The 57,671-nt window shown below is 41.0% G+C and carries 54 protein-coding genes (2 of these 54 cut by a window edge); 48 read left to right on the forward strand and 6 right to left on the reverse strand.

The annotated features are described in order from the left end of the window. A protein-coding gene (locus tag ES896_RS11815) for a hypothetical protein (RefSeq protein ID WP_008345056.1) crosses the window boundary here: on the reverse strand, positions 1–369 show its 5' portion. The gene continues 114 nt to the left of window position 1, outside the view; 369 of the gene's 483 nt are visible here — the first part of the coding sequence; its start codon is at positions 367–369; its stop codon lies beyond the left edge, outside the window. Between the two features lie 120 nt (positions 370–489). Here ES896_RS11815 and glsA point away from each other — a divergent pair, with 120 nt between their 5' ends. The 5 genes from glsA to ES896_RS11840 all read left to right on the forward strand — a co-directional run bounded on the left by glsA (position 490) and on the right by ES896_RS11840 (position 8,507). Then, a complete protein-coding gene (glsA, locus tag ES896_RS11820; protein ID WP_019743436.1) occupies positions 490–1,419 on the forward strand; it encodes a glutaminase A in 930 nt (309 codons plus the stop codon). A gap of 122 nt (positions 1,420–1,541) precedes the next feature. Continuing rightward, positions 1,542–1,823 (forward strand): Fpa/YlaN family protein, encoded by a 282-nt coding sequence (locus ES896_RS11825; RefSeq protein ID WP_003212509.1) that lies wholly within the window; start codon positions 1,542–1,544, stop codon positions 1,821–1,823. 210 nt (positions 1,824–2,033) lie between these two features. Continuing rightward, positions 2,034–3,245, forward strand: a complete 1,212-nt coding sequence (ftsW, locus tag ES896_RS11830) for a putative lipid II flippase FtsW (RefSeq protein WP_007499829.1) — start codon at positions 2,034–2,036, stop codon at positions 3,243–3,245. A gap of 79 nt (positions 3,246–3,324) precedes the next feature. Next, positions 3,325–6,771 (forward strand): pyruvate carboxylase, encoded by a 3,447-nt coding sequence (gene pyc / locus ES896_RS11835; protein WP_135226827.1) that lies wholly within the window; start codon positions 3,325–3,327, stop codon positions 6,769–6,771. 302 nt (positions 6,772–7,073) lie between these two features. Beyond that, the gene (locus ES896_RS11840) at positions 7,074–8,507 is read left to right on the forward strand and encodes a cryptochrome/photolyase family protein (protein ID WP_135226828.1); all 1,434 of its coding nucleotides are present in this window, start codon (positions 7,074–7,076) and stop codon (positions 8,505–8,507) included. A 39-nt stretch (positions 8,508–8,546) separates the two neighbouring features. Here the strand turns inward: ES896_RS11840 and ES896_RS11845 are convergent, their stop codons facing one another. Next, entirely contained in the window at positions 8,547–9,470 is a 924-nt protein-coding gene (locus tag ES896_RS11845; RefSeq protein ID WP_135226829.1) for a COX15/CtaA family protein, read from the reverse strand. A gap of 389 nt (positions 9,471–9,859) precedes the next feature. On the opposite strand from ES896_RS11845, the gene cyoE reads away from it, so the two are divergent. From cyoE to ctaG, 6 genes are all read left to right on the forward strand, one after another. Then, positions 9,860–10,777: a heme o synthase gene (cyoE, locus tag ES896_RS11850; RefSeq protein WP_007499825.1), complete on the forward strand. Its 918-nt coding sequence runs from the start codon at positions 9,860–9,862 to the stop codon at positions 10,775–10,777. Positions 10,778–11,056: 279 nt separating this feature from the next. Beyond that, entirely contained in the window at positions 11,057–12,124 is a 1,068-nt protein-coding gene (gene coxB / locus ES896_RS11855) for a cytochrome c oxidase subunit II (protein WP_135226830.1), read from the forward strand. Between the two features lie 187 nt (positions 12,125–12,311). After that, a complete protein-coding gene (gene ctaD / locus ES896_RS11860; protein WP_007499823.1) occupies positions 12,312–14,183 on the forward strand; it encodes a cytochrome c oxidase subunit I in 1,872 nt (623 codons plus the stop codon). Beyond that, positions 14,183–14,803, forward strand: coding sequence for a cytochrome c oxidase subunit III (ctaE, locus tag ES896_RS11865; protein WP_007499822.1), 621 nt, complete (start codon positions 14,183–14,185; stop codon positions 14,801–14,803). Before ctaD ends, ctaE begins: the two co-directional genes overlap by 1 nt. Positions 14,804–14,805: 2 nt before the next feature. Beyond that, positions 14,806–15,135, forward strand: a complete 330-nt coding sequence (gene ctaF, locus ES896_RS11870; RefSeq protein WP_003211520.1) for a cytochrome c oxidase subunit IVB — start codon at positions 14,806–14,808, stop codon at positions 15,133–15,135. A 30-nt stretch (positions 15,136–15,165) separates the two neighbouring features. Beyond that, positions 15,166–16,044 carry a cytochrome c oxidase assembly factor CtaG gene (gene ctaG / locus ES896_RS11875; RefSeq protein ID WP_017367183.1) on the forward strand — a complete coding sequence of 293 codons (879 nt, stop codon included), beginning with the start codon at positions 15,166–15,168 and terminating at the stop codon, positions 16,042–16,044. Positions 16,045–16,279: 235 nt separating this feature from the next. Here the strand turns inward: ctaG and ES896_RS11880 are convergent, their stop codons facing one another. Next, complete coding sequence (locus tag ES896_RS11880; protein WP_008345035.1) at positions 16,280–16,645, reverse strand: YugN family protein; 366 nt, start codon at positions 16,643–16,645, stop codon at positions 16,280–16,282. Positions 16,646–16,806: 161 nt separating this feature from the next. Between ES896_RS11880 and ES896_RS11885 the strand changes: the two genes are divergently transcribed. The 9 genes from ES896_RS11885 (at position 16,807) to coaD (ending at position 21,868) form a co-directional block, all read left to right on the forward strand. Further along, entirely contained in the window at positions 16,807–17,229 is a 423-nt protein-coding gene (locus tag ES896_RS11885; RefSeq protein ID WP_034646433.1) for a CBS domain-containing protein, read from the forward strand. 122 nt (positions 17,230–17,351) lie between these two features. Beyond that, complete coding sequence (locus ES896_RS11890) at positions 17,352–18,395, forward strand: CAP domain-containing protein (RefSeq protein WP_008345031.1); 1,044 nt, start codon at positions 17,352–17,354, stop codon at positions 18,393–18,395. A gap of 109 nt (positions 18,396–18,504) precedes the next feature. Continuing rightward, a complete protein-coding gene (locus ES896_RS11895) occupies positions 18,505–18,918 on the forward strand; it encodes a YlbD family protein (RefSeq protein WP_017367184.1) in 414 nt (137 codons plus the stop codon). A 19-nt stretch (positions 18,919–18,937) separates the two neighbouring features. Beyond that, entirely contained in the window at positions 18,938–19,186 is a 249-nt protein-coding gene (locus ES896_RS11900; RefSeq protein WP_017359376.1) for a YlbE-like family protein, read from the forward strand. A gap of 73 nt (positions 19,187–19,259) precedes the next feature. Continuing rightward, positions 19,260–19,667 (forward strand): hypothetical protein, encoded by a 408-nt coding sequence (locus ES896_RS11905; protein WP_035392159.1) that lies wholly within the window; start codon positions 19,260–19,262, stop codon positions 19,665–19,667. A gap of 57 nt (positions 19,668–19,724) precedes the next feature. Continuing rightward, on the forward strand, positions 19,725–20,174 hold the full coding sequence (gene ricF, locus ES896_RS11910) for a regulatory iron-sulfur-containing complex subunit RicF (RefSeq protein WP_007499807.1): 450 nt from the start codon (positions 19,725–19,727) through the stop codon (positions 20,172–20,174). A 65-nt stretch (positions 20,175–20,239) separates the two neighbouring features. Next, a complete protein-coding gene (locus ES896_RS11915; protein WP_008345023.1) occupies positions 20,240–20,512 on the forward strand; it encodes a YlbG family protein in 273 nt (90 codons plus the stop codon). Positions 20,513–20,824: 312 nt separating this feature from the next. Then, positions 20,825–21,382 (forward strand): 16S rRNA (guanine(966)-N(2))-methyltransferase RsmD, encoded by a 558-nt coding sequence (gene rsmD, locus ES896_RS11920; RefSeq protein ID WP_007499805.1) that lies wholly within the window; start codon positions 20,825–20,827, stop codon positions 21,380–21,382. Between the two features lie 3 nt (positions 21,383–21,385). Beyond that, entirely contained in the window at positions 21,386–21,868 is a 483-nt protein-coding gene (gene coaD, locus ES896_RS11925) for a pantetheine-phosphate adenylyltransferase (protein ID WP_007499803.1), read from the forward strand. A 13-nt stretch (positions 21,869–21,881) separates the two neighbouring features. Here the strand turns inward: coaD and ylbJ are convergent, their stop codons facing one another. Beyond that, the gene (gene ylbJ, locus ES896_RS11930; protein WP_108611209.1) at positions 21,882–23,090 is read right to left on the reverse strand and encodes a sporulation integral membrane protein YlbJ; all 1,209 of its coding nucleotides are present in this window, start codon (positions 23,088–23,090) and stop codon (positions 21,882–21,884) included. A gap of 156 nt (positions 23,091–23,246) precedes the next feature. Between ylbJ and ES896_RS11935 the strand changes: the two genes are divergently transcribed. Together ES896_RS11935 and ES896_RS11940 are read left to right on the forward strand one after the other, a co-directional pair. Beyond that, a complete protein-coding gene (locus ES896_RS11935) occupies positions 23,247–24,026 on the forward strand; it encodes a patatin-like phospholipase family protein (RefSeq protein WP_017367186.1) in 780 nt (259 codons plus the stop codon). 4 nt (positions 24,027–24,030) lie between these two features. After that, complete coding sequence (locus ES896_RS11940; RefSeq protein WP_017359372.1) at positions 24,031–25,059, forward strand: SepM family pheromone-processing serine protease; 1,029 nt, start codon at positions 24,031–24,033, stop codon at positions 25,057–25,059. A 33-nt stretch (positions 25,060–25,092) separates the two neighbouring features. Here the strand turns inward: ES896_RS11940 and ES896_RS11945 are convergent, their stop codons facing one another. Next, the gene (locus ES896_RS11945; protein ID WP_369126728.1) at positions 25,093–26,340 is read right to left on the reverse strand and encodes a nucleotidyltransferase; all 1,248 of its coding nucleotides are present in this window, start codon (positions 26,338–26,340) and stop codon (positions 25,093–25,095) included. A gap of 206 nt (positions 26,341–26,546) precedes the next feature. Here ES896_RS11945 and ES896_RS11950 point away from each other — a divergent pair, with 206 nt between their 5' ends. From ES896_RS11950 to gerR, 3 genes are all read left to right on the forward strand, one after another. Next, positions 26,547–27,065, forward strand: coding sequence for a YceD family protein (locus tag ES896_RS11950; protein WP_008345010.1), 519 nt, complete (start codon positions 26,547–26,549; stop codon positions 27,063–27,065). Positions 27,066–27,086: 21 nt separating this feature from the next. Beyond that, complete coding sequence (gene rpmF / locus ES896_RS11955) at positions 27,087–27,260, forward strand: 50S ribosomal protein L32 (protein ID WP_008354700.1); 174 nt, start codon at positions 27,087–27,089, stop codon at positions 27,258–27,260. Positions 27,261–27,398: 138 nt separating this feature from the next. Next, a complete protein-coding gene (gene gerR, locus ES896_RS11960; protein WP_017359370.1) occupies positions 27,399–27,938 on the forward strand; it encodes a sporulation-specific transcriptional regulator GerR in 540 nt (179 codons plus the stop codon). 53 nt (positions 27,939–27,991) lie between these two features. On the opposite strand, the gene ES896_RS11965 is transcribed toward gerR, so the two are convergent. Beyond that, positions 27,992–28,471, reverse strand: coding sequence for an N-acetyltransferase (locus ES896_RS11965; RefSeq protein WP_007499784.1), 480 nt, complete (start codon positions 28,469–28,471; stop codon positions 27,992–27,994). Between the two features lie 210 nt (positions 28,472–28,681). On the opposite strand from ES896_RS11965, the gene ES896_RS11970 reads away from it, so the two are divergent. The 23 genes from ES896_RS11970 to sigG form a co-directional block, all read left to right on the forward strand. Beyond that, complete coding sequence (locus tag ES896_RS11970; RefSeq protein WP_048002856.1) at positions 28,682–29,575, forward strand: 2-dehydropantoate 2-reductase; 894 nt, start codon at positions 28,682–28,684, stop codon at positions 29,573–29,575. A 65-nt stretch (positions 29,576–29,640) separates the two neighbouring features. Further along, positions 29,641–31,260, forward strand: a complete 1,620-nt coding sequence (bshC, locus tag ES896_RS11975) for a bacillithiol biosynthesis cysteine-adding enzyme BshC (RefSeq protein WP_135226831.1) — start codon at positions 29,641–29,643, stop codon at positions 31,258–31,260. Positions 31,261–31,387: 127 nt separating this feature from the next. Continuing rightward, on the forward strand, positions 31,388–31,819 hold the full coding sequence (mraZ, locus tag ES896_RS11980; RefSeq protein ID WP_003211163.1) for a division/cell wall cluster transcriptional repressor MraZ: 432 nt from the start codon (positions 31,388–31,390) through the stop codon (positions 31,817–31,819). Positions 31,820–31,885: 66 nt separating this feature from the next. Then, on the forward strand, positions 31,886–32,818 hold the full coding sequence (gene rsmH / locus ES896_RS11985) for a 16S rRNA (cytosine(1402)-N(4))-methyltransferase RsmH (RefSeq protein ID WP_007499781.1): 933 nt from the start codon (positions 31,886–31,888) through the stop codon (positions 32,816–32,818). A 36-nt stretch (positions 32,819–32,854) separates the two neighbouring features. After that, positions 32,855–33,202: a cell division protein FtsL gene (ftsL, locus tag ES896_RS11990; protein WP_008344998.1), complete on the forward strand. Its 348-nt coding sequence runs from the start codon at positions 32,855–32,857 to the stop codon at positions 33,200–33,202. A gap of 7 nt (positions 33,203–33,209) precedes the next feature. Then, on the forward strand, positions 33,210–35,360 hold the full coding sequence (locus tag ES896_RS11995) for a penicillin-binding protein (protein ID WP_035392642.1): 2,151 nt from the start codon (positions 33,210–33,212) through the stop codon (positions 35,358–35,360). A gap of 125 nt (positions 35,361–35,485) precedes the next feature. Next, entirely contained in the window at positions 35,486–37,405 is a 1,920-nt protein-coding gene (locus ES896_RS12005; RefSeq protein WP_017359366.1) for a stage V sporulation protein D, read from the forward strand. Positions 37,406–37,616: 211 nt separating this feature from the next. Continuing rightward, positions 37,617–39,092, forward strand: a complete 1,476-nt coding sequence (locus ES896_RS12010) for a UDP-N-acetylmuramoyl-L-alanyl-D-glutamate--2,6-diaminopimelate ligase (RefSeq protein ID WP_007499773.1) — start codon at positions 37,617–37,619, stop codon at positions 39,090–39,092. A 136-nt stretch (positions 39,093–39,228) separates the two neighbouring features. Next, positions 39,229–40,203: a phospho-N-acetylmuramoyl-pentapeptide-transferase gene (gene mraY, locus ES896_RS12015; RefSeq protein ID WP_007499771.1), complete on the forward strand. Its 975-nt coding sequence runs from the start codon at positions 39,229–39,231 to the stop codon at positions 40,201–40,203. 9 nt (positions 40,204–40,212) lie between these two features. Continuing rightward, the gene (gene murD, locus ES896_RS12020) at positions 40,213–41,559 is read left to right on the forward strand and encodes a UDP-N-acetylmuramoyl-L-alanine--D-glutamate ligase (protein ID WP_370648319.1); all 1,347 of its coding nucleotides are present in this window, start codon (positions 40,213–40,215) and stop codon (positions 41,557–41,559) included. A 59-nt stretch (positions 41,560–41,618) separates the two neighbouring features. Then, the gene (gene spoVE / locus ES896_RS12025; protein ID WP_007499768.1) at positions 41,619–42,719 is read left to right on the forward strand and encodes a stage V sporulation protein E; all 1,101 of its coding nucleotides are present in this window, start codon (positions 41,619–41,621) and stop codon (positions 42,717–42,719) included. A gap of 198 nt (positions 42,720–42,917) precedes the next feature. Further along, entirely contained in the window at positions 42,918–44,012 is a 1,095-nt protein-coding gene (gene murG / locus ES896_RS12030; protein WP_008344982.1) for an undecaprenyldiphospho-muramoylpentapeptide beta-N-acetylglucosaminyltransferase, read from the forward strand. 30 nt (positions 44,013–44,042) lie between these two features. After that, a complete protein-coding gene (gene murB / locus ES896_RS12035) occupies positions 44,043–44,954 on the forward strand; it encodes a UDP-N-acetylmuramate dehydrogenase (RefSeq protein ID WP_007499764.1) in 912 nt (303 codons plus the stop codon). Between the two features lie 136 nt (positions 44,955–45,090). Then, positions 45,091–45,870 carry a cell division protein FtsQ/DivIB gene (locus ES896_RS12040; protein WP_046527246.1) on the forward strand — a complete coding sequence of 260 codons (780 nt, stop codon included), beginning with the start codon at positions 45,091–45,093 and terminating at the stop codon, positions 45,868–45,870. Continuing rightward, positions 45,867–46,556, forward strand: a complete 690-nt coding sequence (locus tag ES896_RS12045) for a DUF881 domain-containing protein (protein WP_046527247.1) — start codon at positions 45,867–45,869, stop codon at positions 46,554–46,556. The genes ES896_RS12040 and ES896_RS12045 overlap by 4 nt, the downstream gene beginning before the upstream one ends. Before the next feature lie 20 nt (positions 46,557–46,576). Next, the gene (locus tag ES896_RS12050; protein WP_046527248.1) at positions 46,577–47,302 is read left to right on the forward strand and encodes a DUF881 domain-containing protein; all 726 of its coding nucleotides are present in this window, start codon (positions 46,577–46,579) and stop codon (positions 47,300–47,302) included. Continuing rightward, positions 47,302–47,670: a small basic family protein gene (locus ES896_RS12055; protein WP_003210988.1), complete on the forward strand. Its 369-nt coding sequence runs from the start codon at positions 47,302–47,304 to the stop codon at positions 47,668–47,670. Before ES896_RS12050 ends, ES896_RS12055 begins: the two co-directional genes overlap by 1 nt. A 159-nt stretch (positions 47,671–47,829) precedes the next feature. Further along, complete coding sequence (gene ftsA, locus ES896_RS12060; protein ID WP_007499754.1) at positions 47,830–49,152, forward strand: cell division protein FtsA; 1,323 nt, start codon at positions 47,830–47,832, stop codon at positions 49,150–49,152. 33 nt (positions 49,153–49,185) lie between these two features. After that, positions 49,186–50,331, forward strand: coding sequence for a cell division protein FtsZ (gene ftsZ, locus ES896_RS12065; protein WP_007499752.1), 1,146 nt, complete (start codon positions 49,186–49,188; stop codon positions 50,329–50,331). Between the two features lie 300 nt (positions 50,332–50,631). After that, positions 50,632–54,951 (forward strand): S8 family peptidase, encoded by a 4,320-nt coding sequence (locus ES896_RS12070; RefSeq protein WP_135226832.1) that lies wholly within the window; start codon positions 50,632–50,634, stop codon positions 54,949–54,951. Positions 54,952–55,200: 249 nt separating this feature from the next. Then, positions 55,201–56,130 carry a sigma-E processing peptidase SpoIIGA gene (spoIIGA, locus tag ES896_RS12075; protein WP_048001583.1) on the forward strand — a complete coding sequence of 310 codons (930 nt, stop codon included), beginning with the start codon at positions 55,201–55,203 and terminating at the stop codon, positions 56,128–56,130. A gap of 58 nt (positions 56,131–56,188) precedes the next feature. Continuing rightward, on the forward strand, positions 56,189–56,908 hold the full coding sequence (gene sigE, locus ES896_RS12080) for an RNA polymerase sporulation sigma factor SigE (protein ID WP_007499746.1): 720 nt from the start codon (positions 56,189–56,191) through the stop codon (positions 56,906–56,908). Between the two features lie 143 nt (positions 56,909–57,051). Continuing rightward, positions 57,052–57,671 carry the 5' portion of an RNA polymerase sporulation sigma factor SigG gene (gene sigG / locus ES896_RS12085; RefSeq protein WP_003211879.1) on the forward strand. Its footprint extends 160 nt past the window's final position, so only the first 620 of its 780 coding nucleotides appear in the window; the start codon lies at positions 57,052–57,054; its stop codon lies beyond the right edge, outside the window.

Raw genomic sequence — 57,671 nt, forward strand, 5'->3', positions numbered from 1 at the left:
ATGGGCAATGCTATCCATCGCCTTAGAGAGCGGAACAGCAATTGTTTCTGTTTCTGTGACAAATTCACACGTCTCCGCTTGTTCGAGCGGTTCTGCATTTTTTATCATGTCGCCAAGTTTCATCCCGAAGCTGCCTGTGACGAGTCTTTCTTTTTCGTACTTTTTCTCTGTTTTTAATGTGGGTGGAAGTGTTTGACCTTCTCTTATGACCCGCTCTTGATCGAGTTCCTGATCTAGCTGCTGCTCTTCGTTTGCTGCACTTTTCTCAAAAAATGAATCCATTAAAAATTTACGGTCATCAAAAATCCATACACTCGGATCAATGGTGATCTTGTATTGTACGTTCCCCTTGATTTGAATAATGCTCATGTTCAAGACAACCCCTTTCCAACATAAATTATAGAAGTTTTCGCCCGCTTTGTCACTTTCATAAACATGCACTTCCTTGTACACACTACGATTAGACGAAAAACAGGGAGGATTTTGGGCATGGCATGTCGTGACAATGAAGAGCTTCAGCGATTTGTAGAAGAGGCAAAAAAGGTGGCCAAAAATGGAAAGGTAGCATCCTATATTCCGGCACTCGGTAAAGCGGATCAATCGGATTTATCTGTCGCTGTATACCATGTGAGTAATACGTGCCACTCAGCGGGAGATGTTGATAAACGATTCACCCTGCAAAGTATTTCAAAAGTATTAGCACTGGCGCTCGTGCTCTCAGAAGAAGGACCGAAAAAAGTGTTTCAATATGTTGGACAAGAACCGACTGGCGACCCGTTTAATTCGATGATTAAACTAGAGACAGCAAGCCCCAATAAGCCGCTTAACCCAATGATTAATGCAGGAGCGCTTGCCGTTACAAGTTTAATAAGAGGAGCAACGCCGCAAGATCAGCTGAACCGATTGCTTGGTTTTATTAGAGAGCTTGCCAATGACACCACCATTACATATTGCAAAGAAACCGCTGCATCCGAATTTGAAACATCAATGATTAACCGCGCAATGTGCTATTATATGAAGCAATATCATATCATTAAAGGGAATGTAGAAGAGGTGATGGACGTCTATACGAAGCAATGCGCCGTCATGATGAACAGCCTGGATTTGGCGAAGATCGCATGTGTTTTTTCATTAGATGGCAGGCATCCAGAGACAGGAAAGCAAATCCTTTCGAAAGATGTCGCTAGAATTTGTAAAACGTTTATGGTTACATGCGGTATGTACAATGCGAGCGGGGAATTTGCGATCAATATCGGAATCCCTGCTAAAAGTGGTGTTTCAGGCGGTATTATGGGGGCGGCGCCATACGACTTTGGGATAGGTATATTCGGGCCTGCTTTGGATGAAAAAGGGAATAGTATTGCGGGTATTAAGCTGCTTGAGCTCATGAGTGAAAAATATGAGATGAGTATCTTTTAATGACGAATGGCTTCTTTTTATTTTTACAGAGCGAACTGTACAAATCTGCTTGCAATTTTGGGCGTTTCGCTTTATGATAAATAGAAGAATTAGGTACTCGCCTGGGGAACGGAGGGATACTTTTGGCGTCAGAAATTTTAGTCGATCATCGGCAAAAAGCACTGGCTTTATTAAAATTGGATGCAGATAAAATTTTAAAATTGATCCAAGTGCAAATGGACAACTTAACGATGCCGCAATGTCCTCTTTATGAAGAGGTTTTAGATACTCAAATGTTCGGATTATCGAGAGAAATTGATTTCGCTGTCCGGCTTGGATTAGTTGATCAACATGAAGGCAAAAAACTACTCGATAAACTTGAGAGAGAATTATCCGCACTTCATGATGCGTTCACAAAAAAATAATGATTGAAAACTCAAACTTCCACAACATAAGTTTGAGTTTTTTTGTCCGCCTTTTTATTTTGCTTGATGCCAAACGGACTTGATTGTCTCATGAAAGACGAACAATATAAAGAGGTAAAACGGGATCAAACGGAGAAAATGTAGTAGAATAAGAACAGCTAAGAGAAGAGAATGTCAAGCAGTAGAAATAGACGTTAGGAAGAGGATTATATGTTAAAGAGAATGCTAAAATCGTATGACTACTCATTATTGTTCGCCATTATATTAATTAGCGCATTCGGCTTGGTGATGGTGTATAGCTCAAGTATGATTACATCTGTGATCAGATATGATGCTGCGCCAGATAATTTTTTCAAGAAACAGCTTTTATTTATGATTGTCGGGGCGGTCATCTTGATGTTTACAGCCCTCATTCCGTATCAGCTGCTCTTAAATAAAAGATTCCAAATTGTGATGCTTTTGTTATCTGTGTTTTCTCTCATTTATGTGTACTTTGGCGGTCACATTGCAGGGAATGCTAGAAGCTGGATCAAATTTGGACCTTTTAGTCTTCAGCCAGCGGAATTCGTGAAGATCGTTGTCATCATTTATCTTGCTGCTGTCTATGCAAAGAAGCAGCATTATATTGACCATATTTTAAGAGGGGTTACACCTCCAATTGTGGTTGTCTCCATCCTATGCGGATTTATTATTTTGCAGCCAGACTATGGGACAGCTTTTATCATTGGTATGATTGCCCTTGCGATGATTTTATGCTCAGGGTTTAGCGGTAAAACGCTGGCCAAGCTGCTCGCTTTATTTAGTGCGGTGATGGTTGTTGTGACACCGTTTATTATTCTTTTTTGGGATAAAATTTTCACGCAGAATCGTCTTGGACGTTTTGAGAGTTTCCAAGATCCATTTAAAGACGCAGGCGCTTCTGGGCATCAATTGATTAATTCATATTATGCGATTGGATCAGGCGGCTTTTTTGGGCTTGGTCTTGGAGAGAGTGTACAAAAGTATGGATACCTTCCAGAACCGCATACAGATTTTATCATGGCAATTATCTCGGAAGAGCTTGGTTTTTTCGGTGTGTTTTTTGTCCTTGCTCTCCTTGGCTTTATTGTCGTGAAAGGTTTTTACATTGCGAGAAAGTGTGAAGATCCGTTTGGAAGTTTGCTTGCAATAGGAATTTCTTCAATGATTGCCATTCAAACGTGTATTAATTTGGGCGGTGTTTCAGGTCTCATTCCGATCACTGGGGTCACACTTCCGTTTATCAGCTACGGGGGATCGTCTATCATTTTACTGAGTGGATGTATGGGAATATTGCTGAATATCAGCATGTTCACTGAATATAAAGAGCGTTATAAAAAGAAAAAATCAATCAGCAAACCATCGATTCAAAAAAATGGATTGCAGAAAACTTTGAATCTTTAGAAAACAAAAGTGTACAGTTTTCATTTCTTCCTTTATTATAGAGTACATATAAAATTTTAAGGGATATGGAGGAGTGAGAATGTCACAGAGAACAATTCAAAAGGTTCTAGTTGCAAACAGAGGGGAAATCGCTATCAGAGTCTTTAGGGCCTGTACGGAGCTCAACTTACGTACAGTGGCCATTTACTCCAAAGAAGACTCGGGCTCTTATCATCGCTATAAAGCCGATGAAGCATATCTAGTTGGAGAAGGGAAAAAGCCGATTGATGCCTACCTTGATATCGAGGGGATCATCGAAATTGCAAAACGAAATGACGTGGATGCGATTCATCCAGGATACGGATTTTTATCTGAAAACATTCATTTTGCAAGACGATGCGAAGAGGAAGGCATCCAATTCATTGGCCCAACTTCTCAACATTTAGATATGTTTGGAGATAAAGTAAAAGCGAGAGATGAAGCGAAAAAAGCTGGGATTCCAGTCATTCCAGGAAGTGACGGGCCGGTTGATTCGGTCAAAGAAGTCGAAAAATTCGGTGAAGAATACGGTTACCCGTTTATTATTAAAGCTTCACTTGGAGGCGGCGGCCGAGGTATGCGGATTGTCAGATCAAAAGAGGAGCTGAACGAAGCCTATGACCGTGCAAAGTCAGAGGCGAAAGCGGCTTTTGGAAATGACGAAGTATACGTTGAAAAGCTGATTGAAAATCCGAAGCATATTGAAGTGCAGGTGATTGGAGACAATCACGGCAATATCATTCATTTATATGAGCGTGACTGCTCTGTTCAAAGGCGTCATCAAAAAGTCATTGAGGTTGCACCAAGTGTGTCTCTTTCTAATCAATTGCGTGAAGACATCTGTGAAGCGGCTGTTCAGCTGGCCCAGAATGTATCGTATATCAATGCAGGGACTGTAGAATTCCTAGTGGCAAATGGGGAGTTTTATTTTATTGAAGTCAATCCTAGGGTCCAAGTGGAACACACGATCACAGAAATGATCACAGGGGTCGATATCGTCCAAACCCAAATTCTTGTCGCAAAAGGACATGACCTCCACAGCAAAGAAGTCGGGATACCAAAACAAGAAGATATCTTTACACATGGATTTGCCATTCAATCAAGGGTCACAACAGAAGATCCTTTGAATGATTTTATGCCAGATACAGGAAAAATCATGGCTTACCGTTCAGGCGGTGGTTTTGGTGTACGTCTTGATACAGGGAACAGCTTCCAAGGTGCGGTGATTACGCCTTTTTACGATTCACTGTTGGTCAAACTGTCTACTTGGGCACTTACATTTGATCAAGCTGCGGCTAAAATGGTCCGAAACTTACAAGAATTCAGGATTCGTGGCATTAAAACAAATATCCCGTTTCTTGAAAACGTTGCAAAGCACGAGAAGTTTCTAAGAGGGGAATATGATACATCGTTTATTGATTCGACACCAGAGCTATTTAACTTTCCTAAGCAAAAAGACCGCGGAACGAAAATGCTTACTTATATTGGTAACGTTACCATTAATGGGTTCCCTGGTATTTCGGAAAATAAGAAGCCTCATTTTGATAAACCAAATGTGCCGAAACTTGCTGTCCATGAAACGATTCCTTCTGGAACAAAACAATTGTTAGACAAGCATGGACCTGAGGGGCTCGCCAATTGGGTGAAAGAGCAAAGCAGTGTACTTTTAACGGATACAACTTTTAGAGACGCACATCAATCCCTGCTTGCAACACGCTTTAGAACACACGACTTAAAGAAAGTTGCGCAGCCAACAGCAGGTTTATGGCCAGAGTTATTCAGTATGGAAATGTGGGGCGGCGCTACATTTGATGTGGCATATCGTTTCTTGAAAGAAGATCCTTGGGAAAGATTGAAAGAGCTTCGTCAAGAAGTGCCAAACACTTTGTTCCAAATGCTATTAAGATCATCAAACGCTGTCGGATATACAAACTATGCGGATAATGTGATTAAAGCATTTGTAAAGGAATCGGCAGAGGCAGGCATTGACGTCTTCCGTATTTTTGACAGCCTAAACTGGGTCAAAGGCATGACGCTTGCCATTGATTCTGTTCGTGAATCAGGCAAAGTGGCAGAGGCAGCGATTTGTTATACAGGTGATATTCTTGATCCATCACGTCCGAAATATGATTTGAAATATTATGTCTCTCTTGCGAAGGAGCTTGAATCCGCAGGCGCTCATATTTTAGGCATTAAAGATATGGCGGGATTATTAAAACCGCAGGCGGCTTATGAACTTGTATCTGCTCTAAAAGACGAGCTCACGATTCCAATCCATCTTCATACACACGATACGAGTGGAAATGGACTCTTCACCTATGCAAGAGCGATTGATGCAGGTGTTGATATTGTTGATGTTGCAGTCAGCTCTATGGCGGGGCTCACATCACAACCAAGTGCGAGCTCATTATATTATGCTTTAGACGGACATGAAAGAAAGCCCGAAATGAATGTTCAAGCGGTTGAACGTCTTTCTCAATATTGGGATTCCGTCAGAAAATATTACCATGAGTTTGAAAGCGGAATGAATTCACCGCATACAGAAATTTATGAGCATGAAATGCCTGGTGGCCAGTATAGTAACCTGCAACAGCAGGCGAAAGGGGTCGGCCTTGGCGACCGCTGGAATGAAGTAAAAGAAATGTACAGACGTGTAAATGACATGTTTGGTGACATTGTGAAAGTGACACCGTCTTCTAAAGTGGTCGGAGATATGGCACTTTATATGGTGCAAAACGATCTGACAGAAGAGGATGTTTATGAAAAAGGAGCAACACTGGATTTCCCAGATTCGGTTGTTGAATTGTTTAAAGGCTATTTAGGACAGCCTCATGGCGGATTCCCAGAAAAATTGCAAAAGCTGATTTTAAAAGGGGAGGAGCCGCTTACTGTCAGACCAGGTGAGAAACTGAAACCAGTGGACTTTGAAGAAATCAAAAAGCAGTTCAAAGAATCGCATGACTTGACGTTAACAGAACAAGATGCCATTGCATATGCTTTATACCCGAAAGTCTTTTCTGAATTTGTTCAAACAGCAGAAAGCTATGGAGACATCTCTGTTCTTGACACACCAACCTTCTTCTACGGCATGAGACTTGGTGAAGAAATTGAGGTAGAAATTGAAAAAGGGAAAACCCTCATTGTCAAACTCGTGTCAATTGGAGAACCGAATCCGGACGCTACAAGAGTGCTTTACTTTGAGCTGAATGGACAACCGCGTGAAGTGGTCATTAAGGATGAAAGCATCAAATCCTCCGTTCAAGAAAAAATGAAGGCAGATCGCTCAAATCCAAATCACATTGCGGCATCGATGCCAGGCACTGTGATCAAAGTGCTTGTTGAAAAAGGACAGAAAATTTCTCAAGGTGAGCATTTGATGATCAATGAAGCGATGAAAATGGAAACGACGGTACAAGCACCGTTCTCAGCAGTCGTGGATGAAATTCATGTCACGAATGGAGAAGGGATTCAAACTGGAGATCTGTTGATTGTCTTAAAGCCTGAATAATGAGTGAGACACATCCACTGCGATGTGTCTCAGCGTGTAGACAAACCCTTGCATTCTTTGTCAGTCCTGCGTGCTGGTGCTCACGAATGTCAAATTCGCTCCGCTCCAGTACTCGTTCTTTTCCTAGACTTCAAGGGCTTTCTATCACGCTGAAAAGAAAACAAAGGGCTAAAATAAAGAGCATTTTAGCCCTTTGTCAACAATCCAAGACACATCCACTGTGATGTGTCTTTTTTTTGAGCGCATTAAAATGTGCAGCCGCCCGCTAGAGTGATTACACTATAGAATGAGGTGAAGAAAGAGTGGAAATTGTCGTGATTTGGTTTCGCCGAGATATGCGATTGGATGATCATATCGCCTTATCAAAAGCGATCACATATGCAAAAAAACATCAGTACCGATTATGTGCTTTTTATCATCTAGATCCGTTTTTTACAGAAATGGAACTGGATTTGAACAACGAACATTTCTTTCAAAACTTGGCCAATTTCGTCAAGGAAGCGAGAGAATCTCACATGTATGTTCATCTCATTCATGATGATATTTTGTTCGCTTTTCAAAAGCTCCTGGATGCTTATGACATCAATGCGGTCTTTTTTAATGAGGACGAAGTAGGAAATGGTCGAATACGTGATGAGCAAGTGACCCGTTTCTTAGAAGAAAAGGGCATTCATGTGTCAAAGTGGCAAGATACGCATCTGCATGGGGCGAGAGATATTTTAAAAGCGGATGGGTCTCATTATCAAGTGTTTACTCCATACTATCAAGCTTGGAGGAAGCAGGAGAAGCAGTCTGTGATAAAAGTTGACAAATCATTTCTGAGCAGCAAGCATACGATTTGTGATGAGTCACTTTCTGAAAAGGGAGATGCGAAACTAAGGGACATCATTAAGAAATGTACAAGGAAATTCGATCAGATTGGGTCAGACAAAGCGAGAAGCACGCTAGGCGGCTTTATTCAAGAAAGATTGACGCGTTATCATGAGAAACGAGATATTCCGTCTGTTTTTGGGACGAGCAAGCTGTCTCGGTTCTTAAAAACCGGGACCATTTCTATTCGCACAATCTTTCATGCGGTCAATGAGGAAGAACTTGTTAAAGATGAGGGCAAGGAAACATTTATGAAAGAGCTGGCATGGCGTGATTTTTATCATATGATCTTTGCGCATTATCCAGAGATGAAAGAAAAAGAAATCAACGCCTCCTTTCAACATATAAAATGGAATGATGATGAGACACTTTTTGAAGCTTGGTGTAAAGGACAAACAGGCTTCCCGCTCGTTGACGCTGGGATGAGACAGTTAAATGAAGAAGGGTGGATGCATAACCGTTTGAGAATGGTGACGGCTTCATTCCTGACAAAAGATTATCTCATCGATTGGAGAATGGGCGAAGCGTATTTTGCGAGAAAACTTGTCGACTATGATGAGGCTTCGAATATTGGAGGATTTCAGTGGGCAGCCTCCGTCGGAACGGATGCTGTTCCTTACTTCCGTATTTTTAACCCAACGACCCAGTCGAAACGATTTGATCCAAGCGGAGAATATATTAGAAGGTATGTGCCAGAACTTAAGCATGTGAATGAAAAATGGATTCATGAACCGAGTAAAATGCCGATAGATGATCAAATGAAATCGGGATGTGTGCTGGGGGATACATATCCTCTGCCTACAGTCGATCATCAAGAAAGACGGAAAAAAGCCATTTCGCTATTTGAAGAAGCGAAACAAACATAAAAGAAATCCCCCTTTTCGGATGAAAGGGGGATTGTATGTTTATCTGAAAGGCTCTCTATTTTCATATTTAAACCGGGCAATGAGTAAGCAGAAGTAGCATAGTACCCCAAACACACAAGAAATAAAGAATGAATGAGCAAGCGCATAACCGAGTGCGAGCTGAGAATAAACAGACATGACACCAGAAATCGCTTGAAGTGTAATCAGAATGGCTGAAATGATCCATCCATAATACAGCTGCTTTTGTTCTTTATAATGTTTAAGGGCATGGAACATCGCAACAAATATCCAAACGAATAAAAGAAGGGCTGCTGCTCGGTGAGACATTTGAACCCATTGATTAAAATACGCTGGAAGTGCTCCGTCTTTTGAACAAAATGGGAAGACAGAGCATGCAAGACTTGATTTTGTATGTCTCACATAGGCGCCCGTATACACCACAATATACGTATATGTGATCAACCCATAAATATGGAACTGCATTCTTTTGCCGATATGAAGCGGCTTCACAAGCTTTGTTTCAGATCTGGTGGCTTCAAACACAAGCAGTGCCAGTAGTAAAATGGAAGCAAAAGAAATCAGTGAAATACCGAAGTGCAGTGCCATGACAAGTGCGTTAGAACCAAACACAACGGCGAGTGCCCCTAACAGCGCTTGAAGCAGTAAGAATATAATGGACATGATGACCAAAAATTTGGTTTCACGGAATACTGGACTGATTTTTTTCCAGCATAAGACCGCCAGTGCCAATACAAGAATGGTGGAAACTCCTGTTGACATGCGGTGGCTCCATTCGATAATGGAAGCAGGGTTCATTTCTGGAAAGAAACGACCGTGGCAAAGGGGCCACTGTCTGCCGCAGCCAAGACCGGAGCCAGTTTTCGTCACAAGCGCACCGCCAATCAGAACGATCAGCATCACAAATGTTGTGACAACGCTCAATAACCTTAAAGCAAATTTCATCAAATGATTTCACCTTCTCTAAATAACTTCTGATCTAAATGAAAACCTCACATGTTCTCAAGTTTAAGCCAAATGCGTGTTCTGTTGCAATTCATAATGACCAAAGTTCACAAAAAAATGATATGTTAGTTCACAAAGTTTACAGATTTAGAGTGCTTGATCTTTCTTTGACAGTCTGATAGAAATAGAGGAGAGAATATTTCATTTTGCACCGCCTTCTGAAACGCACATCCTAATAAATTCACGAAAAGTTCACAAATAACTTCAAGTTTGTCGTTTATTATTTAATAGGATGTTTTTTTACAGCTCTTTATCTTGTATGATAGAGTTGTAACGATTTTACGTTTTATTCGTTCGTTTGAAGGTTTGGGCAAGGGAGGTTATACACATTGGCAAATTCCAAAACAGCCGCGGAAGCAGCTATTCATGGACAAATAGAAGAAACAACCGCTTTAAAAGATTTTCTTGCTCTTATTAAAATGGGCATCGTCAATTCCAATTTCATTACAACATTTACTGGAATGTGGCTTGCTTTTTATTTTACAGATATGAGTTTCCTTGGGAATCTTGATATTGTGCTGTTAACAATGATTGGTTCTTCTCTTATTATTGCCGGTTCATGCGCCATTAATAATGCGTTTGACCGTGATATTGATATACTAATGGAAAGAACAAAAACAAGACCGACGGTGACAGGTAAAGTTCAGCCAGGTCAAGCGTATGCATTTGGTATTCTGCTTGTTGTACTTGGACTGATTATGCTTCTGATGACAACTGTTACATCAGCAGTGATTGGATTTATCGGTGTCTTTACTTATGCAGTTCTATACACGATGTGGTCTAAACGCCATTACACCATTAATACAGTCATTGGGAGTGTATCTGGTGCGGTTCCGCCATTAATTGGCTGGACAGCTGTTACAGGCACCATCGACACAACGGCTTGGGTCCTGTTTATGATTATGTTCATCTGGCAAATTCCACATTTCTTATCACTTGCGATTAAGAAAACGGAAGATTACCGCAAAGCAGGTATTCCAATGCTGCCAGTTGTTTACGGCTTTGAAGTCACAAAACGCCAAATCATCATTTGGACAGCATGTCTTCTTCCGCTTCCATTTTTCTTAGGTGGATTAGGATGGCCGATTGTCGCACTTGGCACATTGCTGAACATTGGATGGCTCGTCATTGGTCTTATGGGCTTTAAAATGAAAGATATCATGAAGTGGTCAACACTCATGTTCGTTTATTCATTAAACTACTTAACGATCTTTTTCGTTGCGATGATTATTATCACACTATTCTAGAGTGAAATACACTTTGATCACATCAAAACAATGGCTATATCTTATAACACAACATTTTCTTACAACTATGAAAGCCGCCTGATATTCAGTTCTATTTAGGCGGCTTTCTGTTTATACATAGATGGTATTTTGAGTAAAAACATCATTTTTTTATGAAAAGAGGAAATGTAAGTGCTTTTATAAGAGGCGGGGGTTATGGATGGGTGAAAGGTGATTTTATAAATAAGAGGTAAAAAGCGAAAGGCAAAGGAGATCAAGCAAAAGGGGTTGGGACAAATTATGATAAGAAAATGGCGTGTTTATTCACTGTTTCTCTTACTGACGCTCGTTTTGGCGGGCTGCGGTGAACCATACTTATCAACACTGAGGCCAGTTGGGGAAGTAGCAGATAAACAGTTTTTCCTAACGGTACTGAGTACACTTATTATGGTTCTTGTCGTTATTGTTGTATCGATCATTTTCTTTTACGTCATCATTAAATTCAAACGTTCTAAAGTGGGAGAAGATACGATTCCTAAACAGGTAGAAGGGAACCGTAACCTCGAAATTACGTGGACAGCGATTCCGATACTTCTACTCATTATTCTCGTTGTACCTGTTGTGGCATACACGCTTGAGCTAGGGGATACAAGCGCCATGGATAAGAAAAAACGAGATCCTGAAAAGACACTTGTAGTGAATGTAAGAGCCAGCTTATATTGGTGGGAGTTTGAATACCCTGATTATGGGATTGTGACAAGTCAAGAATTGATTGTTCCAACTGATCAAAAGGTTTATTTTAAGCTGAAAGCATCTGATGTGAAACACTCATTCTGGATTCCATCAGCTGGGGGTAAAATTGATACAAATACAGACAACGAGAACAAGTTTTATTTAACATTTGACTCAAAACGAACGAAAGATGCTGGAGAATATTTCTATGGGAAATGTGCAGAGCTTTGCGGTCCCTCACATGCTTTAATGGACTTTAAAGTTAAAACGCTTTCTCAAGATGAGTTTTTAGGCTGGACGAAAAAGATGGCAGATTATAAGAAGCCTGCATCTACGTCAGATCTAGCCCTTGAGGGTGAAAAACTCTTTAAAGAGAAAAACTGTTTAAGCTGTCATGCGGTAGAGCCTGGAGATGAACGACCAGAGGCGGCAAGGACTGCACCAAACCTTGCAACCTTCGGAGAGCGGACAAAAGTAGCTGGAATTAAAGACATGAACAAAGAAAATGTCAAAGCATGGCTGAAAGATCCAGAGAGCTTTAAACCAGGTAATAAGATGACAGGGACGTACCCTAAACTAAATGATTCAGAAGCAGATGCACTCTACGAGTATTTAAAAGGTCTTAAAATACAGTAAATGCCTTGAGCAGCTTGAAGTTGCGCACATTCAAAAGGGTATACGATCTATGTGAAGTTTTTGTTAAGAGCTCCCGAATAAGTCTCTACATCCAAGAATAAGTCATCTGTCAGATATAGTCTGTTTTAGAACGTGAAGATAGACATTGATATGAAAAGGGGCAAATGGGAGATAAGAGGGGGATTTCATGGTGAGTACAATAGCTAAAAAGCGGGGGTTTGGCGCTGTCTTATGGGATTACTTAACGACGGTTGACCACAAAAAAATTGCCATACTATATTTAGTGGCAGGGGGATTTTTCTTTTTAATTGGTGGCCTGGAAGCGATGATTATCCGTATTCAGCTAGCCATCCCTGAAAATGATTTTGTGAGTGCAGGGTTTTACAATGAAGTCATGACGATGCATGGAACAACGATGATTTTCCTTGCAGCAATGCCGCTTTTATTTGCATTAATGAACGCGGTTGTACCCATTCAAATTGGTGCACGTGACGTAGCGTTTCCATTTGTGAATTCACTTGGTTTTTGGTTGTTCTTTTTCGGAGGAATTTTCTTAAACCTTGGATGGTTTATGGGCGGAGCACCTGATGCAGGCTGGACTGCCTATGCGTCGCTCACGCTGAATTCAGAAGGGCACGGCATGGATTTCTATATTTTAGGGTTGCAGATAGCGGGTATTGGTACGCTAATTGCCGGAATCAACTTTCTTGCAACGATTATTAATATGAGAGCGCCAGGTATGACGTATATGAGAATGCCGCTCTTTACCTGGACGACGTTTGTGGCATCTGCACTAATTTTATTCGCATTCCCGCCGCTGACAGCAGGACTTGCGATGCTGATGCTTGATCGAATGTTTGATACGAGCTTTTTTAATCCAGAGCTCGGCGGAAATACAATCATCTGGGAGCATTTGTTCTGGATTTTTGGACACCCAGAAGTGTATATCTTGATTTTGCCGGCATTTGGGATTTTCTCTGAGATCATTCCGGTGTTTGCAAGAAAAAGATTGTTTGGTTATTCGTCCATGGTGTTTGCGACTGTATTAATTGGTTTCCTTGGATTCATGGTGTGGGCGCATCACATGTTCACAACAGGACTTGGTCCAATTGCCAATGCGATCTTTGCCGTAGCCACAATGGCGATTGCGGTGCCAACTGGAATTAAAGTGTTTAACTGGTTGCTCACCATATGGGGCGGTAATGTGAAGTTTACAACGCCGATGCTATATTCAGTTGCGTTCATTCCGTCATTCTTACTTGGCGGTGTAACCGGCGTCATGCTTGCAGCAGCAGCAGCGGATTATCAGTTCCATGACACGTACTTTGTTGTGGCGCATTTCCACTATGTCATTATCGGTGGTGTGGTCTTCGGTATTTTAGCTGGTGTGCATTATTGGTGGCCGAAGATGTTTGGGAAAATACTGAATGAGAAGCTTGGGAAAATTGGCTTTGTGCTGTTTTTCGTCGGTTTCCATTTAACGTTCTTTATCCAGCATTTTCTCGGTCTTTGGGGCATGCCGCGCCGAGTCTTTACATTCTTGCCAGGTCAGGGTCTAGACCTTGGGAACTTGGTCAGTACGATTGGGGCACTGTTCATGTTTGTAGCAGTTGTGATCATGCTGATTAATATTATCTGGACGACAGCAAAAGGAGAGCGTGTATCGGGCGATCCTTGGGGAGATGGAAGAACGCTTGAATGGGCAGTATCTTCACCTCCGCCAGAATATAACTTTAAGCAGCTGCCTCTTGTACGGGGACTTGATCCATTATGGATTGAGAAAATGGATGGTAAAAAAGGAATGACAGCATCTGAACCGCTCGATGATATTCACATGCCGAATAATTCCATCTTGCCTATCATTATCTCATTCGGTCTATTTGTGTCAGCGTTTGGTTTTATGTATCGTCAAGAACACAGCTGGGGTCTACCGGTGATCTTCATTGGTCTTGGGATCACGTTTGCGACCATGCTCGTTCGCTCTCTTAAAGATGATCATGGATACCATATTCACAAAGAAGATTTGACGGATGACGATGACAAAGGGGTGAAAGCATAATGGAACCACAAAAAATGACAGCGGAAACCTTTCCGGCTTCTCCTGAGAAAGCCACGTTAGAAGGAAAGAATAAGTTCGTCGGGTTCTGGTTGTTTCTTGGGGGAGAAACGGTCCTGTTTGCATCTTTGTTTGCCACTTATTTGGCGCTGAAAAATTCAAATGCAGGCGGCGCAACAACAACTGAAATGTTTGACCTCACACTTGTCTTTATTGCCACAATGCTTCTGTTAACGAGCAGTTTAACGAGTGTGTATGCTATGTATCATATGAAAAACTTTGCCTTTAAAAAAATGCAGCTTTGGTTAGGTGTAACCGTTCTTTTAGGTGCTGGATTTTTAGGGGTAGAAATTTATGAGTTTTATCATTATGTGCATGCGTATGAATTTACCATTACGAGCTCTGCACTTGGCTCTTCCTTCTATACGCTTGTTGGAACACACGGGGCTCACGTCGCATTTGGACTTTGCTGGATCACCGCTCTGATGATTCGGAATATGAGACGCGGACTCGATTTATACAATGCACCAAAATATTATGTGGCGAGCCTTTATTGGCACTTCATTGATGTTGTGTGGGTCTTCATCTTTACCGTTGTATATTTAATGGGAATGGTGGGATAAGAATGGGAAATAAAAACACAAATCAGTCCAAAGTCGATCTTGTCTATCGGAAAAAGAAAAATGCCGAAGAAATGAAGCATCAGCTCATTTCTTTCGGCTTGATGATTGGTTTAACGTTTGTTGCCTTTTTAACAATCGCCTCTGAAGATGTCGGAAATTGGTTCGCTGTCCCTTTTATTTTACTGCTTGCAGTGATTCAGGTAGCTTTTCAGCTTTATTATTTTATGCACATGAACCAAAAAGGGCATGAAACACCCGCGTTGTTTCTTTACTCAGGTGTGTTTGTCGCGTTTATTACCGTTTTAGCCTTTTTGACCATTATTTGGTGGTAAGCTCGCTTTGCCCTTGAAGGAGGCGCAGCAATGGAAAACTTAGAGATATTTGGATTTCGTGCATTATGGAGTCCTTACTATTTGACATGTATTGTAGCAGCAGCCGCTTTTTATCTGCTTCTCGTGACGAAGGGAAAGCACCGTGCGACGGTGAAAGAGAAAACGCTGTTTCTCACGGGGCTTGTGTTGCTTTATGCAGTGAAGGGGAGCCCGATTGATTTAATGGGGCATATTATGTTCAGTGCGCATATGGCGCAAATGGCAGTGCTCTATTTGGTCATCCCGCCGCTTCTTATTACAGGTTTACCTGCGGCGATTTGGGAGCGGATCATTCAAACACGGGGCATTCAGCCGATTTTCCGCTTGTTTTCTAAGCCGTTGATTGCCTTGCTCGGATTTAACGGGTTGTTTTCGCTGTATCATATTCCGCTTGTGTTCGATTTTGTCAAAACAGATCCGTTTTATCACGCATTGATGACGGTTGTCATTTTTATCGCTGCCTTTTTCATGTGGTGGCCGCTTGTCCATAAAGTGCAAAGTCAGCCGCAGATTACAGGCATTTTAAAGCTTGGGTATATTATGGCAGATGGGATTTTAATGACACCTGCCTGCGCACTCATTATGTTTAGTGAAGCGCCTATCTATGCAACTTATTCAGATGCTGGGGCATGGATACAAGCACTGCACCTATGCGTACCGAGTGATATGCTTGCTGGTCTTGCGCTTACAGGACCTGACATGTTTCATACATTGCCGCTGCTAGAAGATCAGCAGCTAGGTGCTATTTTGATGAAAATCATTCAAGAGATTGTATACGGATCGATTCTTGCTGTTGTCTTCTTTGACTGGGCGAGAAAAGAAAGAGCGAAAGATGCCGTACCAGATGCGCTCATTCCGAAATATGAATAAATGAAAAACACAGCCGCAGGGGCTGTGCTTCCAGATTGTTGGCAAAGGGCTAAAATGAACTTTATTTTAGCCCTTTGTCTTCTTTTCAGCGTGATAGAAAACCTTTGCAGTCTAGGAAGGACGAGCACTGGAGCGGAGCGAATTTGGCATTCGTGAGCACCAGCGCACAGGACTGACAACGAATGCGAGGGTTTGTCTACACGCTGAAAGCACAGCCGTAGGGGCTGTGCTTCTTTTATGCTTCAGCAGTTATCGCTTCTAGTTTTTCTTTTAATTGGTTCAGCGTTTTTTTGCTTGATTGAATAAGAGATTTAGGGAAGTCTTCGCCTTCTCCATATTCAACACCATGTGGATAATAGTGTTTTCCAAGTAAAGGTGTCAGCAGCTGGATGTGGGCTTTTTTGGAGCCAACATCTCCCTCAGTGGCGTAGCCAGAGATCCGTAAGTAAAACGTCCCCTCTACCATGTTATACTTCCTGTCGTACGTCACACGCTCATAATCCCATTGATCGGCTCGTACAAATCCTTCACTTTCCATAATGAAATCCAATTTATTTAAGTCAGCTGATACCTTTTCAATCCCCGTACCTTCAAACTTCACCCAAAACCCCTCCTTATAAAAATTCCCTTTACTGACAATCATAGTATGAAAGCGTTAAACTTTCAACTGTGAAAGGTATGTTCTTTTATAAGCTGGTTACAGTAATAAAGAAAATAACGGATGGAGGAATCAACGTGAAAACGAAAAAAATCAAAGATATCATGACGAAAAAAGTAGTGACGTTGCAAAAGGACGACAATGCGTATGAAGCGGCAGTCAAAATGAAAGATGCTGACATTGGTGCCATTCCAGTAGTCGACGGAGATCAGCTTGTTGGTATTGTCACAGACCGCGACCTTGTACTTAGAGGTATTGCTGAGAAAAAGCCGAACTCACAAGAGGTTGGTGCCATTATGACGAAGGAAGTATTGACAGCTGAAGAAGATGCAACCCTAGAAGAAATTGTCCGGTTGATGTCAGAACATCAGCTCCGCCGTATCCCGGTTGTCAAAAATGGGGCACTCACAGGAATCGTAGCCCTTGGGGATTTATCAGTTGAAGATTTATCAAACGATCGTGCAGGTGATGCTCTGACGGAAATCTCTCAACAAGACCAGGATCATGGCCAAGGATTTCTTCATTAGGAGGGGCATATTTTAAATTCGTGTTAAATAGGCTGTATTGTCGTTGATAAATGGAGCAAGTTTTGTTTAAATGACAGTAGAAGGTACTTTTTGTACCTTGCCAATTTAACGGAGGTGTTTATTTGAAAACTGTGCTGAAAACACTCTTCATCCTCCTGATTATATCTGGAACGTACGTTCTGTTTATTCAATATGGATCTTCACCAGAAAAAGAAAACAGCAATGAGCCGAAGGTGTCTAATGAAGAAACATCTAGCGATAAGCCGATCAACATCCCGAAAAAAGGGCTCATGTCCTTTATGGGGAAGTCTTCAAACGAAGTGCTTAAACAGCTAGGGGAACCAGATCGCATAGATCCTTCCGCATATGATTATGACTGGTGGATATACAATCAATCGAAGAAACACTATATTCAAGTAGGGGTAAAGGACAGTAAAGTGGTGACCTTGTTTGCGACAGGGGATGGGCTGAATGTGGAGCCGTTTAAAATCGGTCAAGCCACAAGTGAAGTGTTTAAAAAAACACAAATCGCTCCTTACATTCATGTAGAGGACGAGGGAAATTCATATCGCTTTGAATTCTCAGAAGATGATATGAATACCAGGCCGACGGTGAAAGTGGGAGATGATGTGTATGTCCAGCTCTACATGGATAAGTTTGAAAGCACTCTTTCGAGCATTAGAGCCTTTAACGCAGATACATTTGTCAAACAAAAGCCGTATGAAGTCGTTTATCGAGGTCAATTAATTGAACCTGAGGCGATATCAGGTGAAAAATGGAAGGATATTGAAGCGTCGAGTCAAAAACAAATTTTTGATATGACCAATATTATCCGCCATAAGTACAAACTGCCGACCTTAAAGTGGGACGATGAAACCTCTGAAGTGGCATTCATGCATAGTGAGGACATGAAAGATCATCATTATTTCTCCCATGAATCTAAAAAATACGGCACGCTGAAAGACCGGTTAGAAAGAGGCGAGGTCGCATTTCAGCTTGCGGGCGAAAACATTGCATATAATTATGTTGATGGCCCTGCAGCTGTAGAAGGCTGGCTGAATAGCGAAGGTCACCGGAAGGCTTTGTTAAATCAAGATTACACGCACCTTGGTGTTGGTGTGAAAGAAAAGTACTATACACAAAACTTCATTAAGAAAACGTCTTAATCCTCTAAACAGCTGCGCACAGATGGCGGCTGTTTTTTTATGAAAAGGGCTCACCAAAATAGACCCAGATGTATATAGTATAGTAGGCATTTGTATGGGGGGTGAGGATATGACAAATAAGCAAAAGCAAACATCCATTGATGAATTTAAACAGTTCGTCAGACGCCATCCGAAATTAATTCAAGAAGTGCAGACGCAAGAAAAAAGCTGGCAAAGTTTATACGAGAATTGGGTCATGTTTGGTGAGGAAGATGATATGTGGTCTCCTTACCGGCAAACACAAAAGGAAGAAGCAAAAGAAGAAAAAGCCGCTAAGCAAAGTGAACCGGGAAAAGCAGATTTTATGTCTAAAATGGTTTCTGCAGTGAAAAAAATGGACGCTGATCAAATGAATGAACAAATTAATAAAATGAGCCAGTCTATTTCCTCTTTACAAAGCTTACTCGGTCAATTTTCATCAAATGGCTCAAAGAAGGGTTCATCTGGAGGCAGCCAGCACCCATTCTCCTTCAGGAAAGATTAATTGAAAGGGGATGCTTTTGGTGCGGAGAGAAGTACAAGAGTTTGTCATGGCCGAAGAGGATCGAATCAAATTCATCAGGCAGCGCCCACTCTGGTATAGACAGTTAACGCGGCATCCTGAAAATGTCACTTCGTTTGAATTAGATAAAATGAACTTTTACGAAAAAACCATTCCTCATCGTGTAAGCCAGTTGAGCAATAGTGTCCAAATGGCTGAAATGATGATCCAGATGTTCCAAGCAATGCGCAATCAAAATGGAGCCGGGTAAGGCTTTTTTTGAGTTGATTAAGATGTCTATTTCATGAGCATCCTATGAAAGTAGACGAAAGGAGAATCAGAACATGAAATGGATGCTGTCAATATGCGCATTGCTTTTTCTTCTCACCGGATGTCAAAGTCAACATGATCAAGAGCAAGTAACTAGGCAAGAACCAGCAATACCAGTCATGCAGCAGACGCAAAGTGAAATGAAGCAGCAAGGCTTTTTAAAATACAAAGTGCAGGGATCTGTTGTGTATATAGAAAGTACACTTCAAGATTTTCACCTTGAACCTTCACCCTTGAAAAAGGATAAGAAGGCGGGGTATTTTACTGTGTATGTAGACGGGAAACGGGCAGGCAATGAGTATACTGCGGCGTTTGTGGTCAAGCACCTTTCAAAAGGAAAGCATAAAATGACCGTTGTGCTAAATTCTCGTCACCCTGAATATAAGCAGAAAAGAGAGACATGGGATGTATTTGTCACGTAAAAGCATTTTCTGATCCATAGGTTTCGTGGTAAACTATGAATTGGAGGTGCAACATTTATGTATGCGACAATCGAATCTGTGGAGCTCCAAGAGGAAGCAAATCAATTGGCTGCCATGATTCTTCAGTCGGAGGAGGCTGAACATTACCGCAACTGCTTTAAGCGTCTCCAGCAAGACGAAGAAGCCCAACAAATTATTGCCCATTTTACAAAAGTAAAAGAGCAATATGAAGATGTGCAGCGGTTCGGCAAATACCATCCGGACTATAGAACGATCTCAAAAGAAATGCGTGAGGTCAAAAGAAAGCTAGATCTTCACGATACAGTGGTTGATTTCAAAAAAGCAGAAACAGCGATTCAATCCATCTTAGATGAGATTAGTATTGAAATCGGTCAAGCTGTATCAGCATATATTAAAGTTCCAACAGGGAACCCATATTTTGATGGTCTATCATCATGCGGCGGTGGCTGTGGATCAGGAGGCAGCTGTGGCTGTAAAGTATCTTGACGAGACTTGAACGTCTCGTCTTTTACATAATGAACGGAAAGAATTGAAAAGCGGCAGGTGAAAAGATGGATACCAAACGTCAAGGGATGGTCGTTTGGCTGCATTCGTTAAAGCAGTCAAAAGCGCTAAGGAAATTTGGGAATGTTCACTATATTTCAAGGAAAATGAAATATGCAGTGATTTATTGTGATATGAATGATCTTGAGCGCCACATGGCAAAGCTCAGTTCATTGCCATTTGTGAAACGTGTTGAGCCTTCCTATAAACCTTTTATTAAATTAGAGTACGAATCGAAATTGGACAAAGCAAAAGAGTATGACTATAAGGTGGGCTTTTAAAGACACAAAAAAACCCCCGCGGCATCACCCGCGGGGTCCTTCTATTCTTAATGATTCATTAAGGAGAAGGCAAAGGGAGAGGAGAAACCGGAGGAAGAACTTATGGGGAAACGTAAGTCTTCTCCGCGGTTGGCAACAGCACCACATCAGATGCTGTTAACAGTAGTATGACCCTCTCTTTTGTGATCTATACATAGAAAATGAATGGAATTCAGTGCATTGTCCCATGTGGAGTGGATATGGTAAGATAATGTTGAATTTTTTGTCATCAAACAATATTCAATAGATGCAAGCAGAAAAAGTGGTGGAAAAATGAGAGTGATTTCTGGAACAAAAAAAGGCCGCACGCTGAAAGCCGTACCTGGCCAATCAACAAGACCAACAACAGATAAAGTAAAAGAATCCATTTTTAATATGATTGGACCGTATTTTGATGGGGGATGGGCCCTTGATTTATTTGCTGGAAGTGGTGGTTTAGGTATTGAAGCGCTTTCTAGAGGGTTCGATCATTGTATATTTGTGGATCGAGATATGAAGGCGATTCAGACGATTAAAGGCAACTTGAATCAATTGTCGCTGATGGATCAAAGTGAAGTGTTTCGAAATGATGCAAACCGTGCACTCGCTGCTGTAGTGAAGCGAGAAGAATCTTTTCAAGCCATCTTCCTTGATCCGCCGTATAAAGATCAAAAGTTGAAAGCACTTCTTGATACGATTGATGAGCATTCCTTATTAGCAGATGATGGCGTCATTGTGTGTGAGCACGATAAAGATGTGACACTGCCAGAGGAAGCAGGACAGCTACATATCTCAAGGCAGGAAATGTACGGAATGACTGGCATTACGATCTATAGAAAGCGGGGAAATTAAAGCATGGGGAATATAGCCGTTTGTCCGGGTAGCTTCGATCCAGTCACATTGGGCCATTTGGATATTATCAAAAGAGGGGCAAAGATTTTTGATGAAGTATATGTGTGCGTCCTTAATAACTCGTCAAAAAAGCCGCTTTTTACTGTTGAAGAGCGATGTGAACTCATTCGTCAAGCAACAAAGGAGCTACCAAATATCAAAGTGGAATCCTTTCATGGACTGCTCGTTGATTATGCGAAACAAAAAGAGGCGAAAGTCATTTTACGCGGACTTAGAGCGGTGACGGACTTTGAATACGAAATGCAAGGGACATCAATGAACAAAGTGTTGAATGATGACATTGAAACGTTCTTTATGATGACGAATAATCAATACTCCTTCTTAAGTTCAAGCATTGTTAAAGAAGTAGCGAAGTATCATGGATCAGTCAAAGAGCTTGTACCGCAAGAGGTCGAAGCTGCGCTGAAAGAAAAATTTAATGGATGAGTGCATTGTGCACTCATCCATTTTTTAATTTCTGATAATAGAGCGCAATATACACGATCAGACTGAACAAGGTGATGAGAGGACCAGCAGATACAAGCTGATTCCATAACAAGCTGCTAAACATCACGACTTGCTCGCTTGTTTCAAATGCCCCTGCTGGAAGCGCCATGTCTGCTTTAGAGACATAAAGGGGTTTGAATAACAGAAAGGCAAAGACGGCTGCGTAAATACCGTGAAGCAAACGGGCGAAGAAAAACGGTTTAAAGCGTATATCGGTTGCTGCCAAAATGCCGGCTACCTGAGCTTGAACGGAGAATCCGCTAAATCCTAAAATAAAGCTGACCACAATTGTTTTAGCGAGCAGGGAAACCTCTTGTGATCCTGTGAGCTGACTTCCTAATGTGATTTCAAATAGACCCGCAATCATGGCTAGATCTAATTCCGGCGGAAGGTGCATCGTTTTCAGTATAGAGCCGATCCCGATAGAGAGAAGATCTGTTACATGAACGACAGCGAGCATTTGACTAAAGACAGAAAATAAAATGATAAAGCCGCCAATCATAAAGAGCGTTTGAACAGATGACATGACAGCGTCACTTAATATTTGGCCAAGTGGTCTTTTTTCTGCGAGTCTTGCCGTATGAAGAGCGCTGAATGCTTCTCGAATTGGAGGCAATAAAAATCCTTTTCGGCTTCTGAGGTGCGCATCATGACGTGCTTTATATCCGCGCATCGTCACCCCAACCGCGAGATTTCCTAAATAATGTGCACAGGCTAACACAATGCCTAAAGCTGGGTGATGAAAAAATCCTACAGCCACTGCTCCAAAAATGAACAAAGGGTTTGAAGAATTGGTAAATGACACAAGGCGTTCTGCTTCAATTCTTGTCAGCTGTCCTTCCTGCCGAAGTCTTGTCGTCAATTTAGCGCCAGAAGGAAAACCAGAGGCCATTCCCATCGCTAGTACAAATCCGCCGACACCAGGCACCCGAAAGATAGGCCGCATAAATGGCTCTAATAATACGCCGACAAATCTGACAATCCCGAAACTGATTAATAGCTCGGACAAAATAAAAAAAGGTAGCAGCGATGGAAAAACCACTTCCCACCACATTGCAAGTCCATTTTTCGATGCTTGCAAAGAGGCTTGTGGATGTGTAATCACAGTGGCTGTTAAAAAGATAAAAAAAGCAGCGATGAACAGAGTGTTCCATTTTTTCATGGAGATGTCGCCCCTTGCCGTTATAATCTATTGGCGAGCTCGTGATTAAAGAAAAAGAGATGCTAGCCGAGCCTGTCTTCTATTACTATACGATGAGAAGGGGCATGTTTAGACCTATAGATTCGTATATATGCATAGAAAGAGGAGGGTGGATTCATGAAACGACCGATTATCGGGCTTGCGCTGGGCTCCGGGGGTGCCAGAGGGATGGCGCATATCGGGGTTTTATCTAGTCTTGAGAAACAAGGAATTCAGGTGGATATGATCGCAGGAAGCAGTATTGGTGCTCTTGTGGGGAGCTTTTATGCAGCAGGACAAGACGTAGAAAAAATGAAAAAACTTGCACTTGTCTTCAGAAGAAAGTATTATGCTGACTATACACTGCCAAAAATCGGTCTGTTAAAAGGAAATCGAATTTTGCAGCTGATTCACACGTTTACATATGGGAAGAATATTGAAGAAATGCGCGTGCCTCTTGCGATTGTCGCCTGTGACCTTCAGACAGGGGAGAAGGTTGTGTTCAAAGAAGGGTCTGTCTCACAAGCAGTCAGGGCAAGCATTAGCATTCCGGGTGTGTTTGTTCCGCATGAAATAGGCGGCAGGCAATTGGTGGATGGAGCGGTAGTGGACCGCATTCCAGTCTCTGTTCTCAAAGAAATGGGAGCAGATCTCATTATCGCCTCTGATGTATCAAGGGTGAAAAAAACAGAAAAGGCAACGAGATTATCGGATGTCATTATGCAAAGTTTGGACATCCTTCAAAATGAATTGGTTCGTCACCAAACCATTCATGCAGATCTCATGATTCGGCCGAAGCTCGAGACCTTTAGCTCTAGTGCGTTTACACAGGTTCAAGAAATGATTGAAGCAGGTGAACTCGCCGCCGACCAACTAAAAGGAAAACTGAAAGATGTCATTGATAAATGGGAGTGTTAATCGAATGAAAAAATTAAATATTCGCTGGCTCAGCTTTTTTGCTGTTGTTCTAGTCTTATTTGGCTTAACTTTTGTGAAACTGCCCTATTACGTCACAAAGCCAGGTGATGCAACAGAAATTGCGCCACACATTCAAGTAGACGGAGGATATGGCGAGAAGGGGAGCTTTTCTCTTATGACCATTAAAGTAGGTCCAGCCAATCCATATACGTATTTGCTTGCAAAAATGAACAAGTATGACGAAATCGTTCCAGAAGAAAATATTAAAGCGGACGGAGAGTCTGATGAGGATTATATGAAACGGCAGCTGCAGCTCATGAAAAGTTCTCAAGAAAATGCGATGATTGCCGCTTATACAAAAGCGGGAAAAAAAGTAGATTATACGTTTAATGGGGTATATGCGAGCTATGTGATGAAAGGAATGCCTGCATATGGGAAGATTGAAGTTGGTGATAAGATCAAAAGTGTCGACGGCCATACATACGAGTCAGCAGATAAAATGGTTTCGTATATCAGCAGTAAAAAAGCAGGCACGACTGTCCGTTTTGTACTTGAACGTAATGGCAAAGAAATCACGCAGAACGTGACGTTAAAACCATTTAAAGAAGAGCCAAAACGAGTGGGAATTGGCGTATCATTATTTACAGACCGTCATGTGAAAGTGTCTCCTTCTGTGAAAGTGGATATTGAAAACATCGGCGGTCCATCAGCTGGTTTAATGATGTCACTTGAAATTTACAATCAGCTGACAAAAGAAGATGAAACACACGGCTATGCGATCGCAGGAACTGGAACGATTGATGCAGATGGTACAGTCGGACCGATTGGTGGAATTGATCAAAAGGTTGTTGCAGCAGACAAAGCAGGGAAAGACATCTTCTTTGCACCGAATGATAAAGGTGACCCAAACTCTGACTACAAAAATGCAGTCAAAACAGCAAAAGATATTAAAAGTGATATGAAAATCGTTCCTGTGGATACCATGCAGGACGCACTAAACTATTTAAACAAATTAAAAGAGAAAGCATCATAAAAAAGAGCAGCCTGACTTGCAGGCTGCTTTTTTCTATCGAGATGAAAAGAGTCCGCTCTCTTCATCATATCGAATCGGTGATGTTTTAAACTCTGCTTTTGTTAACTCTGTTTGCATGGGTTCACAGATGGGAAGGCTGAACACCCTTGAAGCGCGAATATCAAGATCAAGGGCGGGATGTGAAAAGGAAGACAGTTTACTCACAAGTGGTACATCCAACTCTTTTTTTACAAGAGACAAGTACTGTTGTCCTTTCCTTGTCATTCCAAGTAAACGAATATAGGGCGCTTTTTTCTCTTCAAGCAGCTCGTGCATCGTCTTTTTCTTCACGTTCATTAATAGATGCGTATTCATCCGCTGTAACCTTGTCCACGTATATCGTTTTGTTTTGACAAGTGATAGATACTCCTCGTAGGAAGACGCATGTGTCATGGCTTTTTGCATGCGGTGTTCAATGCCTTCTTCAATTTCATAGATGCCCTCTAGTTCACTCGTATCCATTGTATGAAAAACATGTTTCAGAAAGCGAAAATAGGCTTCTTGCGTATGTAAAAGACCATATGAAGAATGATAGTCGTGTAATTGCTTTAAAGTAGCGTCCGGGAGGTAGGGCGTGACTGCTTGAAATGAGCTCTGTTCTTTTAATGCTTTTCGGATACTTGTGGCGCTTGCGATTTTTTGGTTGTCAGGCAGTTCTTCATCATGATAATCAGATGCAATTCTTTGAGACGTAAAAGGCTGCATGTGAGGAGCTCTCTCTAAGATGGCTTTAACATAATGAAAGCCTAAAATGTTATTTGGTTTGGACAAATCCAGTAAGTGTTCAGAATGAATGGCCTCTTGAAACGCACCTGCTGCGGCGGCGGGATAACTAAGGCCTTCTTTCACCTTTTCTTTTGTTAAAAGATCAATCTCTGCCTTTTTTTCATGCCAAGCGTGTGCTGTGCGCTCAAATGCGTTGATCTCTCCATCCTCACTGCCGAAAAAAAGAGAATGGCATTTTAATGCATCAAGGATGGACACAGCGCCATTGGCGAAGGTTTCTGCCTTTTGTACGGCATATATGTATGGAAGCTCACACACAATGTCTACGCCGTTTTGCAGTGCCATTTTTGTGCGTGCCCATTTTGAGACGATGGCAGGCTCCCCGCGCTGGAGGAAAGAACCGCTCATGACGGCAATGGCAACATCTGAGGAGGTTTGTTTTTTCGCCTGATTCACATGATAGGCATGCCCATAATGAAATGGATTGTACTCGACAACGACTCCCACTGCTTTCAATAGATGTTCCGCCTTTCTTGCTATGGTTAAATGGTCTGTGCTACAGTAGCATAAGGGAAAAATGAAGACCATTTTTTTCAGTTTAGGCATTCCGAGAACTGATGTCAAACAGCCCTTTGACGTCATGAAGGACTGTAAAGAAAAAATATTGACAAATAGCATGATGAAAGCTATAATCATGTTTGTTGCTCTTAGAGGTGATACAATTGAAATGGACAGTTTATCAGTTACATCAAAAAGCTAAAAACAGCTTCGATTTTCATGAGACGGTTGACTTAAATGAACTTACTAGCCTTCATTCAGATATACGTCGTATTTCACCAGTAGAGGTGAAAGGGACTGGAGTGATCGAATCAAAGCAAGTCGCATTTGATTTAACCATCACAGGTGAAATGACATTGCCTTGTTCAAGAACGCTTGTTGATGTAAATTATCCATTTGCGATTTCAACAAAAGAACTATTTGTACTTCATAAGACAGACGATATAGAAGATGAAGACGTATCTGTTGTAGAAGACGATATCATCGACTTAACGCCTATAGTCAAGGAAGAAATTCTTCTTGAAGTGCCCATGCAAATCTTTTGCGACCAAGCTGACGTAAAAGGTGCTGCACCACAGGAAGGGAATGACTGGGCGGTCATTTCGGAAGATGCACATCAAAACCGAATTGATCCTCGTCTGGAAGGCTTGAAGAAGCTCTTAGAAGAAAATAATGAATCTTAACTCTTTAAGGAGGTGGGAATAATGGCTGTACCTTTTAGAAGAACTTCTAAAATGAAAAAAAGATTGCGTCGTACGCATTTCAAACTACAAGTACCTGGTATGGTAGCTTGCCCAGAATGCGGTGAAATGAAAATTTCTCATCGTGTCTGCAAATCTTGCGGAACATACAAAGGCAAAGACGTAAAAAGCAACTAATGCTTGATAAAAAAACGTGAGGGAATCTTCCCTTGCGTTTTTTTATTGATCTATTTTTTAGGTTTCTCTCCTGCAAATAGTCTATCTACTCTAGTAAGCGCATATGATGTGGTATTCAGATTCAGGGGGGATGATGAGTTGACGATTACACGGCAGGACGCATGGACACAAGATGAAGATTTACTTTTAGCAGAAGTTGTCTTAAGGCATATCCGAGATGGCGGTACCCAGCTTTCAGCATTTGAAGAGGTTGGAAAAGCATTGTCAAGAACAGCAGCAGCATGTGGATTCAGGTGGAATTCTTACGTCAGAAAGCAGTACCAGGCGGGCATTGAGCTTGCCAAAAAACAGCGAAAAGAACTGCGTAAAAAAATTGGTATCCATTCTTCGGGTTTACCGCAGCATGCGTTCACCATAGAGGAGAAGGCATCTTCTGATCAGACTGAACTGACGCTTCGAGAAGTAATTCGGTTTCTAGAGCAGCTTGAGAAAGAACCATCTGGTCCAGCTTATTTACGGGAGGAGCTTAAAGATGCACAGCATCAATTAAAATCACTCACCGAAGAAAATGAACAGCTGAAACGTCAATTAAAAATGACAGAAGAAGATTACCGGGCACTTATTGGTATTGTTGAAAGAGTCAAACAGAATATCAGCTTAAAAGATTACGCAAAATAAGAAAACGCCCCTCACAGATGGAAAGAGGGGCGTTTTCTTATTGATTAAAATGATTAAGCGGACTCACCTGTGTTCTTTTGAATATGTGCAGGCTCCCAAATGAGTGGGTTTTCTCCTTTATCGCGTTCCATATCATATTTCACCGCTTCAAAGCCCATTTTATCCCAAAAACCGGCAGATTTGACGCGTGGATTCGTTCGAATTGGAAGGCCGAAAGATTTTGCGAAATCAACAAGTGCTTCGCCGTATCCTTTACGCTGATATCCTGGCAGCACTTCTAGCTTCCACAGCTCTAGATAATCATGATTATGGTCAAAATACGTCGTCGTCGAGCCATCTACTTGATAGAGGCTCATACGTGCCACAAGCTTATCTCCAAAGTAAATCCCATAAAATGGAGAGTTGCTGTCATTTTCAATCATATTACTTTCTAGGTCTTCAAGCATGGAAAGTTCTTGTATGCCATATTCCTTAAATTGTTTAAATTCCTCTAATGTTTTGTAGTTAATCAGAAGACGTTTTACTTGTGTCATGTGATCTTCCCCCTTACACACATAATGTCGACAGTGATGTCATTGAAGGCGTTTTCATCCCATCCGCCTAAAAAAGTTTTTACACTTATTATTATAGTTTTTTAATTAAAAAAATTCAATCATAGCGCGTTATCTGCTTTTTGCATCGTAGCACGAAACTGGTAAAATAGTTGATAACATGAAGTAAACAGAAAAAGGGAAGTGCGGCAATTGAAAATTGGAATCATTGGCGGTGGTGCGATTGGTCTGCTTTGTGCTAGTTATTTATCAGAGCATCATGACATTACCGTCTTTACAAGAAGAAAACAGCAGGCAGAAGAAATTCGAGCATTAGGAATCGAACGAATGGTAAGAGGGGAAACCATTCAATCAGCTGTTGGGGCCGATACGGGAGTCAAAGGAATATTTGATTTGCTGATTGTGACAGTGAAGTATCATCACCTGCAAGATGTTCTAAGTGAATTATCAGGACTGCCTCGTCAGCGGATCTTATTTTTGCAGAACGGAATGGCCCACTTATTCGATTTAAAGAACTGGAAAACGGCACATCAGTTATATATTGGTGTAGTAGAGCATGGCGCAATGAAGGTGTCTGATCGCGCAGTAAACCATACAGGAATGGGTGTCATCAAGTGGGGAGCATTTCTGCATGAGGAAAAAGGACCTATGAGTAGTGAACTGTCAACGGGCGATTTTCAAATGGTTTATACAGATGAATGGAAGAAAGTACTGGAGGAAAAACTGCTCGTCAATGTGTGTATTAATCCGTTGACGGCTTTATTACATGTGAATAATGGGGAATTGGTATCGAACCCGTCATATGAACATATGATGACATGTGCATTTGAAGAAGCGGTTTCCATTCTAGGGTTGCCTGAGAAAGATCGTCTATGGGCTCATGTGGAATCAATTTGCCATCAAACGGCTGCCAATCAATCGTCGATGCTGCAAGATATCGTCAAAGGCCGCCAAACTGAAAGAAAAGCAATCATTGGCTACCTTTTAAAAAAAGCTCAAGGTCAAGGGATGACGCCGCCATTCCTCACTTTCTTGAATAGAAGCTTGGAAGTATTGGAAAAAAAGCAAACAAAATCTTTTGAGTGAGCTCATTTACATGCTATACTTTTTTCGGGAAACTAACTATTTATTGAAGAAAGGAAGTTCTAAACATGCAATTGACTGAACTTTCCATCCGAAGTCAGAATTTATTCATACGTGATTATATAGAAGAAAAAAAAGAGATGACTGCTTTTTTTGATTATGATATACATTCTGAGCACACATGGAAAAAGAGATACGACGATCTCATGGAAAGGAGCTTCCCGCGCGAGGCTTTAGCGGATTATATGAGCGCATATCATGCAAAATTTGATTCGGCTGCGATGCGTGAGAATATTGAGAAGATCCGTGATGAACGGAGCGTCATGGTGGTTGGAGGACAGCAGGCAGGCTTACTGGCAGGTCCGCTTTATACCATACATAAAATCATTTCCATTATTCAGTTTGCCAAAGAAAAAGAATCAGAGCTTGGCGTTCCTGTTATTCCGGTCTTTTGGGTAGCGGGTGAAGATCACGACGTAGACGAAATTAACTTTGTGTACACGTCTGGCGAAAAAGGCCCAGTCAAACAAAAGCTTCCATTACATCATGTGAAAAAAACAGCTGCGAAAAGAACACCTCTTCACCAAGAGAAAACAGAGAGATGGCTTCGTGATGTATTTTCAACCTATGAGGAATCTGCTTACACCAATGACTTGTTTGATCAGCTTCTTCGATGTTTACGCAAATCAGAAACGTTTACTGATTTCTTTGAGTGGATTGTTTGCGATCTATTTGAAGAAGATGGACTCCTGTTATTGAATTCAGGAGACTTCGGCGTGAAGCCACTTGAACGTACGTTATTCAAGCAAATTGTGGAGTCGAGTGATGCGATCGTGGCTCGCTTAAATAACACGCAGGCTGCCATGAAACAAGCGGGGTATCAGCCGATTATTGAAGCTGGTGACCATCAAGCCAACTTGTTTTACGAATATGATGATGAACGTTTCCTCATTGAACAAGAGAATGGCCAATTTTCTATATCTGAAGTGGGGCTTACTTGGACAAAAGATGAGCTTTTGCAGGAAGTCGAGGAGCACCCAGAGCGGTTTAGCAATAATGTGGTGACCCGTCCATTGATGCAGGAAGCCCTTCTTCCAACGCTTGCTTTTATGGCTGGACACGGTGAAGTGAACTATTGGGGTGAGCTGAAAGGCATCTTCGAGTACTTCGATGTCAAAATGGCACCCGTTCTTCCAAGACTGCACGTCACCATTCTTGAAAGGCATATTGATAAGAAGCTGCCAATAAGAGAATTGTCGGTTGAAGAGGTGCTGACAAAAGGCGTGAAAGAAAAGAAGGATGCGCACTTTCAGCAAAGTCTTCCAGACAGCTTCGTTCAATCAGTTCAACATGCCAAACGTGAATTAGCGAATGTTCACGAGGCAATGAGACAAGAAGCGCTAGAGATCGAACCAAGCTTTGAACAGCTATTAGATAAAAATGCCAAATTTATAGAAGACCAGCTTCAATTTGTTTATCAAAAGGTTGCAAAGCGTGTGGAAGAGAAGGAAGGATACATCCTTCGAGATTTTGAACGGATTGAAAATAGTTTAAAACCACTCGAAGCACCACAAGAAAGAATTTGGAATATCATGTACTTTTTAAACAAATATGGTCCAGAATTCTTCAAAACGTTCAAAAATCTGCCATTTTCATTTCAAAACAAGCAACAAATTGTCAAACTTTGAAATAAAGTTTTAATGAACCCTGACTAGTTCAGGGTTTTTTTTTATGTAGAAACAGTGTAAAATAAGTTTTGTGGAGAGATGTGGTGGATAGTGGAGAGTATGGGTGAGAAAGTGGGGCTCTGATATCATGTTCATGGGTGAATACCAACATACGATTGATACAAAAGGGCGCATGATCATCCCTGCTAAATTTAGAGACGGTCTCGGAGAACAGTTTGTGCTGACGAGAGGGCTTGATCAATGTTTATTTGGCTACCCTATGAGTGAGTGGAAACTAATTGAAGAGAAACTCAAAGCACTGCCGCTAACGAAAAAAGATGCACGTGCGTTTACCCGGTTCTTCTTCTCCGGCGCAGTTGAATGTGATCTGGACAAGCAGGGGCGCATTAACATCGCATCCAACCTACTCCAATATGCAAAACTCGAAAAAGAATGTGTGGTCATCGGCGTTTCAAATCGAATTGAGTTGTGGAGTAAGTCGATCTGGGAACAATATACAGAAGAGCAAGAAGATTCTTTTGCTGAAATTGCTGAAAACATGATTGGATTTGATATATAATAATCCCTTGTGCAGCAAGCTTTCTACACATTCATTTCTATTTGAAAAAGGTGGGACCATATCATCATGTTTCAACATGAGACAGTATTATTAAAAGAAACAGTTGACGGTTTAAACGTCAAAGAAGACGGTACATATGTGGACTGCACGCTAGGCGGCGCAGGTCATAGCTCATATTTACTATCTCAATTATCAGAAAAAGGTACATTGATTGGGTTTGATCAAGACGATGCTGCACTGGATCATGCACGAGAGAAGCTCGCACATGTTAAAGCGAACATTCTTTTCATAAAAAGCAACTTCCGATATTTAAAAGAACGTCTGAATGAACAAGGAATTACAAGCGTAGACGGTGTGATTTTTGATCTTGGGGTTTCATCACCTCAGCTTGACACACCAGAGAGAGGCTTTAGTTATCACCATGATGCACCTCTTGACATGCGAATGGATCAAACCGCTGCTTTGTCAGCAAAACAAGTGGTGAATGAATGGCCATTTGAAGATCTAGTTCGGATTTTCTACAAATATGGGGAAGAAAAATTCAGCAAGCAAATCGCACGCAAAATTGAAGAAGCTAGAAAAAAAGCGCCAATTGAAACAACAGGTGAGCTTGTCGACATTATTAAAGAAGGAATTCCCGCACCTGCAAGACGAAAAGGCGGACATCCAGCGAAAAGAGTGTTTCAAGCGATCCGAATTGCCGTAAATGACGAATTGAAAGTATTTGAAGAAGCACTAGAACAAGCAATAGAGTTACTCAATCCGAAGGGGAGAATTTCTGTCATTACATTCCATTCACTTGAAGATCGGATCTGTAAAAGTACATTTAAAGAAATGTCTTCTCTTCCAGAACTTCCGCACGGACTACCAGTGATTCCAGAAGGACTTGAACCAAAACTGAAGCTGATCACGAGAAAACCAATCGTTGCATCAGAACAAGAGCTGGAATATAACAACCGTGCCCGTTCAGCGAAGCTCCGAATTGCAGAAAAAAAGTAAACGACACCATAGATGATGATAAAAAGGAGGTTTCTTATGAGTAATTTGGCTTACCAAAGAGAAGTAAAGCAACATCAAACCGAGCAGCAAGGTCAATCGGTTGTGATTAGAAGAAGAGGTTCTATTACACTTGGTGAAAAAATCTTACTTGTCATGTTTGTCATGGCTCTCATGTGCAGCTCGATCCTCATCATTTCGAAAGCCTTTGCTGTTTATCACGCAAATATCGAAGTGCAGAAGCTAGAACAGCAAGTGTCTTTAGAATCGAAAAAGATCACTGAACTGCAAAAGGAAAAAGACTTACTAAGTGAACCAGAGAGAATCATTGAAGCCGCTAAAAAAGCGGGCTTAAGCATATCGAAAGATGTTAAGAAGGTCGATTAACATGGCGATGCCTAAAAAGAATAAAATGATGAACAGAGGCGCGGCAATTGCGAGTATTTGCTTCGCCCTGTTTTTCTTTATCATCCTTGCACGTTTTATTTATATTCAGATTACGGGAACCGTCGATGGACAAGTGTTAGCTGCAAAAGCCAATGAACAATATCAATCGAAAAAAACACTTGAAGCCAAAAGAGGGTCCATTTTAGACAGAAACGGAAATGTGATTGCGGAAGATACATCTGTGTATAAGCTGATTGCAATCATGAGCAAGAAAATGACGGTCGATCTAAAGCATCCGATGCATGTCGTTGACAAAGAAAAAACAGCAAAAGAGCTGTCAAAGGTCATTGATATGAGTGAGAGTGAAATTTTAAAGCGTCTGAATACAAAGGATGCATTCCAAGTCGAGTTTGGTAAAGCCGGAAAGGATATTAGTTTTTCAACAAAGGAAAAAATTGAAAAGCTAAAACTTCCTGGGATCGCCTTTGAAAAAGATACAAAGAGGTATTATCCAAACGGCATGTTTGCTTCGAACTTAATCGGTTATGCTAGATTAGATGAAGCAACGAAGGACATGTCAGGCGCAATGGGTCTAGAAAAGGCTCTGAATAAATATCTGAAAGAAAAAGATGGCTATGTAACATATAACAGCGACAGAAGCGGATGGGCACTTCCGAATAGTAAAGAAGACATCGTTGCCCCGAAAGACGGGAAAAACGTCACGCTGACCATCGACCAAAAAATTCAAGCATTTCTTGAAGAAAGTATGACGCAGGTCGCTAAAAAATATAAGCCGAAGAAAATCATTGCGACAGTCGTTGATCCGAAAACTGGAAGAGTTCTTGCAATGGGACAGCGGCCAAGCTTTAATTTAAATGAACTCGACATTACGAACTATAACAACGATGTCATTTCTTACGCATTTGAACCAGGTTCAACGATGAAAATTTTTACACTCGCTGCTGCTATCCAAGAAGGAGTGTACCAAGGCAGTGACAAGTATCAGTCTGGTACTTATAAAGTAGGCGGCGGTCTTGTAAGAGACCATAACAACGGAAATGGCTGGGGGAAAATTGATTTTCATGAAGGTGTTCTACGTTCTTCAAACGTAGCTTTTGCGAAACTGGCAAAAGAAAAGCTAGGTTTCACACGCTACGAACAATACTTACAAAAATTCCATTTCTATGACAAAACAGGCATAGATTTGCCGAACGAAGCGTCTAGTAAAATCAATTTCAGATACGAATATGACAAAGCATCGACTGCTTATGGTCAGGCGTCCGCGATTACCCCAATTCAGCAAATTGAAGCGGCGACAGCCATTGCAAACGGTGGAACGATGATGAAGCCATATGTAATCGATCATATTACAGACCCGAACACAAACAAAACAATTTTACAGCACGAACCAACAGTGGCAGGAAAACCAATTTCTTCTGATACAGCGAAGCAAGTCCGTGACATTTTAGGTGAGGTCGTTTCCTCAAAAATTGGCACAGGACAGCCATATCAAATCAAAGGTTTTGATGTCGCTGGGAAAACGGGCACAGGACAAATTGGCGGTGCTGGCGGCTACCTTCAAGGGAGAAACGATTACGTCTTTTCATTTATGGGAATGGCACCAAAAGATGATCCGAAGCTACTCGTTTATGTGGCTGTCCAACAGCCTCAGCTATCTGAAACACAAACAGGCTCTGCCCCTGTTTCAGAAATCTTTAACCCTGTGATGAAAAATAGTTTGCTTTATTTAAATATCGCACCAACAAAAACAGACGATAAAAAATCTGGCAAACAGAAAATAAAACAAGAAACAATGCCATCATTCCTAGATTTAGAAGTGAAACAGGCAGAAACAGAAGCAAAAAACAAAAAGTTATCACCTGTTGTCATTGGTGACGGTCTATCCATTAAACGCCAATGGCCAAATGCGGGCTCTGAATTCTCTGAAAGCCAGAAAGTCTTTTTGAAAACAGCAGGGAAAACCATTAAAATGCCTGATATGACAGGCTGGTCCAGAAGGGAAGTTCTTCAATATGCGTCTATTTCAGGTGTGCATATTGAAACAAATGGACAGGGATATGCTGTCAAACAAAGCGTGAAAAGTGGAGCGGAGATTTCAGATAAAGTCGTCACAGTGACCTTCAAAAGTCCAAATTAACTTGAAAACCTAGCAAATCATTTGCTAGGTTTTTTTCTTTTGCTTGAGCGATGGACGAGATCGTTCTATAAAAAGACGAGCCTGCATATGATGAAAACAAGCCATATGTAAGGAGTGAACCGGGCGTGCGAGTGTCAAGTGTAACAGTGAGAAAACGATTGCTTTTCGTGCTGCTGTTTGGGGTGATCATTTTTTTCATCATAGATACTAGATTAGGATATGTGCAGTTTATTATGGGCGAGAAGCTGACAAGTTTAGCGAAAGATTCATGGAGCCGTAACCTCCCATTTGAACCAGAACGAGGAGATATTTTGGATCGAAATGGGGTGGAGCTGGCGACGAACAAAAGTGCTCCCTCTATTTTAGTCGTGCCACGGCAGGTGAAAGACCCAGCAGAAACAAGCAAAAAATTAGCAGCAGTGCTGAATATGTCTGAGGAGAAAGCGTACAAGCATGTCACCAAGAAAACGTCTATAGAACGAATTTCCCCAGAGGGGAGAAAAGTATCTCATGAAAAAGCAAAAGAAGTCAGAGAGCTTGATTTAGATGGAGTCTATGTAGCAGAGGACAGCATCAGACATTACCCGTTTGGAAGTTTCTTATCTCATGTATTAGGTTTTGCTGGAATTGATAATCAAGGCTTACTTGGGCTAGAAGCGTACTATGATGATGACCTAAAAGGTGAAAAAGGCTCTGTGAAATTTTATTCTGATGCAAAAGGGCAGAAAATGCCAGATGAAGCAGATGATTATACACCGCCTAAAGATGGGCTTGATATGAAATTAACCGTTGATTCAAAAGTACAAACCATCATCGAACGAGAACTAGACAATGCTCAGGCAAAATATAACCCAGATGGCATGATTGCCATTGCCATGAATCCGAAAAATGGTGAGGTTCTGGGAATGTCGAGCAGACCTGACTTTGATCCGGCTGACTATCAATCAGTTGATTCAAAAGTATTTAACCGAAACTTACCGGTGTGGAGCACATATGAGCCAGGATCGACGTTTAAAATCATTACACTGGCAGCTGCCCTGGAAGAAAATAAAGTAAATTTAAAACGTGATCATTTTTTTGACAGCGGATCTGTGACAGTGGATGGCGCAAGGCTCAGATGCTGGAAAAAGGGAGGACATGGATCACAGTCGTTTCTAGAAGTGGTACAAAACTCTTGTAACCCAGGATTTGTCGAGCTAGGCGACCGTCTTGGAAAAGATAAACTATTTTCTTATATTAAAAATTTCGGCTTTGGTCAAAAGACAGGAATCGACCTTCAAGGAGAAGGTAGAGGAATTTTGTTCCCGCTTGATCGTGTTGGTCCTGTAGAACAGGCAACAACAGCATTTGGTCAAGGTGTATCTGTTACGCCGATTCAACAAGTAGCTGCAGTGGCAGCCGCAGTAAATGGAGGAACGCTTTACACGCCGTATATTGCAAAAGAATGGATCGATCCAATTACAAAAGAGGTAGTGAAAAAGCAATCACCAATTGCCAAGAAGAAAGTCATTTCAGCGGAGACGTCTAAAGAAATCAGGTATGCCCTTGAAAGTGTAGTCGCTCAAGGAACTGGTCGGAATGCATTCGTTGAAGGATATCGGGTGGGCGGAAAAACAGGAACAGCACAGAAAGTAAAAGACGGAAAGTACATGGAAAATAACCACATTGTGTCATTTATCGGGTTTGCACCTGCGGATGATCCAAGCATTGTTGTATATGTAGCAGTAGATAACCCAAAAGGCACGATTCAATTTGGTGGGACAGTAGCAGCACCTATTGTGGGCCATATTATGCGAGACAGTCTGCCTGAAATGGGCGTGAAAAAAAGAAAAGGACAAATTGAAAAGAAGTATCAATGGCTGGACACAAAAACCATTGAGGTACCGAATCTTGTAGGAGGATCTGTTTCTGACCTTGAATCACTCCTGATTAATCTAAAGATTGATGCTTCAGGAACTGGCAGTAAAGTGGTGAAGCAATCGCCTGCTGCCGGCACAAAGGTCAAAGAAGGTTCCACGATCCGATTATACTTAAATGATGAATAATAAAGAATGAACAGAGGGTAGCCGCACTCATTCGGCTGCCTCTTTTTGTTGAAACATAAGGGTCGCTTTAAAAAAAGAGCATAAAGTGTGCTTTTTCCAAGAGAAACTTAAGGAATACGCTGGATGTATCCTTTTTTTTACGATAAAATATAGACTGTGTGTTTTTTTCACAAGACATGCACGTGAACGAATTTGAGAGGTTTGATATGAAATGAAATTACAAGAACTCCTTACATACTTTAAAAGTGAAAACAATGAACTGATAAACGAAAATCCGGAGATTACTTCCATTGAAATGGATTCAAGAGAAGTGAAAAAAGGGAGTCTTTTTGTCTGTATAAAAGGCTATACAGTAGATGGACATGATTACGCTGAAAAAGCAGTGAAAAGCGGGGCTGCAGCGATTGTAGCAGAACACCCACTTCACATAACAGATGTACCAGTCATTATTGTAAAACACTCTCAAAGAGCACTTGCAAGAATAGCAGATGCTTTTTACGAACAGCCAACTCATCAACTCAATCTAATTGGTATTACAGGAACGAACGGGAAAACGTCCACAACACACATGATTGAGCAAATCATGAGAAAAGCCGATAAAAAAACAGGTTTAATCGGTACGATGTATATGAAGGTAAACGATGAAATTCTCGAAGTGAAAAACACAACACCTGAGAGTGTCACCCTTCAGAAGACCTTTAAGCAGATGCTTGATCAAGACGTAGATACGGCCATTATGGAAGTATCATCACATGCTTTGCATCTTGGGCGTGTTCATGGATGTGATTATGATATTGCCGTCTTTACAAATCTTACCCAAGATCATTTGGACTACCACAACACAATGGAAGAATATAAACATGCAAAAAGCTTGCTCTTTTCCCAGCTCGGAAGTGCCTTTCAGCACGATAAGCCGAAGCATGCCATTTTAAATGCAGATGATGAAGCGTCTAGTTATTTTGAAAAAGTCACAGCTGCTGAAATTATGACGTATGGCTTAGAGCAAGAAGCAGATGTAATGGCAAAGAACATTCAAATCAAACCAAAGGGAACACAATTTGATTTGATTACCCCAATCGGCACAAAAAACGTGACGGTTGCCCTTATTGGAAAATTCAATGTGTATAACATTCTAGCAGCTGTATCAGTAGGAATTGTATCAGGCTTAACGTTTGAAACGATCGTTAGTGCCATTGAAGAACTTGAGGGAGTCAAAGGAAGATTCGAACTTGTGAATTTTGATCAAGACTTCCCAGTCATCGTTGATTATGCACACACACCTGACAGTTTAGAAAATGTACTGACTACGTGCAGAGAATTAACAGAAGGTAGAATTTTCTGTGTAGTTGGCTGCGGGGGCGACCGTGATAAAACCAAGCGCCCTCAGATGGCCCAAATCGCTGTGAAATATGCAGATGAGCCTGTTTTTACATCAGATAATCCAAGAAGTGAAGATCCATCAGCCATTTTGAAAGACATGGAAAATGGCGTGCCAAACGCCTATTATCACAGCTTTGTGAACCGGAAACAGGCCATCTTTTTTGCCATTGCCAATGCAAAAAAGGGCGATACAGTCTTAATAGCTGGAAAAGGGCATGAGACGTACCAAATCATTGGTGATCAAGTCTATGACTTTGATGATGCCAAGGTGGCAGCGGACGCTATTTTAGATCTAAACAAATCTTAAAAATGATGAAAAGAGTGTAATGAAATGAAGCATTTTGTACAAAAACAACATACGAAAGACACGAATGAATATCATAATAATGAATGCTATTTTCTAATGGAAAACGGCTTTGGAAATTCGGAAGGAGTAAAGAACAATGCTTGAACAGGTGATATTGTTTACAATCATAATGGGATTTTTAATCAGTGTTCTTTTATCCCCGATTTTTATTCCGTTTTTAAGAAGACTTAAATTTGGTCAAAGTATTAGAGAAGAAGGACCTCAGTCTCACCAAAAGAAATCTGGTACCCCAACAATGGGTGGAATTATGATTATCTTTTCTATTACAATTACAACGATCGTGATGATTAACAAATTCTCTGAGATTAGTCCAGAAATGTTTTTATTGTTATTTGTCACCCTTGGCTACGGATTATTAGGATTTTTAGATGATTATATTAAAGTAGCGATGAAGCGAAATCTTGGCTTAACATCGAAACAAAAACTGATCGGGCAAATTGTGATTGCTGTGATTTTCTATGCAGTCTTCCATTATTATGAGTTTGCAACGACTATTCGCATTCCAGGAACAGATGTCAGCTTTGACTTAGGATGGGCATACTTTATCCTCGTCGTTTTCATGCTTGTCGGTGGTTCTAATGCGGTAAACCTTACGGATGGACTTGATGGTTTATTATCTGGAACAGCTGCTATTGCATTCGGAGCTTTTGCTATATTGGCTTGGAATCAATCTCAGTATGATGTTGCGATCTTTTCGGTAGCAGTAGCAGGCGCTGTCCTTGGGTTCCTTGTCTTTAATGCGCATCCTGCAAAAGTATTTATGGGTGATACGGGATCGCTTGCTTTAGGCGGTGCCATAGTGGCCATTGCCATTTTAACGAAACTTGAGATTTTACTCGTCATTATTGGAGGAGTATTTGTTGTTGAAACGTTATCCGTTATCCTTCAAGTCATCTCCTTCAAAACAACTGGAAAAAGAATCTTTAAGATGAGCCCGCTTCACCACCACTATGAGTTAGTTGGCTGGTCTGAGTGGAGAGTAGTTGTCACCTTCTGGACAGCTGGTTTATTGCTTGCTGTTTTAGGAATTTACATCGAGGTGTGGTTATAATTGAATAGGATGCAAATGTTAAAAGACGAACATGTACTAGTACTAGGCCTTGCAAAAAGCGGATATGCGGCAGCCTCAATTCTTCACGAGCACGGAATAAACGTGACGGTCAATGACCAAAAAGCTTTTGAAGAAAACGAGCCTGCTCAGTTACTTTCTGAAAAGGGGATTGATGTCATTTGTGGCAGTCATCCTCTTCGTGTGTTCGACGATAAAGAAATTACGATTTTAATTAAGAACCCTGGAATTCCTTATGAGAATGTGATGGTCCAAGAGGCGCTTCGCCGAAAAATTCCAGTTTGGACTGAAATAGAATTGGCGTATCATTTGACCTCATCTCCTTTTATTGGGATTACCGGATCAAATGGAAAAACGACCACGACTACTTTGATTTATGAAATGTTGAAAAAAGACAGCCAAAAAACATTGGTAGCAGGTAATATCGGAACGGTCGCAAGTGAAGTTGCCGCGCGTGCAGCGGGCGATGAATGGATCGTAACTGAGCTCTCTTCATTTCAGTTAATGGGAACCGTTGAATTCAGACCTAAAATCAGCTTAATATTAAATATTTTTGACGCACATTTAGACTATCATCACACGCGTGAAGAATACGAAAAAGCAAAACAGAAAGTGTATGCACATCAACTGGAAGATGACATAGCTGTGGTTAACCTAGATGATCCATCTGTTGTCAAACTAGCAGAAGATTCGAAAGCGCAAAAAGTGTTTTTCTCAGTTAAAGAGCCGGTAGCACATGGAGCGTTTATTAAAGATGGTGCCATCTACTATATGAATGAACATGTCATTGACCTAAAGGATGTTGTTCTTCCTGGTGAGCATAACCAAGAAAATATTCTAGCAGCTATTTGTGTTGTAAAAAATGCAGGCTGCTCAAACGAAGCGATTGCACAAGTTCTTACTACATTTAGTGGAGTGAAGCATCGTTTGCAATTTGTGGAGACGATTCAAAATAGAAAATTTTATAATGACAGTAAAGCGACCAATATACTGGCAACAAGTAAAGCTTTGTCTGCCTTCAAGCAGCCGACCATTTTACTAGCAGGTGGACTGGATCGTGGCAATGAATTTGATGAATTAAAACCTTTTATGAAGAATGTAAAAGGAATGATTACATTTGGTGAGACTGCGCCTAAGTTTGTGAAGCTTGGTGAAGAACTGGGAATACATCACGTAAAACATGTCGATAATGTTGAACAAGCAGTACCTGCGGCGTTTAGCATATCTGAAGAAGAAGACGTGATTTTATTGTCTCCGGCTTGTGCAAGTTGGGATCAGCATAAAACATTTGAAGAACGTGGAGACATGTTTGTAAACGCCGTGCATATGCTTAAATAAGGGCTTGTCTCTCATATGACTGACAGCCCAAATGAAATTATGCTTGGGGTGTCGGTCTCTTGACGAATAAGAAAACTTCTCCGGATTTTTTGCTTGTTGTCATTACGTTACTTTTATTGACGATTGGTTTAATTATGGTGTACAGCGCAAGTGCTGTGTGGGCATCGTATAAATTTGATGATTCGTTTTATTTTGCAAAAAGACAGCTTTTGTTTGCCGGAATCGGAGTTATCGCAATGTTTTTCATTATGCGGGTCGATTATTGGACGTGGCGGACTTGGTCAAAGATACTGATTGCAGTGTGTTTTCTCCTCCTCGTGCTTGTCTTGATTCCTGGTATCGGTATGGAGAGAAATGGTTCAAGAAGCTGGATTGGTGTCGGTGCGTTTAGTATTCAGCCCTCTGAATTTATGAAGCTTGCGATGATTGCGTTTCTTGCAAAATTCTTATCTGAAAAACAAAAGAATATCACATCCTTTCGTAAAGGTTTCGCCCCAGCACTAGGCATTGTGTTTTCTGCATTTGCCATCATTATGCTGCAGCCGGACCTAGGTACAGGAACGGTTATGGTTGGAACCTGTATTATTATGATATTTGTTTCAGGTGCGAGAATCGCTCACTTTATCTTTCTCGGTCTTTTAGGGCTTAGCGGATTTGCCGCACTTGTCTTATCAGCACCCTATCGAATAAAACGAATTACATCTTATTTAAATCCTTGGGAGGATCCACTTGGCAGCGGGTTTCAAATTATTCAATCGTTATACGCTGTCGGTCCAGGCGGCCTGTTTGGAATGGGGCTAGGTCAAAGTAGACAAAAATTCTTCTATTTGCCTGAGCCTCAAACAGACTTTATCTTTGCTATATTGTCTGAAGAACTTGGATTTATAGGTGGATCACTCATTTTGCTGCTCTTTAGTGTTCTATTGTGGAGAGGCATTAGAATAGCCCTCGGGGCACCAGATTTATATGGAAGTTTCTTGGCAGTGGGCATCATCTCAATGGTTGCCATTCAAGTAATGATTAATATCGCAGTTGTCACTGGCCTCATCCCTGTGACGGGCATCACACTCCCATTCTTAAGTTATGGCGGTTCATCACTGACATTAATGCTGATGGCAATTGGCGTACTTTTGAATGTAAGCAGGTATGCTAGATATTAATGTGCTGATAGTTCATGAAACCATATAGACTTTTATTTTGCAAAAGTATGAAAAAATGATTTGAAGAGTGAAAATGGCAGTTTCTGTTTCGAAAACATGATGATTGACTCTTCTTTACAGGTTTTGACGGAGCCCTGTTGTTTAAAACAGGGTTTATACTTTGTTCAGAGCAGAAAAAAATTGAGGGGAAATGGTATAATGCGTATAGTTATTAGTGGAGGCGGAACAGGCGGGCATATTTATCCTGCTCTAGCTTTTATTAAAGAAGTGAAAAGACTGCATCCTGATGTGGAATTTTTATATATTGGCACTGAGAACGGGCTTGAAAAGAAAATTGTAGAAAGAGAAAATATCCCATTTAAATCAATTGAAATTTCAGGTTTTAAAAGAAAGCTTTCCTTTGATAATGTAAAAACAGTGATGAGGTTTCTAAAGGGCGTCCAAAAAAGTAAATCTTATTTAAAAGAATTTAAGCCGGATGCAGTTATTGGAACAGGTGGTTATGTGTGTGGTCCTGTTGTTTATGCTGCGTCTAAGCTAAAAATCCCGACGATCATTCACGAACAAAATAGCCTGCCAGGCATCACAAATAAGTTTCTGGCACGATATGTGAATAAAGTAGCCATCTGTTTTGAAGAAGCAAAGGAACACTTTCCTTCAGAAAAGGTTGTTTTTACGGGAAACCCAAGAGCCTCTGAAGTCGTCTCTATTAAAGAGGGAAAATCTCTTAAAGAGTTCGGGCTGGATGAGAAGAAAAAAACGGTTCTCATTTTTGGCGGGAGCAGAGGTGCAGCTCCAATCAATAAAGCAGTGATTGACATGCAAGATGAATTAAAGGCAAAGAACTATCAGCTTTTATATATTACAGGTGAGGTTCATTATGAAAAAGTGCTGAACGAATTAAAAGAAAAAGGTGAAGCGCCGAATATGATCACAAAGCCTTTCTTGCATCAAATGCCGGAGTATTTAAAATCAATTGATGTCATTGTTGCAAGAGCGGGAGCCACAACGATTGCTGAAGTGACGGCACTTGGAATTCCGACCATCTTCATTCCGAGTCCATACGTGACCGCAAATCATCAGGAAATTAACGCAAGATCACTTGAAAAACATGATGCTGCGATCGTTTTAAGAGAATCAGAGCTTTCTGGAGATCGCTTGCTTCATGCAATTGATGAAATTGCTGGTAATGACGAGAAACTACATCAAATGAGCCGTTTAACAAAAGAACTCGGAGTACCAGATGCGGCCACACGTTTATATAATGTGTTAAAAGAAATTACGACTTCATGATGAATGATATGAGGTAAGGCGGAGGGTAATATGGAGAACTTGAAGAATGAATTATTAGAAGCGCAAGTTGGTAAAGTACTTGAAAACGAACCGCTTGCAAATCATACGACAATGAAAATAGGCGGACCGGCCGATCTATTAGTCATCCCTAAAGATGTCGATGCTGTCAAAACAATTATGGATCAGGTGAAAAAACATGATACTCAATGGACGGTCATTGGGAGAGGGTCCAATTTACTTGTTCTTGATAAAGGAATTCGCGGCGTCGTTTTAAAGCTGGGTGCTGGGCTTGATCACTTAACTGTCAATGATGAAGAGATTACAGTTGGCGGAGGCTATTCAGTTGTAAGACTCGCGACGTCTCTTAGTAAGCAGGGGCTGTCAGGATTGGAATTCGCAGCTGGTATTCCAGGTTCTATTGGTGGCGCTGTTTATATGAACGCAGGGGCACATGGATCTGACATTAGCAAGATTCTTGTGAAAGCGAGAGTCTTATTTGAAGATGGAACGATCGAGTGGTTAACTAATGAGCAAATGAACTTCAGCTATCGAACTTCTGTGCTTCAAAAGGAACGCCCTGGAATTGTTCTAGAAGCAGTTTTCAAGCTTAAACAGGACGAACGTGAGAAAATCACAAAGAAAATGCAGCAAAATAAAGATTATCGCAAGGAAACACAACCGTATAATAAACCATGCGCCGGCAGTATTTTCCGAAATCCATTACCTGAATATGCAGGACAGCTTGTAGAAAAGGCGAATTTAAAAGGATATCAGATTGGCGGCGCTAGAATTTCTGATATGCACGGAAACTTTATTGTCAACGCTGGTGGGGCGAAGGCTCAAGATGTGCTCGACTTAATTCAGTACATTCAAAAGAAAATCAAAGATGACTACAATGTAGAAATGCATACAGAAGTAGAAATTATTGGTGAAGCAAATTAAAGGCTACTACTTATGAATGATGGTATCACAGGAAAACAAACGGCATTTTTTCATGCCGTTTGTTTTCTAATCAATATGAGATAAAGAATGATCCAAAGGTGCGGACAAGCAGCTTTGAATGAGGTGAAGAGTATATATGCGGCCTGATCATGAAAATGAAAAGATCGTCAATATAGAAGAGCGAATCCCTAAAATTAAAGAACAAAGGAAGCAGAAAGCGAATCGGAGATTAATCTCTTTTATTTTGCTGTTTTTTATCATGGTTTTAATTATTGTCTATTTGCAAACACCAATCAGTAAAATTTCTTCTTTAACCATTACCGGTAATGAACATGTACCAACAAAACAGCTCGTTAAACTTTCGCAAATTAAAGAAGGCGAGACAGAGTTTTGGAATTTAAATAAAGATATGACAGCAGACCATATAAAGCAAAATAAATTGATTAAAAGTGTCAATATCAAAAAACATTTCCCTAATAAGGTCAGTATTGCTGTCAAAGAGTATGCAAATATTGCGTATCTACAAAAGGGACATTTTTATTATGAGCTTCTTGAAAACGGGACGGCTTTGCCAGATGAAGTAACACCAAGTCACGCAGGACCTATTTTTGTCGATTGGGACAATAAAGAGAAATTGAAGCAAACAGTGAAAGCTCTAAATCAACTGCCGGCTTCTATTCAGGAACTAATCTCAGAAGTATATTACGTACCGACTAGCTCCAATCAGTGGCTCGTTAAATTTTATATGAATGATGGAAACACCGTTATTGCATCAATTAAAACATTCGCAGATAAAATGACGACGTACCCTGCCATTGTCAAAGAGCTTTCGTCCTCTGAGAAAGGTACGATTCATATGGAAGTAGCTACGTATTTTGAAGCTTTTAAATCTAAGAAAAAGGAAGATGAACGTTGAGAGGCAAAACCGTCATATTCTCAATTGTAATGCTTGTTCTTGGATTTCTGATTTCTTTTTCATACCAATATACGAAGCAGCATCGAGCAGATGTCAATCGAACAGAACAATGGAAAAAAGAATATTCTTTGAAAAGTCAGCTAACAAAGCAAGAAAAGGCGAATCAAAAACTTGAAAAAGAACTTTATCGTCTTCAATCAAAGGTTCAAGCAACAGAGTTTGGTTTGAAAAATGAAAAAGAGCAGTATTTTAATGTTTTGGAAGATGTTGAGAAATACAGAATGTTTACAGGAGAAATAGGTGTAAAAGGGAAAGGGGTAAAAGTATCTCTTGAAGATGCATCTTATATCCCGAGTGGACAAAATGTCAATAATTACATTGTGCATGAGAGCCACATTTTCCATGTGATAAACGAACTATTTATATCAGGGGCATCTGCTGTAGCTATAAACGGACAAAGAATCACACACCAATCATACATACATTGTAACGGTCCAGTCGTCACGGTTGATGGTGTTCAACATCCAGCACCATTTGTCATTTCTGCTATTGGAGATCCAGCTGTTTTAATTCCTGCATTAAACATTGCAGGCGGGGTGGTTGATCAGCTGACAAGTGATCATATTTCCATGACGATTGAAAAGAAGGATATTCGTATGAATCCTCTTCTAAGAAACAAAGATTAATTGTGAAAAGGTGAGTGGTGTTGAGGAAAAAGAAGCCATTACTTAGTTTGACAGTCCTGATGGTCATATTTGGCATCATGGTCTCGATCCAGTTTAACTCTCTACAAAAGCCTAAAGTTCGCGATACTCGAGACGTTTGGGAATTAAGAGAGGATTTATCTGCATCTAAAAGTAAGGAACTGGATTTATTGAAAGAAATTGATAAATATGATGAAATGCTAAAAAAGTATGGCAACCAAGAAGATCAATCCAAAGAAGCACAATTAACAAAAACGTTGAAGGATTTGAAAGAAAAGGCTGGTTTTACAGAGGTAACGGGTGAAGGAGTTGAAATAGAAATTACTCAGCTTTTTTCTAAGGAACTTACTGGAGAAGAAGTCAAAAATATACCACCTGATCTTCTGAAAAAATTAATCAACGAAGCCAATATGTTTGGGGCAAAACATATTTCCATTAATGAACACCGGGTGATTAACACCAGTGTTATTCGAGATATTAATGGTACGACGAAAATGGATGGTTACAGCATAGATGGTGATACAGTCACGATTAAGATGGTCAGCGAGCAGGCCGATAAATTATACAGCCGTTTAAATGTATCAGATATTGGTGATTTGTTTGCTCAGGAAAATTTCAGTTTGAGTATTAGACGGCCGAAGAAAAAAATTCATTTAAAAGCATTTGACGGTACAATTCAATTAAATGAATTGAAGCCTCTTGACGATGTAAAGGAGGGAAAATCTTAATGTGGCTTCCTGTACTTGGTTTAATCATAGGAGTTGCGATCGGTTTCTTAACGAATTTTACGATACCGAATGAGTATTCTAACTATCTTTCCCTCGCTGTACTTGCTGCGCTTGATACATTGATTGGTGGAATCAGAGCACATCTGCAAGGGGCATACGATGAACTAGTGTTTGTATCAGGTTTCTTCTTTAATATTATACTCGCAATAAGTTTAGCTTTTCTGGGCGTCCATCTTGGTGTAGACTTGTATTTAGTCGGAATGTTTGCATTCGGTGTTAGATTGTTTCAAAATATCGCCGTTATTCGAAGAATTCTACTAACAAAATGGACAATTTCTAGAGAAAAAAAGAAAAAAAGTGAGTCATAAAAAAGGATATACATATGATGTAACGAATATTTTCAGTAATCCTAATAAAAAATGTTGATTTTTTAAGTTTTGTTACACACTTGTAAAAACACATTCATTGTATTGTTGTTCAGCAAATAATAGAATAGAAAGTATTGATATGTGAGGAGGTGCCATAGAATGAACAACAATGAAATTTACGTCAGCCTTGACATCGGTACATCCAATATAAAAGTCATCGTCGGAGAAATGGCGGATGATTCGCTTAACATTATAGGTGTTGGAAATGTCCCTTCAGAGGGGTTAAAAAAAGGATCGATTGTTGATATAGATGAAACAGTTCATTCTATTAGACAAGCATTTGAACAGGCTGAGAGAATGGTAGGTTTTCCTTTACAAAAGGCGATAGTCGGAATTAACGGAAACCACATTCATATTCAAAATACGAGCGGCGTGGTCGCAGTGTCTAGTGAAAATAAAGAAATACATGCTGAAGATGTGAGACGTGTCTTGGATGCTGCACAGGTAGTATCTATTCCGCAAGAACATCTCGTAGTAGACGTCATTCCGAGACAATTTATCGTCGACGGAAGAGATGAGATCACAGATCCGAAAAAAATGCTAGGTGTACGGCTAGAAGTGGATGGATCGTTAATCACAGGTTCTAAAACGATTCTACATAACTGGCTCCGATGTGTAGAGCGGGCTGGTATTGAAATTATGGATATTTGCTTGCAGCCACTCGCATCGGGTTCAGCAGCGTTATCGAAAGATGAAAAAAATCTAGGGGTAGCTCTTGTCGATATTGGCGGCGGCTCTACTACGATATCCGTATTTGAAAACGGGCATCTCTATTCTACTCACAGTATCCCATTGGGCGGAGAGAACATTACAAAAGATTTGTCTATAGGACTTAGAACTTCCACTGAAGAAGCTGAACGAATCAAAAAGCAATTTGGGCATGCATTCTATGATGAGGCATCGTCTGAGGAGACATTTGAAGTTTCCGTCATCGGTACGGACCAAAAACAGACGTATACACAACTTGAAGCAGCCAATATCATCGAAGCACGATTGGAAGAGATTCTGCTTTTTGTGGCAGAGGAATTACGCAATATGGGTGTCCATGATTTGCCTGGCGGATTCGTTCTAACAGGTGGACAGGCAGCTATACCAGGTATTCTTTCTCTGGCACAAACGGTCTTACAAAACAATGTAAGAATCGCAAGTCCTAATTATATTGGGGTCAGGGAACCTCAATATATGACAGGAGTGGGCCTGATCCATTTTGCTTATCGCAATGCAAAGATTCAGGGCAGACAGGTTGGATTCCAAATGCCGGATGAAGCATTTCATGAAGTAGGCGCGTCCATGGAGCCGGTTTCTTCTACACCACAAGTAAAAGAAGCTCAGCCAAGACCGAAAGTGAAACAAAAAGCGCAACAAGAGACAAATAAAAAACCGGGCAAAATGAAAAAACTATTTAATATGTTCTGGGAATAGAACTAGATTTTCGACGGATTAGGAGGATTCAGCATGTTGGAGTTTGAAACAAATATAGACGGCCTAGCATCAATTAAAGTAATCGGTGTAGGTGGCGGCGGAAATAACGCTGTCAACCGAATGATTGAAAATGACGTACAGGGTGTCGATTTTATTGCAGTGAATACAGATGCACAGGCGTTAAACTTATCAAAAGCAGAAACAAAAATGCAAATCGGTGCTAAGCTGACAAGAGGGCTTGGAGCAGGTGCGAATCCTGAAGTCGGTAAAAAAGCTGCTGAAGAAAGCAAAGAACAAATTGAAGAAGTCCTAAAAGGCGCTGACATGGTCTTTGTGACAGCCGGTATGGGCGGTGGAACTGGTACGGGTGCTGCACCTGTCATTGCGAAAATCGCAAAAGATTCTGGAGCCTTGACAGTTGGAGTTGTGACTCGTCCTTTCACATTTGAAGGAAGAAAGCGTCAGCTTCAAGCAGTTGAAGGGATTGCTTCTATGAAAGAAGCAGTTGATACGTTAATCGTGATTCCAAACGATCGCCTGCTTGAAATTGTCGATAAAAACACGCCAATGCTTGAAGCATTCCGTGCAGCAGATAACGTGTTAAGACAAGGTGTTCAAGGGATCTCAGATCTTATTGCCACACCAGGTTTAATTAACCTCGACTTTGCTGACGTGAAAACGATCATGTCTAACAAAGGTTCAGCTCTTATGGGAATTGGTGTCGCAACAGGCGAAAACCGTGCTGCTGAAGCAGCGAAAAAAGCCATTTCTTCACCACTTCTTGAAACAGCGATTGATGGAGCACAAGGTGTTATCATGAATATTACTGGTGGTACGAACCTTAGTCTTTATGAGGTACAAGAAGCAGCGGATATTGTTGCATCAGCCTCTGATGAAGATGTCAACATGATCTTTGGATCTGTCATTAATGATAACTTGAAGGATGAAATTGTGGTCACAGTCATCGCAACCGGTTTTATTGAGCAAGAGCCGGAAGTGACAAAACCTCAAAGAAATCCATTAGGACAAGGATTAAAGCAGAATCAATCTATTCCACAAAAGCGTGAAGTAAAACGTGAGGAACATCAGCAAACATCATCACAACCAAGACAAAATACACAGTCAAGTGATGATACATTGGATATCCCAACGTTCTTACGTAACCGCAACAAACGATAAGCAAACACGATTCAACCCCTTCCTTTGGAAGGGGTTTTTTTATGTCTGCATGGTGAAAAGATCCTGAGTCTGATTGATATAAAAGTCTTGTTTCTGCATGTTATTTGGATCTATCGTATGTGTTTTGGTATGAGTTTTTTAAGTCAAAAGAATCATTTTTAATTCCCTTTACAAAAAACGACAAAATGTTGAACTTTATTTGACTACATTAATGAGAACACCATGAATCTTGTCATGATCAAAAAGAAGGGGGAGGGGCAGGATACACACTGTTTGACCATTTGAGGAGGAGGGATTTTATTGAAAGTGAAGTTTCGTAAAACCGCCGTCTATCGTTTCATGAGTCTTTTGGTGATTGGTATTTTAACGATGACAAGCTTTGGGATGGTTCAAGCAAAATCGACTTCTACCTCATATCAGGAGGAAGCTGTTTCCTCTAAGACAACAAAAGCCAAGATTTCTTCGAGATTAAAGAAGCAGTTTCAAAAGGAAGATAAGGTGACCTTCTTAGTCAAAATGAAGGAACAAACGAATGTACAAAAAGTAGCAAAAGAAGCTGTATCAAAAGCAAAAAAACAAAAATTAACCGCGGCTAAAACGCAGTACACAAAAAGATCAGCCGTTGTATCTGAGCTGAGAGCAACATCTGATGAAACGCAGCAAGCGCTCCTAGCGTATTTACAAAAGGAAAAAAAGAATAAGCAAGTGAAAGATATTCATTCCTACTATATTGTGAATGGTCTAGCTGTGACGGCAACAAAAGAAGTGATGGAAAAGGTTGCTTCTTTTCCAGAAGTAGCTCAAGTGCTGCCGAATGAAACACGTCAACTTCATCGTCCTGTTGATTTGAAGCATGCTAAGCCAAACAAACAAATCAAAGCAGTAGATGGAGTCGAATGGAATATTGCTCAGGTGCATGCACCAGAAGCGTGGGATTTAGGCTATGACGGGACTGGAACCGTTGTGGCAAGTATTGATACTGGTGTCGAATGGGATCATCCTGCGCTAAAAGAAAAATACCGCGGGTTTGATCCTGCTCGTCCGAACGAACCATCTCATGAACTGAATTGGTATGATGCCACGACAGGCTCTGAAGTCCCTTATGATGACTTGGAGCACGGGACCCATGTGACAGGCACAATGGTTGGTTCTGAGCCAGATGGAAAGAATCAAATTGGGGTCGCACCGGGAGCAGAATGGATTGCAGTGAAAGCTTTTTCAGAAGATGGCGGTACAGATGCTGATCTGTTAGATGCCGGTGAGTGGATTTTAGCACCGAAAGATCGTAACGGAAATCCTCACCCAGAAAAGGCACCTGATGTTGTGAATAATTCGTGGGGCGGTGGGCCAGGTCTTGATGATTGGTATAAAGATGTAGTGAATGCTTGGAGAGCAGCAGACATCTTTCCAGAATTTTCAGCCGGTAATACCGATTTATTCAATCCAGGCGGCGCGGGTTCGATTGCAAATCCTGCTAACTATCAAGAAGCCTTTGCTACGGGCGCAACAGATCATGACAACAAGTTAGGGTCTTTCTCCCTTCAGGGTCCTTCTCCATATGGCGTAATGAAACCAGATATTGCGGCTCCGGGAGTAAACATTCGTTCTTCGATCCCGGGAAAAGGATATGAGGATGGGTGGAATGGTACATCGATGGCAGGTCCGCATGTCTCAGCTGTTGTTCTTCTTCTTCGCCAAGTGCAATCAGACCTTTCTGTGGATGAAATTCAGCAAATTCTCATTGAGACAGCGAAACCACTGACAGATCAGCAATTTCCTGAATCCCCTAACAACGGTTATGGGGCAGGGTTAGTTGATGCAAGAGAGGCGATTACGGCTTTAACCAATGGCATCGGTACGATTGAAGGTCAGGTGACAAAAGAGGGAGAAGATACAGAACCACCTGTTTTTTCACATAAAGGTCCGAATGAAATTTTTGCTGCAACGCCAACCCCATTAACCATCACTGCAGAAGATGGGATAGCAGTGACAAATGTTTCTTTGACTTACCGAGTAGATCAAGGTGAATGGGAGACGCTGAAAGCCAACCGCACGGATGGGAATCATTTAAAAGGAACCTATACGGTACAGCTCCCTGAACTTGAGGGGGAAAACGTGACGTACCGATGGATTGTGAAAGATTTTGGAGAAAATGAAGCGGCATCAGATTCTTACACACTTCCAATTAAAACATCCATCACCACTGGCTACTCACAAGATTTTGAAGCATGGCCAAGTGGATGGTTCAGTGGTGGAACAAAAGATCCGTGGCAGTGGGGAAGACCGTCCACAGGTCCAAAACAAGCATTTAGCGGGGAACATGTCTACGCCACCAATTTAGATAGTCCTTATGAAAATAAAACGGACGCCAATTTGTCTATGCCGCTCATTGCTGTACCAGATTCAGGTTCTTCCTACCTGCAATATCAATACTGGCATGATCTCGAAGCCAATTATGATTATGTGCATGTCTATGTACAGCCAGAGGGTGAAGACGCCGTTCAAGCGTCCGCTTATACGGGGAAAACAAATGCGTGGACAGCAGGCGAAGTTGATTTATCTGCTTATAAAGGTCAAAAAGTGAGAGTCCTGTTTCAGATAAGAACAGATGGCAGTGTCACAAAAGATGGCTTTTATTTAGATGATGTGAAAATCACAGATGAGGCTTTGTCTCAACAAGCCAAGAACCAGCTAGGTGTGATCAAAAAAGAAAAATCCACAAGCCAGAATAAGAAATCAGTTGATCCAAAAAAGGCAAAGCCTGCTAAAGTAAAAAATAAACATGTACACATTCAAAAGCAAAACAGTCATGATGCTCCGTCTATTCAAGCTCTTCCAATGAGAGCGCAAATCAGTGTTCTAGAAAGCGGAAAATCAACTTCCACCGATGAAGCGACAGGGAAATATCAGCTGTCTCAAGGAGCAGGAGAATGGACAGTGAAAGCGGAAGCTTACGGCTTTGAATCATGGTCCCAAAAAGTCAAAGTGGCATCAAAAGAAACAGCAGAAGCGAATTTCTCCTTACAGCCGCTAGAGAAACGAACGATCTCCGGCACGGTCGTCAATGAAACAACTGGTGAAAAGGTGAAGAATGCAACTGTTTATCTTGTGGAGGACGCAAAAATTGAGCCGGTGAAAACAGATGAATCCGGTGAATTTTCTCTAGAGGCATTAAGCGGTGTCTATACAGTCAAAATTTTTGCGAAGGGGTTTAAAGGCTATACGTTTTCAGCGGATGTGACGGAAAAGCCGCTTGAAAAGTCAGTGAAACTTGAGCCTTTTATCGGTTTTCCGGGAGAGATTGGCTACGATGATGGAACGGCTGAAAATGCACGGGCTTTCTACGATCCTAGCAATGGCTGGGCTGTGAAGTTTTCATTAGAAAAAGGAAAGAAACAAGCACAAGTCACAGGTGGTCTTTTCCGGTTTTGGACATCAGAATGGCCAGCTCCTGGAGGCGATGAATTTGCTGTTGAAGTATATGATGCTTCTGGGAAGGGTGGCGCACCAGGTGAGAAAATCGCAGGACCTTTAAAAGCAAATGCGCTGCGTAATGGTGAATGGACAAAAGTAGATTTAGAAGATCAAGCCATTACAGTGGATGGCGATTTCTATCTTGTTTATATTCAAACGAAAAAGAATACCGAATCTCCGGGACTTGCCACAGATGAAGATGGCCCTAATGCTGAAAGAAGCTGGCAGCTGACGAGCGGTGCTTTTTCTCCTTCTCCGAAAGAAGAGGGGAATTATATGATACGTGCGCTCGTAAACTATGAAGCAGATGTACCAGAAATCACTTCTCCAAAGGCAGGAACCATTACAAATCAAGGTGAATTGACGATTGAAGGCACGGCCTCTCCGGGTCTCGATGTGGCCATTTATCAGAATGATGAAGAGGTGGCCAACGTCAAATCAGATGAGTCGGGTACTTTCAAAGAAAATGTATCTGTTCCAAGTGGAGAGCATGTCTTCACGGCGGTGACTGTAACGGATAAAGGCTCAACAAAACATTCCAATCCAGTCAAGGTGATCATCGATCAAACAGCACCGACATTGACCATTGATACACCGAAAAAAGGCGACAAGTCTAATAGAGAATCACTCACGGTGGAAGGGAAAGTAGCGGATGATTATCTAGATCAAGTCACAGTCAATGGAAAAAAAGCGACCGTAAAGGATGGGGCATATTCTGCAAGGGTGCTGCTTGAGAACGGGAAAAATACAATCAAAGTGACAGCAAAAGATGCGGCTGGAAACAAAACGACTAAAAAGGTCGACATCGATGTACAATATGATGCACCTGTCATTTCTGAATTAACGCCAAAAGACAATATGAATCTATCATCAGGTGAATCGGTTAAGATTTCATTTAAAAGCAGGGAAAAGCTAGATGCCACCTTTGTTCTTCATATGCCGCTGACAAATGCTAGATCAAAACTTCAAAACACAACCGAACTGCCGATTCGTGAAGTAGCACCGGGAACGTATGAAGGCTACTGGACGGCGACATCTATTGCAAAAGCAAAAGGTGCAGTGATTGAAGTCATTGTCAAAGATGATTATGGAAATGTCACAAGACAGAAGGCAGAAGGAACACTCACCATCAATGAGAAAGAATGACAGCGAAAAAGACACGACTCTTCGGAGCGTGTCTTTTTTTGTGCAATTGATAGAGGAGACACTTGTCCAACAAATCATTCCGATGTTCTTTCTATTTCATACCTCGACAAAAACGATAACAATCCACCAAAAGTTCTCTATCATCCCCTACAAGAATTGACAGACTTCCATCCGATGACTGTTTTATACTGGTACAAACAAGTGCAAGTACTGCTTTTGATTCTTTGTTTCAGATGAAAGGAGCAGAAGGTGGTCATTTATTTAGATGTCATTTGGCTGTTAAACTTTTGTTTTGATCTATTGCTGCTCTTACTCACGGCATTTATTCTCAAACGACAAGTGAAAAAAAGGCGATATATGTTAGGAGCTCTCATTGGATCGAGCATTGTTCTCTTGCTCTTTACGCCATTTGCAATGGTTGTGTCGCACCCTTTAGGCAAACTGCTTTTTTCTGTCTTGATCGTGCTTGGAACCTTTGGATTTCAAAGATTTCGTTCCTTTTTTCAAAACCTGTTTGCTTTTTACTTTGTCACATTTTTGATGGGAGGGGGCATGATCGGGGTTCATTCGTTTTTGCAGACAAATACAGTCATTCAAGATGGACTGCTTATTTCACAAAATGATGGATTTGGTGATCCCATTAGCTGGCTTTTTGTTCTCACTGGCTTTCCGGCCATTTGGCTGTTTTCAAAGAAACGATTAGGAGAGGTTGGTGCGAAAAAAAGACAATATGACGAACAAGTACTTGTGGAGATCCACATTCAAGGAGAAACGATCCGCTTAAATGGTCTGGTCGATTCTGGAAATCAGCTGTATGATCCATTGACGAAAACACCTGTCATGATCGTCCAGCTCGATCAGCTCACATCTATTTTCGGAGAGCCATTTATAGAAAAAATGAAACAGTTTCATCCTGTTGAATTGATGCAAAAGCTCGATGACCATTTTCCGCTGCTTGATCGTTTAAGACTTGTTCCGTATCGCGCAGTCGGTCATGATCACGGGTTTCTACTATGCTTTAAACCAGATACGGTCGTCCTTTATACAAAAACACATATGATCCAGCCAGCAAAGTGTTTTGTTGGGATGAGTCTAAGTGGATTATCAGCAGATCAGGAATTTCAATCCATCATTCATCCAGAGATGTTAGACGGAAAAATGATACAAGGGGTGTCGTAGTTTTTTGTGATGTCTTTTATCTTACGAAGTCAACTGGACATTTAGAAGGGAGAAGAAGATGAAAAAATTAAAATTTAAACTCACTTACTACTGGTATAAACTCCTCATGAAGCTAGGGCTAAAGAGTGATGAGATTTATTATATTGGTGGAAGTGAGGCACTGCCTCCGCCGTTATCAAAGGATGAAGAACAAGAATTGCTCGTTAAATTACCAAAAGGGGATCAAACAGCAAGAGCCATTTTGATTGAACGAAACTTGCGATTGGTCGTTTATATCGCAAGAAAATTTGAAAACACAGGCATTAACATTGAGGATTTGATTAGTATCGGAACGATAGGCCTCATAAAAGCAGTAAATACGTTTAATCCAGAAAAAAAGATCAAACTGGCCACATATGCGTCTAGATGTATTGAAAATGAGATTTTGATGTATTTGCGTCGAAATAATAAAATCCGTTCAGAAGTATCGTTTGATGAGCCGCTTAACATTGACTGGGACGGCAATGAATTGCTTTTATCAGATGTACTTGGGACAGATGATGATATTATCACCCGGGATATTGAAGCAAATGTCGATAAAAAATTACTGAAAAAAGCGTTAGAACAATTAAACGATCGTGAAAAACAGATCATGGAACTGAGGTTCGGTTTAGTTGGCGGTGAAGAAAAAACCCAAAAAGATGTTGCCGACATGCTTGGTATTTCTCAGTCCTATATTTCAAGGCTCGAAAAAAGAATTATTAAACGATTGCAAAAAGAATTTAATAAGATGGTCTAAAAAAAAATTTTTGAAAGCTTTATCCCTGTACTGTCAAAGGGATCACCATTTTTTCACATCTTTCTCGTCGTAGACCGTGCATATTTTTCCATCCCACGGAGATACTGAACTTTGTACAACAGCTCCTGTAGGGAGGGAAAAAAGTGTCCAGAAATAAAGTGGAAATCTGCGGAGTCGACACCTCCAAACTGCCTGTTCTGAAAAACGACGAGATGAGAAAATTATTCAGACAGCTGCAAGATGAAGGTGATGATACAGCAAGAGAAAAGCTAGTCAATGGCAATTTGCGGTTGGTTTTAAGTGTGATTCAGCGTTTTAACAACAGAGGCGAGTATGTTGATGATCTCTTCCAAGTAGGCTGTATCGGATTAATGAAATCAATTGATAATTTTGATTTAAGCCACAATGTCAGATTTTCAACTTATGCGGTCCCTATGATCATAGGAGAAATCCGTCGATACTTGCGCGATAACAACCCTATCCGGGTATCTCGTTCACTAAGAGATATTGCCTATAAGGCGCTTCAAGTCCGTGAGAGACTGATTAGTGAGACAAGCAAGGAACCAACGGCAGAAGACATTGCCAAAGTGTTAGAAGTCCCTCATGAGGAAATTGTTTTTGCCCTAGATGCCATTCAAGATCCTGTTTCTTTGTTTGAACCGATTTATAATGACGGAGGAGATCCGATTTATGTGATGGATCAAATTAGTGATGAACGGAACAAAGATACACAATGGGTAGAAGAATTGGCCTTAAAAGAGGG

This window comes from Bacillus sp. 005/A4HT-01/001 (assembly GCF_004634445.1).
GTDB classification, from domain to species: Bacteria; Bacillota; Bacilli; order Bacillales; family Bacillaceae; genus Bacillus; species Bacillus altitudinis.

Bases quoted from the DNA above. Each gene is read 5' to 3' on its own strand.
- ylbJ (WP_108611209.1), bottom strand. From the start codon at position 23,090: ATGAAAAAATGGAACACTCTGTTCATCGCTGCTTTTTTTATCTTTTTA.
- rpmF (WP_008354700.1), top strand. From the start codon at position 27,087: ATGGCTGTACCTTTTAGAAGAACTTCTAAAATGAAAAAAAGATTGCGT.
- murG (WP_008344982.1), top strand. From the start codon at position 42,918: ATGCGTATAGTTATTAGTGGAGGCGGAACAGGCGGGCATATTTATCCT.
- ftsZ (WP_007499752.1), top strand. From the start codon at position 49,186: ATGTTGGAGTTTGAAACAAATATAGACGGCCTAGCATCAATTAAAGTA.
- ctaD (WP_007499823.1), top strand. From the start codon at position 12,312: ATGGTGAGTACAATAGCTAAAAAGCGGGGGTTTGGCGCTGTCTTATGG.
- murD (WP_370648319.1), top strand. From the start codon at position 40,213: ATGCAAATGTTAAAAGACGAACATGTACTAGTACTAGGCCTTGCAAAA.
- ctaG (WP_017367183.1), top strand. From the start codon at position 15,166: ATGGAAAACTTAGAGATATTTGGATTTCGTGCATTATGGAGTCCTTAC.
- mraZ (WP_003211163.1), top strand. From the start codon at position 31,388: ATGTTCATGGGTGAATACCAACATACGATTGATACAAAAGGGCGCATG.
- bshC (WP_135226831.1), top strand. From the start codon at position 29,641: ATGCAATTGACTGAACTTTCCATCCGAAGTCAGAATTTATTCATACGT.
- ctaE (WP_007499822.1), top strand. From the start codon at position 14,183: ATGGAACCACAAAAAATGACAGCGGAAACCTTTCCGGCTTCTCCTGAG.
- ftsA (WP_007499754.1), top strand. From the start codon at position 47,830: ATGAACAACAATGAAATTTACGTCAGCCTTGACATCGGTACATCCAAT.
- ES896_RS12040 (WP_046527246.1), top strand. From the start codon at position 45,091: ATGCGGCCTGATCATGAAAATGAAAAGATCGTCAATATAGAAGAGCGA.
- ES896_RS11935 (WP_017367186.1), top strand. From the start codon at position 23,247: ATGAAACGACCGATTATCGGGCTTGCGCTGGGCTCCGGGGGTGCCAGA.
- ES896_RS11905 (WP_035392159.1), top strand. From the start codon at position 19,260: ATGAAATGGATGCTGTCAATATGCGCATTGCTTTTTCTTCTCACCGGA.
- ES896_RS11915 (WP_008345023.1), top strand. From the start codon at position 20,240: ATGGATACCAAACGTCAAGGGATGGTCGTTTGGCTGCATTCGTTAAAG.
- ES896_RS11995 (WP_035392642.1), top strand. From the start codon at position 33,210: ATGCCTAAAAAGAATAAAATGATGAACAGAGGCGCGGCAATTGCGAGT.
- mraY (WP_007499771.1), top strand. From the start codon at position 39,229: ATGCTTGAACAGGTGATATTGTTTACAATCATAATGGGATTTTTAATC.
- ES896_RS12010 (WP_007499773.1), top strand. From the start codon at position 37,617: ATGAAATTACAAGAACTCCTTACATACTTTAAAAGTGAAAACAATGAA.
- rsmD (WP_007499805.1), top strand. From the start codon at position 20,825: ATGAGAGTGATTTCTGGAACAAAAAAAGGCCGCACGCTGAAAGCCGTA.
- ES896_RS11885 (WP_034646433.1), top strand. From the start codon at position 16,807: ATGACGAAAAAAGTAGTGACGTTGCAAAAGGACGACAATGCGTATGAA.
- ftsL (WP_008344998.1), top strand. From the start codon at position 32,855: ATGAGTAATTTGGCTTACCAAAGAGAAGTAAAGCAACATCAAACCGAG.
- sigE (WP_007499746.1), top strand. From the start codon at position 56,189: ATGAAAAAATTAAAATTTAAACTCACTTACTACTGGTATAAACTCCTC.
- ES896_RS11965 (WP_007499784.1), bottom strand. From the start codon at position 28,471: ATGACACAAGTAAAACGTCTTCTGATTAACTACAAAACATTAGAGGAA.
- ES896_RS11895 (WP_017367184.1), top strand. From the start codon at position 18,505: ATGACAAATAAGCAAAAGCAAACATCCATTGATGAATTTAAACAGTTC.
- glsA (WP_019743436.1), top strand. From the start codon at position 490: ATGGCATGTCGTGACAATGAAGAGCTTCAGCGATTTGTAGAAGAGGCA.
- ES896_RS11845 (WP_135226829.1), bottom strand. From the start codon at position 9,470: ATGAAATTTGCTTTAAGGTTATTGAGCGTTGTCACAACATTTGTGATG.
- ftsW (WP_007499829.1), top strand. From the start codon at position 2,034: ATGTTAAAGAGAATGCTAAAATCGTATGACTACTCATTATTGTTCGCC.
- ES896_RS12055 (WP_003210988.1), top strand. From the start codon at position 47,302: ATGTGGCTTCCTGTACTTGGTTTAATCATAGGAGTTGCGATCGGTTTC.
- rsmH (WP_007499781.1), top strand. From the start codon at position 31,886: ATGTTTCAACATGAGACAGTATTATTAAAAGAAACAGTTGACGGTTTA.
- pyc (WP_135226827.1), top strand. From the start codon at position 3,325: ATGTCACAGAGAACAATTCAAAAGGTTCTAGTTGCAAACAGAGGGGAA.
- coaD (WP_007499803.1), top strand. From the start codon at position 21,386: ATGGGGAATATAGCCGTTTGTCCGGGTAGCTTCGATCCAGTCACATTG.
- coxB (WP_135226830.1), top strand. From the start codon at position 11,057: ATGATAAGAAAATGGCGTGTTTATTCACTGTTTCTCTTACTGACGCTC.
- ctaF (WP_003211520.1), top strand. From the start codon at position 14,806: ATGGGAAATAAAAACACAAATCAGTCCAAAGTCGATCTTGTCTATCGG.
- ES896_RS11940 (WP_017359372.1), top strand. From the start codon at position 24,031: ATGAAAAAATTAAATATTCGCTGGCTCAGCTTTTTTGCTGTTGTTCTA.
- murB (WP_007499764.1), top strand. From the start codon at position 44,043: ATGGAGAACTTGAAGAATGAATTATTAGAAGCGCAAGTTGGTAAAGTA.
- ricF (WP_007499807.1), top strand. From the start codon at position 19,725: ATGTATGCGACAATCGAATCTGTGGAGCTCCAAGAGGAAGCAAATCAA.